The 57,671-nt window shown below is 61.5% G+C and carries 44 protein-coding genes, 2 tRNA genes and 1 other RNA gene (1 of these 47 only partly in view); 37 read left to right on the forward strand and 10 right to left on the reverse strand.

Features of this window, described 5'->3' with window-relative positions; all coding sequences use genetic code 11:
* On the reverse strand, positions 1 to 122 hold the 5' end (the start) of the coding sequence (locus ACK3CV_RS00850; protein ID WP_049197051.1) for a LysR family transcriptional regulator. 733 nt of this gene lie to the left of the window's left edge; only the first 122 of its 855 coding nucleotides appear in the window; the start codon lies at positions 120 to 122; its stop codon lies beyond the left edge, outside the window.
* Positions 123 to 248: 126 nt separating this feature from the next.
* Here ACK3CV_RS00850 and ACK3CV_RS00855 point away from each other — a divergent pair, with 126 nt between their 5' ends.
* The 3 genes from ACK3CV_RS00855 (at position 249) to ACK3CV_RS00865 (ending at position 3,059) form a co-directional block, all read left to right on the forward strand.
* Positions 249 to 1,448: a cyanate transporter gene (locus tag ACK3CV_RS00855; RefSeq protein WP_072008410.1), complete on the forward strand. Its 1,200-nt coding sequence runs from the start codon at positions 249 to 251 to the stop codon at positions 1,446 to 1,448.
* A 75-nt stretch (positions 1,449 to 1,523) separates the two neighbouring features.
* Complete coding sequence (locus tag ACK3CV_RS00860) at positions 1,524 to 2,867, forward strand: esterase-like activity of phytase family protein (RefSeq protein ID WP_164141449.1); 1,344 nt, start codon at positions 1,524 to 1,526, stop codon at positions 2,865 to 2,867.
* 97 nt (positions 2,868 to 2,964) lie between these two features.
* Positions 2,965 to 3,059 (forward strand) — tRNA-Sec (locus tag ACK3CV_RS00865).
* A gap of 146 nt (positions 3,060 to 3,205) precedes the next feature.
* On the opposite strand, the gene ACK3CV_RS00870 is transcribed toward ACK3CV_RS00865, so the two are convergent.
* Together ACK3CV_RS00870 and ACK3CV_RS00875 are read right to left on the reverse strand one after the other, a co-directional pair.
* Entirely contained in the window at positions 3,206 to 3,544 is a 339-nt protein-coding gene (locus ACK3CV_RS00870) for a colicin E1 family microcin immunity protein (protein WP_050595963.1), read from the reverse strand.
* A gap of 199 nt (positions 3,545 to 3,743) precedes the next feature.
* Complete coding sequence (locus ACK3CV_RS00875) at positions 3,744 to 4,646, reverse strand: LysR family transcriptional regulator (RefSeq protein ID WP_033636590.1); 903 nt, start codon at positions 4,644 to 4,646, stop codon at positions 3,744 to 3,746.
* Between the two features lie 140 nt (positions 4,647 to 4,786).
* Here ACK3CV_RS00875 and ACK3CV_RS00880 point away from each other — a divergent pair, with 140 nt between their 5' ends.
* The 6 genes from ACK3CV_RS00880 (at position 4,787) to ACK3CV_RS00905 (ending at position 10,652) form a co-directional block, all read left to right on the forward strand.
* Positions 4,787 to 6,322 carry an MFS transporter gene (locus tag ACK3CV_RS00880; protein ID WP_164039712.1) on the forward strand — a complete coding sequence of 512 codons (1,536 nt, stop codon included), beginning with the start codon at positions 4,787 to 4,789 and terminating at the stop codon, positions 6,320 to 6,322.
* A 41-nt stretch (positions 6,323 to 6,363) separates the two neighbouring features.
* Complete coding sequence (locus ACK3CV_RS00885; RefSeq protein WP_033636592.1) at positions 6,364 to 7,407, forward strand: HlyD family secretion protein; 1,044 nt, start codon at positions 6,364 to 6,366, stop codon at positions 7,405 to 7,407.
* Complete coding sequence (locus ACK3CV_RS00890) at positions 7,404 to 8,849, forward strand: efflux transporter outer membrane subunit (protein WP_164039715.1); 1,446 nt, start codon at positions 7,404 to 7,406, stop codon at positions 8,847 to 8,849. Before ACK3CV_RS00885 ends, ACK3CV_RS00890 begins: the two co-directional genes overlap by 4 nt.
* Positions 8,830 to 9,603, forward strand: coding sequence for a siderophore-interacting protein (locus tag ACK3CV_RS00895; RefSeq protein ID WP_033636595.1), 774 nt, complete (start codon positions 8,830 to 8,832; stop codon positions 9,601 to 9,603). The genes ACK3CV_RS00890 and ACK3CV_RS00895 overlap by 20 nt, the downstream gene beginning before the upstream one ends.
* A gap of 21 nt (positions 9,604 to 9,624) precedes the next feature.
* Complete coding sequence (locus tag ACK3CV_RS00900) at positions 9,625 to 10,068, forward strand: universal stress protein (protein ID WP_033636596.1); 444 nt, start codon at positions 9,625 to 9,627, stop codon at positions 10,066 to 10,068.
* Positions 10,069 to 10,139: 71 nt separating this feature from the next.
* On the forward strand, positions 10,140 to 10,652 hold the full coding sequence (locus ACK3CV_RS00905) for an Mpo1 family 2-hydroxy fatty acid dioxygenase (protein WP_164039717.1): 513 nt from the start codon (positions 10,140 to 10,142) through the stop codon (positions 10,650 to 10,652).
* 64 nt (positions 10,653 to 10,716) lie between these two features.
* On the opposite strand, the gene ACK3CV_RS00910 is transcribed toward ACK3CV_RS00905, so the two are convergent.
* On the reverse strand, positions 10,717 to 10,887 hold the full coding sequence (locus ACK3CV_RS00910; protein ID WP_162846235.1) for a hypothetical protein: 171 nt from the start codon (positions 10,885 to 10,887) through the stop codon (positions 10,717 to 10,719).
* Between the two features lie 731 nt (positions 10,888 to 11,618).
* Here ACK3CV_RS00910 and ACK3CV_RS00915 point away from each other — a divergent pair.
* Positions 11,619 to 12,785: an MFS transporter gene (locus ACK3CV_RS00915; RefSeq protein ID WP_164039720.1), complete on the forward strand. Its 1,167-nt coding sequence runs from the start codon at positions 11,619 to 11,621 to the stop codon at positions 12,783 to 12,785.
* 32 nt (positions 12,786 to 12,817) lie between these two features.
* On the opposite strand, the gene ACK3CV_RS00920 is transcribed toward ACK3CV_RS00915, so the two are convergent.
* Positions 12,818 to 13,567, reverse strand: a complete 750-nt coding sequence (locus tag ACK3CV_RS00920; RefSeq protein ID WP_033636599.1) for an NAD-dependent epimerase/dehydratase family protein — start codon at positions 13,565 to 13,567, stop codon at positions 12,818 to 12,820.
* 665 nt (positions 13,568 to 14,232) lie between these two features.
* On the opposite strand from ACK3CV_RS00920, the gene bglF reads away from it, so the two are divergent.
* The 3 genes from bglF (at position 14,233) to ACK3CV_RS00935 (ending at position 19,035) form a co-directional block, all read left to right on the forward strand.
* Positions 14,233 to 16,095: a PTS beta-glucoside transporter subunit IIABC gene (gene bglF / locus ACK3CV_RS00925; RefSeq protein WP_164039723.1), complete on the forward strand. Its 1,863-nt coding sequence runs from the start codon at positions 14,233 to 14,235 to the stop codon at positions 16,093 to 16,095.
* Positions 16,096 to 16,109: 14 nt separating this feature from the next.
* Positions 16,110 to 17,513: a glycoside hydrolase family 1 protein gene (locus tag ACK3CV_RS00930; RefSeq protein WP_164039726.1), complete on the forward strand. Its 1,404-nt coding sequence runs from the start codon at positions 16,110 to 16,112 to the stop codon at positions 17,511 to 17,513.
* 151 nt (positions 17,514 to 17,664) lie between these two features.
* Positions 17,665 to 19,035 carry a carbohydrate porin gene (locus ACK3CV_RS00935; protein ID WP_424540213.1) on the forward strand — a complete coding sequence of 457 codons (1,371 nt, stop codon included), beginning with the start codon at positions 17,665 to 17,667 and terminating at the stop codon, positions 19,033 to 19,035.
* On the opposite strand, the gene ACK3CV_RS00940 is transcribed toward ACK3CV_RS00935, so the two are convergent.
* Positions 19,036 to 19,635: an HD domain-containing protein gene (locus ACK3CV_RS00940; protein ID WP_033636604.1), complete on the reverse strand. Its 600-nt coding sequence runs from the start codon at positions 19,633 to 19,635 to the stop codon at positions 19,036 to 19,038.
* Between the two features lie 97 nt (positions 19,636 to 19,732).
* Here ACK3CV_RS00940 and ACK3CV_RS00945 point away from each other — a divergent pair, with 97 nt between their 5' ends.
* From ACK3CV_RS00945 to dppF, 14 genes are all read left to right on the forward strand, one after another.
* Entirely contained in the window at positions 19,733 to 20,197 is a 465-nt protein-coding gene (locus ACK3CV_RS00945; RefSeq protein ID WP_041037249.1) for a MarR family winged helix-turn-helix transcriptional regulator, read from the forward strand.
* A 160-nt stretch (positions 20,198 to 20,357) separates the two neighbouring features.
* Entirely contained in the window at positions 20,358 to 20,783 is a 426-nt protein-coding gene (locus tag ACK3CV_RS00950) for an organic hydroperoxide resistance protein (RefSeq protein ID WP_004934114.1), read from the forward strand.
* A gap of 225 nt (positions 20,784 to 21,008) precedes the next feature.
* Positions 21,009 to 22,703: a kdo(2)-lipid A phosphoethanolamine 7''-transferase gene (eptB, locus tag ACK3CV_RS00955; RefSeq protein WP_033650007.1), complete on the forward strand. Its 1,695-nt coding sequence runs from the start codon at positions 21,009 to 21,011 to the stop codon at positions 22,701 to 22,703.
* A 127-nt stretch (positions 22,704 to 22,830) separates the two neighbouring features.
* Positions 22,831 to 23,421: a response regulator transcription factor UhpA gene (gene uhpA / locus ACK3CV_RS00960; protein WP_033636607.1), complete on the forward strand. Its 591-nt coding sequence runs from the start codon at positions 22,831 to 22,833 to the stop codon at positions 23,419 to 23,421.
* On the forward strand, positions 23,418 to 24,962 hold the full coding sequence (gene uhpB, locus ACK3CV_RS00965) for a signal transduction histidine-protein kinase/phosphatase UhpB (RefSeq protein ID WP_164039728.1): 1,545 nt from the start codon (positions 23,418 to 23,420) through the stop codon (positions 24,960 to 24,962). The genes uhpA and uhpB overlap by 4 nt, the downstream gene beginning before the upstream one ends.
* Before the next feature lie 95 nt (positions 24,963 to 25,057).
* Positions 25,058 to 26,389, forward strand: coding sequence for an MFS transporter (locus tag ACK3CV_RS00970; RefSeq protein ID WP_060444961.1), 1,332 nt, complete (start codon positions 25,058 to 25,060; stop codon positions 26,387 to 26,389).
* A 120-nt stretch (positions 26,390 to 26,509) separates the two neighbouring features.
* Positions 26,510 to 26,586, forward strand: a tRNA-Pro gene (locus ACK3CV_RS00975).
* Between the two features lie 37 nt (positions 26,587 to 26,623).
* A non-coding RNA gene (locus tag ACK3CV_RS00980) (RtT sRNA) lies at positions 26,624 to 26,752 on the forward strand.
* 425 nt (positions 26,753 to 27,177) lie between these two features.
* Entirely contained in the window at positions 27,178 to 28,869 is a 1,692-nt protein-coding gene (gene chiA / locus ACK3CV_RS00985) for a chitinase ChiA (RefSeq protein ID WP_164039731.1), read from the forward strand.
* Between the two features lie 596 nt (positions 28,870 to 29,465).
* Positions 29,466 to 31,073, forward strand: a complete 1,608-nt coding sequence (gene dppA, locus ACK3CV_RS00990; protein ID WP_019452584.1) for a dipeptide ABC transporter periplasmic-binding protein DppA — start codon at positions 29,466 to 29,468, stop codon at positions 31,071 to 31,073.
* Between the two features lie 170 nt (positions 31,074 to 31,243).
* Positions 31,244 to 32,263, forward strand: a complete 1,020-nt coding sequence (gene dppB / locus ACK3CV_RS00995; RefSeq protein WP_033636611.1) for a dipeptide ABC transporter permease DppB — start codon at positions 31,244 to 31,246, stop codon at positions 32,261 to 32,263.
* A gap of 11 nt (positions 32,264 to 32,274) precedes the next feature.
* On the forward strand, positions 32,275 to 33,177 hold the full coding sequence (gene dppC, locus ACK3CV_RS01000) for a dipeptide ABC transporter permease DppC (protein WP_033636612.1): 903 nt from the start codon (positions 32,275 to 32,277) through the stop codon (positions 33,175 to 33,177).
* Between the two features lie 15 nt (positions 33,178 to 33,192).
* Complete coding sequence (gene dppD / locus ACK3CV_RS01005) at positions 33,193 to 34,173, forward strand: dipeptide ABC transporter ATP-binding protein (RefSeq protein WP_004934132.1); 981 nt, start codon at positions 33,193 to 33,195, stop codon at positions 34,171 to 34,173.
* Positions 34,170 to 35,159, forward strand: a complete 990-nt coding sequence (dppF, locus tag ACK3CV_RS01010; RefSeq protein ID WP_033636613.1) for a dipeptide ABC transporter ATP-binding subunit DppF — start codon at positions 34,170 to 34,172, stop codon at positions 35,157 to 35,159. The genes dppD and dppF overlap by 4 nt, the downstream gene beginning before the upstream one ends.
* A gap of 299 nt (positions 35,160 to 35,458) precedes the next feature.
* On the opposite strand, the gene bcsG is transcribed toward dppF, so the two are convergent.
* From bcsG to bcsE, 3 genes are read right to left on the reverse strand one after another with little or no spacing between them, the layout of a single operon-like run.
* A complete protein-coding gene (gene bcsG, locus ACK3CV_RS01015) occupies positions 35,459 to 37,114 on the reverse strand; it encodes a cellulose biosynthesis protein BcsG (protein ID WP_164039734.1) in 1,656 nt (551 codons plus the stop codon).
* Positions 37,111 to 37,314 (reverse strand): cellulose biosynthesis protein BcsF, encoded by a 204-nt coding sequence (bcsF, locus tag ACK3CV_RS01020; protein WP_004934139.1) that lies wholly within the window; start codon positions 37,312 to 37,314, stop codon positions 37,111 to 37,113. Before bcsF ends, bcsG begins: the two co-directional genes overlap by 4 nt.
* Positions 37,301 to 38,869, reverse strand: coding sequence for a cellulose biosynthesis protein BcsE (bcsE, locus tag ACK3CV_RS01025; RefSeq protein ID WP_164039736.1), 1,569 nt, complete (start codon positions 38,867 to 38,869; stop codon positions 37,301 to 37,303). Before bcsE ends, bcsF begins: the two co-directional genes overlap by 14 nt.
* Positions 38,870 to 39,058: 189 nt before the next feature.
* On the opposite strand from bcsE, the gene bcsR reads away from it, so the two are divergent.
* The 9 genes from bcsR to ACK3CV_RS01070 all read left to right on the forward strand — a co-directional run bounded on the left by bcsR (position 39,059) and on the right by ACK3CV_RS01070 (position 55,096).
* Entirely contained in the window at positions 39,059 to 39,250 is a 192-nt protein-coding gene (gene bcsR / locus ACK3CV_RS01030) for a cellulose biosynthesis protein BcsR (RefSeq protein ID WP_033649881.1), read from the forward strand.
* A gap of 3 nt (positions 39,251 to 39,253) precedes the next feature.
* Complete coding sequence (gene bcsQ / locus ACK3CV_RS01035) at positions 39,254 to 39,994, forward strand: cellulose biosynthesis protein BcsQ (RefSeq protein ID WP_033653997.1); 741 nt, start codon at positions 39,254 to 39,256, stop codon at positions 39,992 to 39,994.
* A complete protein-coding gene (gene bcsA, locus ACK3CV_RS01040; RefSeq protein ID WP_164039739.1) occupies positions 39,991 to 42,594 on the forward strand; it encodes a UDP-forming cellulose synthase catalytic subunit in 2,604 nt (867 codons plus the stop codon). The genes bcsQ and bcsA overlap by 4 nt, the downstream gene beginning before the upstream one ends.
* A 62-nt stretch (positions 42,595 to 42,656) precedes the next feature.
* Positions 42,657 to 44,963 (forward strand): cellulose biosynthesis cyclic di-GMP-binding regulatory protein BcsB, encoded by a 2,307-nt coding sequence (gene bcsB / locus ACK3CV_RS01045; protein WP_164141451.1) that lies wholly within the window; start codon positions 42,657 to 42,659, stop codon positions 44,961 to 44,963.
* A 5-nt stretch (positions 44,964 to 44,968) separates the two neighbouring features.
* Positions 44,969 to 46,081 carry a cellulose synthase complex periplasmic endoglucanase BcsZ gene (gene bcsZ, locus ACK3CV_RS01050; RefSeq protein WP_060427093.1) on the forward strand — a complete coding sequence of 371 codons (1,113 nt, stop codon included), beginning with the start codon at positions 44,969 to 44,971 and terminating at the stop codon, positions 46,079 to 46,081.
* Positions 46,063 to 49,536 carry a cellulose synthase complex outer membrane protein BcsC gene (bcsC, locus tag ACK3CV_RS01055; RefSeq protein ID WP_164141452.1) on the forward strand — a complete coding sequence of 1,158 codons (3,474 nt, stop codon included), beginning with the start codon at positions 46,063 to 46,065 and terminating at the stop codon, positions 49,534 to 49,536. Before bcsZ ends, bcsC begins: the two co-directional genes overlap by 19 nt.
* A gap of 229 nt (positions 49,537 to 49,765) precedes the next feature.
* Entirely contained in the window at positions 49,766 to 51,772 is a 2,007-nt protein-coding gene (gene hmsP, locus ACK3CV_RS01060; protein ID WP_033636621.1) for a biofilm formation regulator HmsP, read from the forward strand.
* Positions 51,773 to 52,046: 274 nt separating this feature from the next.
* A complete protein-coding gene (locus tag ACK3CV_RS01065; protein ID WP_033636623.1) occupies positions 52,047 to 53,333 on the forward strand; it encodes a dicarboxylate/amino acid:cation symporter in 1,287 nt (428 codons plus the stop codon).
* 260 nt (positions 53,334 to 53,593) lie between these two features.
* Positions 53,594 to 55,096 (forward strand): M16 family metallopeptidase, encoded by a 1,503-nt coding sequence (locus tag ACK3CV_RS01070; protein ID WP_033636624.1) that lies wholly within the window; start codon positions 53,594 to 53,596, stop codon positions 55,094 to 55,096.
* A 24-nt stretch (positions 55,097 to 55,120) separates the two neighbouring features.
* Here the strand turns inward: ACK3CV_RS01070 and ppiC are convergent, their stop codons facing one another.
* Positions 55,121 to 55,402, reverse strand: coding sequence for a peptidylprolyl isomerase PpiC (gene ppiC, locus ACK3CV_RS01075; protein WP_004934175.1), 282 nt, complete (start codon positions 55,400 to 55,402; stop codon positions 55,121 to 55,123).
* Between the two features lie 109 nt (positions 55,403 to 55,511).
* Here ppiC and rep point away from each other — a divergent pair, with 109 nt between their 5' ends.
* Positions 55,512 to 57,536: a DNA helicase Rep gene (gene rep / locus ACK3CV_RS01080; RefSeq protein ID WP_033654001.1), complete on the forward strand. Its 2,025-nt coding sequence runs from the start codon at positions 55,512 to 55,514 to the stop codon at positions 57,534 to 57,536.
* The last annotated feature ends 135 nt before the right edge of the window (positions 57,537 to 57,671 follow it).

The raw sequence follows: 57,671 nt of genomic DNA on the forward strand, positions 1-57,671 counted from the left end.
TGCTGGCTAACGGTGGACTGCGACAAAAACACCCGCTCTGCGGCGCGGGTGAAGCTGTTGCTGTCGCATACGGCGACGAAGCTGAGCAGCAGCTGCGGATTGAACATCGGGTAGCGATTCATTTTCCCACTGTTGGCTATTTTATTATTTAATTTCCCAATACTAGCGGCGTTGCCTACAGTAACGCAACGCTGCGGCGATCGCGCTGTGACGCTGCACTCTTCATTTCGCAGTACCAGGAATATACCTTGTTAAATCATTCTGTTAATTCACCTTCTTCGCGCCGCTGGTTCAACCCTCTGCTGCTGGCGCTGGTGTTGATCGGCCTGAACATGCGGCCGCTGTTGACCTCGATCGGCCCGTTGCTGCCGACGCTGCGCCAGGCCACCGGGCTGAGCTTTGGCGGCGCGGCGCTGCTGACCACGCTGCCGGTGCTGATGATGGGCCTGATGGCGTTGGCGGGTGGCGCCATCAACCGGCTGTTCAGCGAACGCAGCGCCGTGGCGTTGAGCCTGTTGGCGATCGGGTTGGGCGCACTTTGGCGCGAGCTGGCCCCCGGCAGCGTGCAGCTGCTGATGAGCGCGGTGCTGGGCGGGCTCGGCATCGGGGTGATCCAGGCGGTTATGCCCGGCATCATCAAGCATCATTTCCTCAACAGCATGGCGCTGGTGGCCGGGCTGTGGTCGGCGGCGCTGATGGGCGGCGGCGGGCTGGGTGCGGCGATCACTCCGTGGCTGATGAGCATAGGGCACGACTGGCACAGCGCGCTGGCCTGGTGGGCATTGCCGGCGCTGGTGGCGCTGCTGGCCTGGTGGCCGGTCAGCCGCGGGCTGTCGCGCCTGGGCGCAGCGGGAGAAAACCGCGGGCCAAGCCTGCTGCGCAACCGGCGCGCCTGGCTGCTCGGCGCCTATTTCGGCCTGATCAACGGCGGCTATACCAGCCTGATCGCCTGGCTGCCGCCGTATTACATGCAGCTCGGTTGGCAGCCGCAGGCCAGCGGTTCGCTGCTGGCGCTGATGACCTTCGGCCAGGTGGTGGGTGCGCTGCTGCTGCCGGCGCTGGCGCGCAATCATGACCGGCGGCCGCTGCTGTTGCTGGCGCTGATGATGCAGCTGATCGGCTTTATCGGCCTGATTTACCTGCCGCAGACGCTGCCGTGGCTGTGGGTGTTGGTTTCTGGGCTGGGGCTGGGCGGCGCGTTCCCGCTGTGCCTGGTGCTGGCGCTCGATCACCTGCACCAGCCGGCGGCGGCCGGGCGGCTGGTGGCCTTTATGCAGGGCGTCGGTTTCCTGCTGGCGGGCGTGACACCCTACCTCTCCGGCCTGCTGCGCGACTACAGCGGCGGCTTCGTGCTGGACTGGCAGATCCACGCGCTGCTGGTGGTGGTGCTGATCGCCATCACCTGGCGCTTCCACCCGCACAGCTACCGGCGGGCGTTCGCCGAATAATATTTCTGTCATTGCCGCTCCCTATAGTGACGTTGCTTTTACTTCTGGGCGATAACAACGAAAAGGGACCATGACATGCACAACACCAAAACCCGGCTGGCGCTGCTGGTCGGCTGCATGGCGCTGAGCGCCAACCTGTGGGCCGACGCGCAGCCGGTGCAAGCGACGCTGGCCGGGCATGCGCTGCTGCCGGTGAAATCCACCGTTTCCACGCCGAAGGACGCGCCGAGCGATCTGCAGCTGAGCGGTAAGTACACCAGCGGCAAACGCGTCACCGAGCTGGGCAGCGTGGCGGGCAAATCCGCCGATCGCCTGACCGGCCTCGGCCTGCCGATCGAAGGCCAGCCGCTGCAGGGCCACTCCGGCATCAAACACATGCCCGACGGCACCTACTGGGTGCTGACCGACAACGGCTTCGGCAGCAAGGCCAACTCGCCGGACGCCATGCTGTATCTCAACCACTACAAGATCGATTTCAAAGACGGCACGGTCGCGCCGCTGAAGACGGTTTTCCTGCACGATCCGGATAAAAAGGTGCCGTTCCACATCATCAACGAGAGCACCGAGCAGCGTTATCTGACCGGCAGCGATTTCGATCCGGAAAGCTTCCAGTTTGCCGACGATGCCTTGTGGATCGGCGAAGAGTTCGGGCCTTACCTGATCAAGGCCGACCTGAACGGCAAAGTGCTGGCGGTGTTCGACACCCAGGTGGACGGCAAGGTGGTGAAATCGCCGGACAACCCGACGCTGACCCTGCCGGGCGCGCCGGACGGCAAGCAGAACTTCCAGGTGGCGCGTTCCAAAGGCTTTGAAGGCATGGCCGCCTCGCCGGACGGCAGCAAGCTGTACCCGTTGCTGGAAGGGGCGCTGTGGGACGGCGAGCAGTTCGAGAACGTCGGCGGCAAACGCTACCTGCGGGTGCTGGAGTTCGACGTGAAACAGCAGGCCTGGACCGGCCGCAGCTGGCAGTACGTGCTGGAAGACAACCAGAATGCCATCGGCGACTTCAATATGATCGACGCCACTCACGGGCTGGTGATCGAGCGCGACAACGGCGAAGGCACGCCGGATAAAGCCTGCGCCGCCGGCGCGCCGACCGACAACTGCTTCAGCCAGGTGGCCAAGTTCAAGCGAGTGTATAAAATCGCTTTCTCGGACGCCAACGTCGGCAAACCGGTCGACAAACTGGCCTATATCGACCTGATGAACATCCAGGATCCGAACAAGCTGGCGCGCAAGCCGCTGAACGACGGCGTGCTGACCTTCCCGTTCTTCACCATCGAGAACGTGGACGTGGTGGACGCTAACCACATCATCGTCGGCAACGACAACAACTTCCCGTTCTCCTCCAGCCGCCAACCCAATATGGCGGATGACAACGAGTTCATCCTGCTGGACGTGAAGGATTTCCTGAAGTAGCGCTCCCTGGCCGCCGAATCGCCGGCGGCCGCCATTTCCCGCTTAGCGCAGCGAACAAACTGCGCTATAATCAGCGCCTTGCTTCTCCCTTCTCCAAGGAAGATCCTCGTCCCCGGTGGGGCGGCCGGACTTCAAATCCGGTTGGGGCCGCCAGCGGTCCTGGGCAGGTTCGACTCCTGTGATCTTCCGCCAATCAATATCTCCCAATCTCCCCTGTGATTGTCGGCTACGGTAGGGGTAATTTACTCCTCTCATTTTGTGATAGTGCGGCTTGTGTGGGTAGAAGAAACGTTCATGAAGAAGGACTACGAGGCGGTAAGCCTTGACGTAAAAACCGCTTACGCGGCCTTTTTATTTCTGAGGAACAGGGCAAGCAGATACAGGGCGCCCAGCGGCAGGGCCATGACAAAACAGAAGGCATAATACAGGATCAGCACCCCACCTTTGCCGATGGTATCGGCGAACAGTCCGCGGTGCCAAAATTCTTCACTCGTGAACCGCAGGGCGGCCGTTTCAATGCCTTTTTTAGCACAGGGATACAGTAAAAAGCTCAGGATGGAGAGGATCAACGAAAGTGCGATATTCACCATGTCCTGGAAAGAATAGATGTAATAAAGCGCGGTAAAAAAATAGGCCGCTCCCCACACCTGACTTTTCCAATAATACGCTTTGGTCATTTGTGCCTCCCTGGGCATGAGTTCCTTTCTGTTTCGTGCTTGGCGAAATGGAATACCGATGCCATTGCCCGCGTCGCGCGGTTTACCCAAGACGTCTGAGTATGCGCAGGGCTTCGGCAAAATGCCATGTTACCGGCTTATCTGGCAGGCGTATTTGGGTTCTGCCGCGAGCGTCTTCTCTCCCCAACACCTAACCCCTTCACTCCCTTTGCAAAAAGAACTGCTTGATGGTCTGCCGCAGCCAGCGGTGCGCCGGATCGCGATCGAGGCGAGGGTGCCAGGCCTGCACGATAAACACTGACTCCAGGTCGAGCGGCAGTTCGATCTCTGCTAACGGCAGGTGGATGTTGCTCACCCCCTGCAGCACGTGGCGCGGCAGCGGCAGGATAAAGTCCGATTTCATGGTCAGCAGCATTGCTGAATGGAAGCCCGGCAGGGTCAGGGCGACGTTGCGCTGCAGGCCGAGATCGCGCAGCGCATCGTCGATCGGCCCCTGGGTGCGCCCGCGGCGGGAGACGCTGATATGCGGGTAATGGGTCAGGGTTTCGGGCGTTACCCGGCTAATGATCGGGTGCCCCGGCCGCACCAACGCCTGAAAGGTGCTGGTGAACAGGCTCTGCGTCTTGATTTCCGGGTGCCAGTCGCGTGAGGAACCGATCACCAGATCCACCTTGCCGCTGCGCAGCGCGTCATCCTCGCCGTCGCTTTCGGCGATAAACTTCAGGCCGCTCAGCGGCGCCATGTCCCGCAGCGTCTCCAGCAAGCCGCCTGCCAGCGCGCCGATAAAAATGTCGTTGGCGCGAATGGTGAAGGTTCGGGTCAGCTTGCCGGGCTCGAAGGATTCATTCGGCGCGATCAGCGCGGCGGCCTGTTCGATGATATCACCGAGCTGGCGTTTCAACTCCAGCGCGCGCGGCGTCGGCACCAGATGCTTGCCGGCCCTGACCATGATCGGATCGTCGAACTGCCGGCGGATGCGCCCCAGAATGCGGCTCATCGCCGGCGCGCTCAGATTCATCTTCTCGGCGGCGCCGCTCACGCTGCCTTCTTCCAGCAGCAGATTCAGCGCATAGATCAGGTTGAAATCAATTTTTTGCGGCATGGCCTCTCCGGTGGGGGTGCGCTCAATGGATTGCGTTTTGTGCAACTAGTTAATTACATCATTTCATTTTAAACAATCGAAATAAGCCCGGATACTGCCCACGACAACAAAGATTGAGGCTGAAACAGCAGGAGTGGGGAATGGTTGAGGTGTCTGTTACGCCGCGCCAAAAAAATCGATGGCTCGCCAGCGCCGGCGAAATCAACGGCCGAACCTGGCTGGGGTTGTTCGGCGTGTTTTTGGCGGTGATGGCCAGCGGCGTGGGGGAAAACGCCAGCAAGTTCGCGCTGGCGGATATACAGGGCGGTATGCTGCTGAGCTTCGATGCCGGCAGCTGGCTGACCACCTGTTATGTCACCGGCTTTGTGATCGGTTCCGGGTTCACGCCCTGTTTTTGGCCGACCTTTTCGCTGCGCCGGGTGGCGTTGACGATGTGCGGCATTTACCTGGCCGGAGGGCTGCTGACGCCCTGGTTGGGAGAACAGTATGGCGCGCTGCTGGCGGTGCGCAGCCTGCAGGGCTTCGCCGGCGGCGCGTTGCCGCCGATGCTGATGACGGTGGTGTTGCGTTTTATGCCGCCGCTGATCAAGGTGCTGGGGCTGGGCGCCTATGGCTGGGTCTCCGCCTGGAGCGCCACGCTGGGCGCCACCGCCGCCGCCTTTGCCTTTCACTGGGGCTGGAGCGGATATTTCTACTGGAACCTGCCGCTGATGGCGATCGCCGCCGTGTGTATCGGCTACGGTCTGCCGCAGGATCCGCTGCGGCTGGAGCGCCTGCGGCAGTTCAACTGGCGCGGTCTGCTGCTCGGCGGCATGGCACTCGGCATGCTGACGATGGGCATCTCACAGGGGGAGCGCCTCGACTGGCTGAACTCACCGCTGATCTACGTTTTATTGTTGGGCGGCATCGGGCTATTGGCATTATTTCTGATGAATGAATGGTATCACCCGCTGCCCTTTTTCAATTTGCAGTTATTAAGCAAAAGGAATTTGTCCTTCTCCCTAATTACGCTGGGTGGCGTGCTGTTAATTATGGTGTCGCTGGTTAATATCACGTCGGGATATTTAGCCGCGATTCAGGGTTATCGTCAGGAACAAACCTCCGATTTGATGCTGTGGGTGGCGTTGCCGCAATTAATTACGCTGCCGATTGTCGCCATTATTTGCAATACGCCGCGGGTGGATTGCCGCTGGGTGCTGGCGATCAGCCTGCTGTTGATGGCCACCGCCTGCGTGCTGGCCGCCCAGCTGACGCCGGAATGGAACGGCGACACGTTTCGCGTTATCGCGTTGTTGCAGGCGGTCGCTCAACCGATGGCGATCATCCCCCTGTTGATGCAGGCGACCGGCGGGCTGTTGCCGACCGACGGGCCGTTTGCGGCGGCCTGGTTCAACGCGGTGAAGGGTTTCGCCGCCACCGCGGCCGGCGGCGCCATCGCGCTGCTCAGCCGGCAGCGCGGGGACTATCACGCCGGCACGATCGCCGACGGCTTTGGCTCGGCCTACAGCCGCGCATTGGGGTCGGCGGAGCAGTTGGCGCAGCTTGCCGCGCGGCAGGGACACGTGCTGGCCAGCGCCGATCTTTATCTGTTGGTTGCCGGCCTGGCGTTATTACTGACCGCGCTGATTTTATTTATGCCGACCCGTATTTATCCGCCGCGTTCGGTCGCCGCCTGACATTTTATCATCAGAAATAAATATTAAGTGGAGTCAATTTTATGGCTAACAAGAAAGTCGCCGTCGCCGTATTGGCGGTTACCGTCATTACGCTGGGGTTATTAATCAATAAATTCTTTATTAAAGAAACACAGCAGAATACCAACGACGCCTATATTCGCGCCGATATCTCGCGTATTTCTCCGCAGATTGCCGGTGAAATTGCGCAGGTGTTGGTCAGGGACAACCAGTGGGTCAAACAGGGTGAATTGCTGGCGGTGATCGACCCGCGTGAATTCAACGTCGCGCTGGCGCAGGCGACGGCGCAGGAGCAATCCGCCCGCGCCCGGCAGGACGACGCTAGGGCTAACCTCACCCGCCAGAGTGCGCTGATCGCCGCCGCGCTGGCGGAGCGGCAGGCGGCGCAGGCGGAGCTGGCGTTTGCGCGCCAGGAGCAGAATCGCTACCAGAGAATGGCCAGCAGCGGCGCGGGCTCCCAGCAGGCGGCGCAGCAGGCGACAACGCGGGTGCACACGCTTTCCGCCAATGTGGCGCAGGCGGAGGCGACGCTCAAAGCGGCGCGAAACATGGAGCAGGTGCTGCAAGCCAAGCTGGCGGACAGCGATGCCGAGCTGATGCTGGCGCAGGCCAAGAAAGCGATGGCCGAGCTGAACCTGTCTTACACCCGTATCACCGCGCCGATCGGCGGCGTGGTCGGCAAGAAAAGCCTGCGGGTCGGGGAGTTCGTCAAACCGGGCGATGCGCTGCTGGCCATCGTGCCGCAGGACAAGCTGTACATCATCGCCAACTACCAGGAAACCCAGCTGGAAAACATTGCGCACGGGCAGTCGGTGGACATCCATATCGATACCTTTCCCGGCCAAACGCTGAAAGGGCAGGTGGACAGCATTGCGCCGGCTTCCGGCGTCAGCTTCGCGGCCGTGGCGCCGGAGAACGCCACCGGCAACTTCACCAAGATCGTTCAGCGCATCCCGGTGAAGATCGTGTTTGATAGCAACAAGGAGCACGCCGCCTTGCTGAGCGCCCTGCGCGTCGGCATGTCCGCGGACGTCAGCATCAATACGCTGGACGGAGGCCTGCAATGAACAGAGCCGTGATCCCGCTGCTGTTGATTGCGCTGAGCGGCTGCCGGGCGGTAGGGCCGGACTACGCTCGGCCGCAGAACGCGCTGCCCAATAACTGGGGCGAGCAGGCCGGCGGCGGGGCGCTGCCGGTGGCCTGGTGGTCGATATTCAACGACGCGCCGCTGTCGCAACTGGTGCAGCGCGCGGCGGCCGGCAACCTGGATCTGCAGCTCGCCACGGCGCGCATGCAGCAAAGCCGCGCCCTGCTGGGCGTGACCGAGGCGGCGCTGATGCCGGATCTGAGCCTGGACGGCGCCTATCAGCGCCAGCGCGCCACCTCGGTGGGCAGCATGGATCCGTCCGGCAACGGCGGAGAGGCGGATTATAACCTCTGGCGCGGCGGATTCAGCGCCAGCTGGGAGCTGGACATGTGGGGCAAGCTGCGTCGCGCGTCGGAAAGCGCGCGCGCCGGCTTCGCCGCTTCGCAGGAGAATCGGCGCGCGCTGCTGACGTCGGTGACGGCGGAGGTGGCGAGCGATTATCTGCGCCTGCGCGCCACGCAGCAGCAGCTGGCGGTGGCGCAGGAAAACCGCGCCACGGCGTTGCGCACGCTGCAGCTGACGCAAAGCCGTTATCAAAGCGGCGCGGGCAACGAACTGGATATCGATCAGGCGCAGGTGCAGTTGGCGCAGGTGGATGCCCTGCTGCCGACGCTGGTCGATCGGCAGGAACGCTTGATCAACGCCATCAGCCTGCTGTTGGGCGAGCGGCCGGGCGCGCTGAAAGCGATGTTGTCGCCGACGGGGCCGCTGCCGACGCTGGCGCGCGCGGTGCCGATGGGCGTGCCGTCGGATCTGGCGCTGCGCAGGCCGGATATTCGCGAAGCGGCGGCGCGTTTGCATCAGGCGACCGCCGAGATCGGCGTCGCCACCGCCGACTACTATCCGCGCATCACGCTGACCGGCAACGCGGGCTATCAGGCGCTGGCGCTGGCGGATATGGGCAGTTGGTCCACGCATACCTTCGCCATCGGCCCCACCCTGTATCTGCCGCTGTTCGACGGGGGGAAAATCACCCAACGGGTGCGCCTGAGCGAATACCGGCAGCAGGAAATGGCCATCGCCTACCAGCAAACGGTGCTGCGCGCCTGGCACGAGATCGACGACGCGCTTTCCGGCTATCGCGCCCAGCAGCGCCGCCAGACGCACCTGGCCGAGGCGCTGGCCGCCAACCGGCACGCGTTTGCGCTGGCGCGCGACAGCTATCTGAACGGCGCCAGCGATTTTATCCATGTTCTGAGCACGCAGCGTGCGCTGCTGGATCTGCAGTCCGCGCAAATTGTTTCTCAGGAGGAGACGGCGATCGCCGTGGTGAATATCTATCGAGCGCTGGGCGGTGGCTGGGAACACACCTATCCGCCGGCGGCGCCACAGGAGAAGGATGATGCACAACACGCTGAATAAAATTGTCGATGAGATGCTGGAAAGGGACACCCGCCGCAAACGGGAGGCCCGGGTGAGCGCCGTGCGGCAAGTCACCGCCCGGATCCGCCGCATCACGTTGAGCGGCGACGATGTGGATAAGTTTATCGCCGATCCGCGCGCGCAGGAGCCGGCCAGCTGGGTCAAGGTGTTCTTCCCGTGGCGCGACACGCTGGCCGGACGGGCTTACACCCTGAGCGGCATCGACAAACTCGCCCGCACCTTCGATATCGACATGGTGCTGCACGGCGAAGGCCCGGCGTCGAACTGGGCGCGTGACGCGATGCCGGGCGACAAGCTGGGGTTTGCCGGCCCTTGCTCCGGCGGCTTTCGTCTGTTGCCGCAAACCCGCTGGCTGCTGTTGCTGGGCGATGAGACCGCGCTGCCCGCCATGCGCACCATCCTCGCCTCGCTGTCTGCCCCGTTGCCGGTGCTGTGGTTCGCCGAAGTGGGCGATGCGCAGGAAATTCAGGACGTCGATTGCTCCTTTTTGCAGGTGAACAGCTGGCAAATCCGCACCCGACATTTCGACAGCGTGATGAACAGCCCGCTGGTGCAGGCCGTCAGCCATTGCGAGCTGCCGCCCGGCGAAGGGCAGGTGTGGCTGGCCTGCGAACACCAGGTCGCCGCCTATCTGAAGGCGCGCTTTATCAACGAAATGGGCATCTCCCGCGCTGCGCTGTTTGCCAAGGGTTATTGGAAAAAGGGCGAAGCCAACTTCAAGGGTGCGATTTAACTCAGGTGAACGAGGGTTGTTATGATTGAGAGAGTGTTATTGGCGGTGGACTGTTTTGAACACAGCGGCAATGCCCTGGATTTTATGGCGCGCCTGCAAGGCAGCATCGGCGGCGTGATCGTACTGACGGTGGTAGACAATGCCTTCACGCTCAGCCGCAGCGGCCTGCGTTTCGACAGCGACGAGCGCGAGGAATATCCCGCCGCCCAGCGCGAAGAGGCGCTGGCGGAAAAGCAGGTCGGACAGGTGACGCGGGCGCTGAAACAGATGGGCTTCAACGCCCAGGGGCTGCTGGCCGCCGGGGCGCCCATCGAGGTGATCCCGGAACAGATGGCATTGTTCAACTGCGATTTGCTGATCATCTCGCACCGCCACCTGTCTTCGTTGGGGCGCTGGCTGAACGCCTCCGTCACGCGCGGCCTGCTGGATGAGATTGGCCAACCGGTATTGGTGATCCCGCGCTAAGCTATGGGTAAGGGCAGCCGCATGCGGCTGCGCGCGTTCGGCGACGAAGGCCGAACATACCGGAGGTCAACATGCGAAGCCTGGAAGATCAACTTGCCGCTTATGCCGCCTACCACCGCGATGCGCGCAATATCGCCACGCATTTTATCGGCATCCCGCTGATCGTCGTCAGCCTGCTGGCGCTGCTCTCCCGGCCGGCGTGGGGTGCGGGATGGCTGCCGTTTTCGCCGGCCTGCGCGGTGGCTATCGTCGCGGCCCTCTATTACCTGCGGCTGAGCCTGCGCCTTGGCGTCATGATGCTGGCGTTGCTGCTGCTGTGCCTCGGGTTCGGCGCCTGGGTGGCGTCGCTGTCGACGGCGGCGTGGCTGAGCATCGGCATCGGCGGTTTCGTCATCGGCTGGCTGTTTCAGTTTGTCGGGCATTTCTGGGAGGGGCGAAAACCGGCGTTTATGGACGACGTGACGGGTCTTATCATCGGCCCGCTGTTCGTGCTGGCGGAAGCCTGCTTCCTGGCCGGCGGGCTGCGCGAACTGCAGCGGAACATCGAGCTGCGCTCGGGCAAAGTGCGCAATGCAAAGCGCTAAACGAGGCGATTCCGATAGTCAGATGAAGAGCCTCTTTCAAAGAAAGAGGCTGAATGGGTTCAGATTAGGCGTGTTGGATCAATTTCCAGGTGACGCCTTTGCCGCCATAGGGAGGCATGATATTGCCTTTGGCGATTGGCGCTGTGGTTGAGGGTTTGCCAACCACTTCCCAGACACCGCTTTCCGGGCATTTCTGTCCTGTTGAGGCGGTAGTACCAATAGGTGACTTAGACATACGATCTTTCCTTAATCAAAGCGGCGCCACCATAGCGCCGGGCATAAAGATATTTACATGTTCGCTTATATATTCAACCCATAGGGGAGAATATGGAAGATAGGCATATTTTCTCTTTCTTATTTGGATTCTTTGACTTTTTTATTTACGTTTTTAATTTTTAAATATCAACTTATTTATCATTTTAATCTATGAGTTGTAATTATTTTTGAATTTAATTGTTTTGGAAGCTATCTGTAAAATGTTTTCAATTTCATTATGTTAGTTTCTTTTTGTGTATTCTGATATCAATGGTGTTTATTTGGCTTATATAATTCATTTCAGAATTATATAAGAATTTATTTTGTTGGTTACATTCATTGCGTGTATATCAGTGAGTTGGTAGGGCAAGGGTTTTCCATGCTATCGCCGATAACGCATAATCAGTAAGGAATATCGTTGGTTTTTCATTGGATTTATCCGGGCATGGTATGCGGAGGTTAAATACCCCAAGTGCAGAGTGATTCCCCTCGGCGCTTATCCTTCAGACGCATTAACGCCATTCTCCGCACGCATCGCCGCAATCGCGGTAAAGCAACCTCGATGCCCAATGCCGATCTCACCTCCTCACTTTTAACAAATTTGCAAAAGTCTTTTAGCCTCCCGCCTGCTTATCTTTGGTGTGATCAATGTCATACTTTCGGCATCTTAACTGTTCCCGCGCTTCGGCAGCGGAAAACCGGAGTTGTTGCATGAAAGTGAATTATCCCTTGTTAGCGCTGGCGGTAGGGGCGTTCGGCATCGGCACTACCGAATTCTCCCCCATGGGCTTGCTGCCGACCATCGCCAAAGGGGTGGACGTCTCCATTCCGATGGCCGGCATGTTGATCAGCGCCTACGCCGTCGGCGTGATGGTCGGCGCGCCGCTGATGACGCTGCTGCTGTCGCACCGGGCGCGCAGAAGTGCGCTGATTTTCCTGATGGCGATCTTTACCCTGGGCAACGTGCTGTCGGCCATCGCGCCGGATTACACCACCCTGATGTTGTCGCGCATCATCACCAGCCTGAACCACGGCGCCTTCTTTGGCCTCGGTTCGGTGGTGGCCGCCAGCGTGGTGCCGAAAGAGAAACAGGCCAGCGCCGTGGCGACCATGTTTATGGGGCTGACCATCGCCAATATCGGCGGGGTGCCCGCCGCGACCTGGCTGGGTGAAACCATCGGCTGGCGCATGTCGTTCCTGGCGACGGCCGGGCTGGGCGTGATCGCCATGCTGGGGCTGTGGTTCTCGTTGCCGAAAGGCAGCGCCGGCGCGCGCCCTGACGTGAAACGCGAGCTGTCGGTGCTGGTGCGGCCGCAGGTGCTGACCGCGCTGCTGACGACCGTGCTGGGGGCGGGCGCGATGTTCACGCTCTATACCTATATCTCGCCGGTGTTGCAGCACATCACCGATGCGACGCCGCTGTTCGTGACGGTCATGCTGGTGTTGATCGGCGTCGGTTTCTCCATCGGCAACTACCTGGGCGGCAAATTCGCCGACCGCTCCGAGAGCGCAACGCTGAAGGGTTTCTTGCTGCTGCTGGTGGTCATTATGCTGGTGATCCCGTTCCTGGCGCGCAGTGACATCGGCGCCGCGGTCAGCATGGTGATTTGGGGTGCGGCGACCTTTGCCGTGGTGCCGCCGCTGCAGATGCGCGTGATGCGCGTGGCCAGCGAAGCGCCGGGGCTGTCGTCTTCGGTCAACATCGGCGCCTTTAACCTGGGCAATGCGCTGGGTGCCGCCGCCGGTGGCGCGGTAGTCTCCGCCGGGCTGGGATACAGCTTCGTGCCGGTGATGGGGGCGATTATCGCCGGGTTGGCGCTGCTGTTGGTGTTGTTCACCAGCCGCGCCGCTGCAAAAGTCGTTTACGCCAACGGCTAAATACGCAGATGCGGCGGGCCTGCTCGCCGCATCTACTCAAAGCCGAGCAGGCTGAACGCATCGTCCTGCGGGGCGTAACCCAGCAGGCGACGGGTCTCTTCCAGCGATAAACGCGTGTAGCGGTTATTGGAAACCCCGTGCACCACCGCATATTGCACCCCTTCGACGCGAATGCAGCGCTCCAGCAGATCGGCGGCGTCGCGATGGCTGAGGAACGCGCTCATGTCGCGAGCGCTGAGCCGATCGCCCGGGCTGAGGGTGGTGAAGTTGGCGATGCGCACCGACAGGGCGGAAAGCCCTTCCTGATGGGCGAAGTAGGCGGCGATGCCTTCGCCGAAGGCTTTGCTGGCGCCGTACAGGTTCTTCGGCTTCGGCGCGTCGTCCGGGCGGATTTGGTAATCGAGCGGGTAGCCTTCCACCGCCTGCGCGCTGCTGGCGAACACCACCCGGCGGCAGCCGGCGTCTTTCGCCGCGCGGAAGATATTGAAGGTGCCGAGAATGTTGTTGTCCATCAACGAGCCGCAGAAGTCGGCATCGGGGGAGGGATCGGCCGCCAGATGCAACACGGTGTCGATATTGGCGCAGGCCGCGCGGCAGGCGTCGAGATCGGCGATGTCGAAGCTGATGACTTCGTCGCCCGGCTGCCGATCGCTCAGCAGGCTGATGTCTCGTTCCGCCAACCGTAGCGGGTAGCGATCGCCCATCGCCAGACGAAACGCCGTGGCTACCCGGCCGCCGGCGCCGGTGATCAGAATCCGTCCCAACTCAGTCCGCAACGTCATGGTCGCTGTCATCCCTACAATCGATTACGCGTTGACCAGTAATAATCGCCCGCGTGACTTTTGTCCAGTCGTTTTAATTAGTCTCTCTGATGTTTCTGTCGCCATCGTCAATTGCGCACGGTGATTTTTGCGCGGGTGAATATCGTGGGATGTTAACGATGCGCAATCAGGTTTGGCGATCTATTTACCTTATGGATTGCGGGTTGTGACGAAAAAACGAGGACTGGCAGTGGATGAGCGAGCGCTTTGCTTTCGCTTGATAGTGAATTATTAGGTTAGTTAATCTTATGTTTTTGGGCGAAGCGGAGCGGTACTCCGCCACCCCTTTCCATTCTATCGCCTGCGCGATATATCACCGTGGCGCTGAAGCCGATAGAGGGCGGCAGGCCTTATTTGCCACCCCGGGACGGTTTTGCCCACCCGATCACAGTTCGGCAATTTGCCGGCGCAAAGCCTTGCGCCGGCAAAATCCGCGGTGTTAACGTCATAACTCAACCGATTTAGGGTTGTTACTGCTACGGCAGGCAAAACCTAAACCTCGCGTTTCTGTTCCCCGATGGGGCAGAGGCCGCGAGGTTTAGGTTTTTTTTTGCGCCGAATTCCACCTCAGCGCCAGGCCAGCGGGGGGAGGGGAGCGGCAGAACGCGAAGTCTAAGGATAACCGTATGAAATATGACACATTAGCCAGTGAGATTTTGGCCGGCGTCGGTGGCCGCGACAATGTGAAAAGCCTGGTGCACTGCGCCACCCGCCTGCGTTTCAAGCTGCGCGATGACACTCGCGCCAACGCGGCAGCGCTGAAGAAAAATCCTGGCGTCATCATGGTGGTAGAGAGCGGCGGCCAGTTCCAGGTGGTGGTGGGCAACCACGTGGCGGAGGTGTTCGACGCGGTTAACCGCGTCGGCGGATTGGCCGACGGCGCGCCGTGCGACGACGCGGGCGGCAAAAAAGACAACCTGCTCAGCCGCTTTATCGATCTGGTGTCCGGCATTTTCACCCCGCTGCTCGGGGTGATGGCCGCTTCGGGGATCCTGAAAGGCTTCCTGGCGCTGAGCCTGGCCTGCGGCTGGCTGCTGGAGAGCGGCGGCACCTTCAAAATGCTGTTCGCCGCCAGTGACTCGCTGTTCTACTTCTTCCCGATCATGCTCGGCTACACCGCCGGGAAAAAATTCGGCGGCAACCCCTTCGTCACCATGGCGATCGGCGGCGCGTTGACGCATCCGCTGATGATGGCGGCGTTCGAAGCGGCGCAGCAGCCGAGGGCGGTGCGCGAGTATTTCTTCGGCATTCCGCTGACCTTCATCAACTACAGCTCGTCGGTGATCCCGATCATCTTCGCGGCCTGGGTATCTTGCCGCCTGGAGCCGCTGTTTAACCGGGTGATCCACAGCGCGCTGCGCAATTTCATCACGCCGCTGCTGTGCCTGGCGATCACCGTGCCGTTGACCTTCCTGCTGATCGGCCCGGCGGCGACCTGGCTCAGCCACCTGCTGGCCAACGGCTATCAGAGCATTTACGCCTTTAACCCGATCATCGCCGGCGCCTTTATGGGGGCGATGTGGCAGGTGTGCGTGATCTTCGGCCTGCATTGGGGATTGGTGCCGTTGATGATCAATAACCTGAGCGTGCTGGGGCGCGACACCATGGTGCCGCTGCTGTTGCCGGCGGTGATGGGGCAGGTCGGCGCCACGCTGGGCGTGATGCTGCGCACCCGCGACACCAAGCTGCGGGCGCTGTCCGCTTCGGCCATCGGCGCCGGGATCTTTGGCATCACCGAACCGGCGGTGTACGGGGTCACGCTGCCGAACAAACGCCCATTCATCTTCGGCTGCATCGGCGGCGCGCTGGGCGGTGCGGTGATCGGCTACTTCCAGACCTCGGTCTACTCGTTCGGCCTGGTGAGCGTCTTCACCTTCGCGCAGATCATCCCCGGCGGCGGCATCGACGCCACGGTATGGGGCGCGATCGGCGGCACCCTGCTGTCGTTCGTGTTCGCCGCGCTGGCCAGCTACCTGTTCGGCGTCGCGCCGGCGGAAGAGACGGCGCAGCCTGAAGCTGCCGCGCCGCTTAACCGCAAACAGGCCATCCTCAGCCCGATCGCCGGCGACATCGTGCCGCTGGATCAGGTGAACGACGCGACCTTCGCCAGCGGCCTGCTTGGGAAAGGGGTGGCGATCGCGCCGCAGCAGGGGCGCGTGGTGGCGCCGGTGAGCGGCAGCGTGGCGTCGCTGTTCAAAACCAAACACGCCATCGGCATCGAATCGGACGACGGCGCGGAGATCCTTATCCACGTCGGCATCGATACCGTGAAGCTGGGCGGGGCGCATTTCACCGCCCACGTGCGGGAAGGCGAGCGGGTCGCCCCGGGCGATCTGCTGATCGAGTTCGACCAGGCGGCGATCCATGCCGCCGGCTATGACACCACCACGCCGATCATCATCAGCAACAGCGATGACTACGTGGACGTGTTGACCAGCGGCCTGTCTCCGGTGCAGGAACAGGCGCCGCTGCTGACTTTATTACGTTAATTGAGGAGCAAGCGATGAACGGCAAGTTTCCGCAACATTTTCTGTGGGGCGGCGCGGTAGCGGCGAACCAGGTAGAAGGCGCGTATCAGGCCGACGGCAAGGGGCTGTCGACCTCCGATCTGCAGCCGCAGGGCATCTTCGGCGCCATCACGCCGCGCACGGCGGGCGACAGCGGCATCAAGGACGTGGCGATCGATTTCTATCATCGTTACCCGGAGGATATCGCGCTGTTCGCCGAAATGGGCTTCAAGTGCCTGCGCACCTCGATCGCCTGGACGCGTATTTTCCCGCAGGGCGACGAAGAGACGCCGAACGAAGCCGGGCTGGCGTTCTACGATCGGCTGTTCGACGAGATGGCGAAGTATGGCATTCAGCCGCTGATCACGCTGTCACACTATGAGATGCCTTACGGCCTGGTGAAGCACTACGGCGGCTGGGGCGATCGGCGCACCATCGATTTCTTCGAACGCTATGCGCGCACCGTGTTCGAACGCTACAAGCACAAGGTCAAACACTGGCTGACCTTCAACGAAATCAACATGTCGCTGCACGCGCCCTTCACCGGCGTCGGCCTGCCGCAGGAGAGCGACAAGAGCGCCATCTATCAGGCGATCCACCATCAGCTGGTGGCCAGCGCCAAAGCGGTGAAAGCCTGCCACGAGATCGTGCCGGAGGGCAAAATCGGCAACATGCTGCTGGGCGGCATTCTGTATCCGCTGAGCTGCAAGCCGGAAGATCTGCTGGAAACCCAGCGGCAAAACCGCGACTGGCTGTTCTTCGGCGACGTGCAGGCGCGCGGTTATTACCCGGCCTATATGCAGCGTTTTTTCCGTGAAAATGGCATTCAGGTGGCGATCACCGAGGAAGATCGGCAAACGCTGCGCGAAACCATCGATTTCATCTCGTTCAGCTACTACATGAGCGGCTGCGTCACCGCCGATCCGGAGCAGTACGAGACGGCGCGCGGCAACATTCTCGATATGGTGCCGAACCCGCACTTGGCCAGCTCGGAGTGGGGATGGCAAATCGACCCGATCGGGCTGCGCTACCTGCTCAACGTGCTGTACGACCGCTATCAGAAACCGCTGTTCATCGTCGAGAACGGTCTGGGTGCCAAAGACTGCGTCGAGGCCGACGGCAGCATCCACGACGACTACCGCATCAACTACCTCAATGACCATCTGGTGCAGGTGGCGGAAGCGATCGACGACGGCGTCGAGGTGATGGGCTACACCAGCTGGGGGCCGATCGATCTGGTCAGCGCCTCGAAGGCCGAAATGTCGAAGCGCTACGGCTTCATTCACGTCGACAGGGACGATGCCGGCAACGGCAGCCTCGCGCGCCGCCGCAAGAAGAGTTTCTTCTGGTATCGCGATGTGATCCACAGCAACGGCGCCAGCCTGAAAGACCGACGCTAACCTCTAAGCCCGGCGGCAAGCGCCGGGCATTAACCTAACGTTATTCGCTGCTGTTCATGATGGGAAATTCTCTCCCAGGGAATGCTGTTGCCCGCAGTCAGCCGTTATGCGGAGAAATATAATAATGATGAAAAGCTTATTACCTCGTTCCATGACCCTGGCGGCGCTGGTGCTGCTCTGTAGCCAGGCGCAGGCGGAAACGCTGCAAACCGGCAAGGACGTTGAAGCCCCCACCGCCAAATGGGAAGGGGTGGCGCTCGGTTTTGAGCCGCCGCAGCCTGGGCTGTTGGGGGATATGCTGGGGATCAGGCCGATCCTGGAGGATCATGGCTTCCACTATAACCTCGGCTACCTCAGCCAGCTGTCGTATAACGCCGGCGGCGGTTACAACCACGATAAACAGGCGTCGTATATCGACCAATTTTCGCTGACCTTCAGCCAGGATTTGCAGGCGCTGACCGGCATTCCGGACGCGGCGATCGAAGGCAATATCGTCAACCGCAACCATGACAACAACCTGACCCGCGATCGGCTGCAGGATCCGCGCGTCGGCCTGACCGATCTGTCGCAGGAGAGCTTTGGCGGGCAGTCGATTACCCGCCTGGGCTGGTTGACCTTCAGCCGGTCCTTCCTCGATCGCCGGCTGCAGTGGCGCATCGGCATGATGAACAAGGTGCAGGATTTCGATCAGATCATCCCCTGCGATTTTCAGACGCTGACGCTGTGCGGCGGCAAGTCTGCCAACTCGTTGACCTGGTACAACTGGAACGTGCATTACTGGGGCACCACGCTGCAATACAAGCTGACCGACGGCCTGACGCTCAAGGGCGGCGTGATGGAGCAGAACCCGAGCGCCCCCAGCCGCAGCCACGCCTGGAGCTGGTCCACCAAGGGCAGCAAAGGCTTCCTGTTGCCGATGGAGCTGGAGCTGAAAACCCACGCCGTCAACCAGCTGCCGGGAGTGTATAACCTGGGCGTGCTGTTCACCAACGCGCGCCAAAGCGATCTTTATGAAGGGGTGTCCGGTGGGCCGGGCGCCAGCGATCCGCAGGGCTATCGCAGCCACGATCGCACCTGGTTCCTGTATACCGGTTTCAACCAGCAGGTGACGCGCCATGCGGATGACGTCAACCGCGGTCTGAGCGTGTTTTACAGCCTGGGGCTGGGGGATCGGCGCAGCAACTACCTGCACTGGTCTACCTCGACCGGCATTCGCTATCGCGGGCTGTTCGATGCGCGGCCGGACGACTGGCTGGGGCTGGGCGTCTCGGTGGTGAAGCTGAGCGACCGCTATAAAGATAATCAGCGTTATCTCAACCAAATCAACGGCGTCAGCGATTATCACGATCCGAGCTACCGGCCGGTGCCGGGCCACTCGGTGACGGCGGAGCTCTATTATCGCGTGAACGTCACGCCGTGGTTGCAGCTGCAGCCGGGCCTGCAGTACTGGCATCACCCGGCGGGCGTCAGCGAGACGCAGGACGCCTGGGTGACGGCGTTGAAAACGGTGGTGACCTTCTGATCAGGCCGCGTCGCTCTCGCGGTAGCGCCGGCGGGCGTGTTCGAACCAGCTGGCGGGCACGTTGTGCGGCGGCTGCTGCAAGCGGAGCAGCCCTTGCTCAACGATATGGCTGGCCTGGCGCCACAGCGTCGGATCGCCTTCGGTCAGCACCTCCAGCAGGCGCTGTTTCTCGATCAGGTAGGTCTGGGCGAAGTGGCTGTCATAGTCCAGCAGCGAGCGGGTGTTGTCGATCAGATCCGCCAGCTTGATGGTTTTGGCCTGCGGCGATGCGCCGGCGCTGTGGCGCCGATCGCGGTTTTTGCGCTCGAAGCGGTTGCCGTCCTCGGCGCGGCTGACGTTGGTCAGCATCCGCACCAGCTCCGCCACCTTCGGCCCGAAGTGGCTTTCGATATCGCCGAGGGTGGTGGGCGTATCTTCCACCGTGTCATGCAGCCAGGCGGCCGCCAGCATCTCTTCGGTGTGCGGCACGCTGCGCACCAGTTCCATCACCGCCTGTGGGTGGACGATGTACGGATCGTCGGTGTATTTGCGGCGCTGATCGATGGCCGCATGCGCCTTGGTGGCGTAGCGGCGCGCGCGTTCTACAAGCGTGTTCGTCATTTCCTTTCCCTCCGAGCATCCTCTGCATAAAAAAAAGGTAGCATACCTCACAAGAAATAGCTTGCGATTACATCGTGCGCTATCTATATTCAGACACATGAAAAGCACCGATACCGAACAACCCCACGCGAAGCATCTGCTGCAGCTCGATCAGCAGCTCTGTTTCGCGCTGTACTCCGCCAACCTGGCGCTGCACAAAGTTTATCGCAAGCTGTTGAGTCAGCTCGAACTCACCTACCCGCAATACCTGGTGATGATGGTGCTGTGGGAGCGCGATCGGGTGACGGTATCGGATATCGGCGAGCGGCTATTCCTCGATTCCGCCACGCTGACGCCGCTGCTGAAGCGGTTGGAAACCGCCGGTTTGCTGGTGCGTTATCGCGCCACCGCCGACGAGCGGCAGGTGATCATTGCACTCACCGAAGCCGGCCGCGCGCTGCGCGAGCGGGCGCAATCGGTGCCCGAGGCGGTGATGTGCGCCACCGACTGCAGCCTGGACGAGATCGTCTCGCTCAAACAGCAGCTGGAAAAGCTGCGCGGCAGCCTGATCGATCAGATTTGACCCGCCGCCGCCGGACGCAAGAACGGCAGGGGTGGTCTACACTGGTTAATAAGCGTCAAAAATAAGTAGTGCGCGATTTAATCGCAAAAGATAAATATGTGACCGGCTTTACCTCGTGGAAGCCGTAGTCATCTCGCCAACCAGCAAGAAGGAATGAACGATGTCTATTGAGAAAGTGGTTTACCGCGCTCACGCCACCGCAACCGGCGGCCGCGACGGCCGTGCGACCTCCTCCGACGGCGTGTTGGACGTGAAACTGGGCGTGCCGAAAGAGATGGGCGGCGCCGGCGGCGAAGTCACCAACCCCGAGCAGCTGTTCGCCGCCGGCTACTCGGCCTGCTTCCTCGGCGCGTTGAAGTTTGTCGCGGCGAAAGAAAAGGTTAAAATCCCGGCCGAAGCGAAGATCGACGGCACCGTCGGCATCGGTGAAATCCCGAACGGCTTCGGCATCGAAGTGCAGCTGGATATCTCGCTGCCGGGCATCGAGCGCAGCGTGGCGGAGGATTTGGTGAAAAAGGCGCACGTGGTGTGCCCATACTCCAACGCCACCCGCGGAAATATCGATGTGACTCTGAACGTTAAGTAAGATTTTATCCTTATCGCGAAAAAAATGGAGGGTTTGACCCTCCATTTTCTTATCTGCCCCGCTTGAAAGCCGTTTGCAAAAAGCGTAAAAATTGCCCGTTTTGTGAGAATTCTCTTGATTATTACCCGCAAAATAACGCTTATTGCCGGTTGGCTGAACCAGAAGCCCTAATAAGTGTCTGACTGATCCAGAACCGCTACACCGTCCCCGGAGCCACCGCGTTACATGAACAAAGTTAAATCGCTATCACAGCAGAATTTATCGTTATTGTTAGCGATCTATATCGGCATATTTCTCAACCTGTCCGTTTTTTATCGTCGTTTTGATTCGCTGGCGCACGGCATTCAGGGGATTAAGGTGATTTCGGCGGTGACGGAAGTCATCGCTATCGTCCTGTTCACGTTCTTCATCATGCGGCTGGTATCGCTCGGCGGCCGGCTGTTTTATCGCATCGTCGCTTCGCTGCTGGTGTTGATTTCGGTTGCCGCCAGCTACTACATGACGTTTTTCAACGTGGTGATCGGCTACGGCATCGTGGTGTCGGTGATGACCACCGACATCGATCTGTCGAAAGAGGTGGTCGGCCTGCACTTCGTGCTGTGGATGGTGGCGCTCAGCGCCTTGCCGCTGCTGCTGATCTGGAAAAACAGCCTGCGTTACACCCTGATAGAACAGCTGAAAACCCCCGGTCATCGCATCAAGCCGCTGCTGGTCTTGCTGGCGGTGGTGGCGCTGGTCTGGCTGCCGCTGCGCATGCTGGACGACGAGCAGAGCGTGCAAGAGAAGCTCTCCAACGTCGATCTGCCGAGCTACGGCGGCGTGGTGGCGCATTCGTATCTGCCGTCCAACTGGCTGTCGGCGCTGGGGCTGTTTGCCTATACCCGCTATGACGAAAGCCAGGATCAGAGCACGATGTTCGATCCGGGCAAACACTTCACCTACGTACCGCCGGCGGATATCGACGACACCTACGTGGTGTTCATCATCGGCGAGACCACGCGCTGGGACCACATGGGCATGCTGGGCTATGAGCGTGATACCACGCCGCGGCTGTCTAAAGAGAAGAATCTGGTGGCGTTTCGCGGCGAGTCGTGCGACACCTCCACCAAGCTGTCGCTGCGCTGTATGTTCGTGCGCGAAGGCGGCACCGAAGACAACCCGCAGCGCACGCTGAAAGAGCAGAACGTGTTCGCGGTGCTGAAGGATCTGGGCTTCTCTTCCGAGCTGTTCGCCATGCAGAGCGAGGTGTGGTTCTACAACAACACCGAGGTGAACAACTATTCGTTCCGCGAGATGATCGCGTCCGAGAAGCGCAACGACGGCAAGGCGGTCGACGATATGCTGTTGGTGGACGAAATGAAGGAGTCGCTGGCGCGCTATCCGAAGGGCAAACACCTGGTGATCCTGCATACCAAAGGCTCGCACTACCTGTACTCGCAGCGTTATCCGCGCAGCTATGCGCGCTATCAGCCGGAGTGCATGGGGGTGGACGATTCCTGCACCAAGGCGCAGCTGATCAACGCCTTCGACAATACGGTGCTGTATACCGACAGCTTTATCGCCAATGTGATAGACCAGGTGCGCGACAAGAAGGCCATCGTGTTCTATGCCGCCGATCACGGCGAATCGATCGGTGAAAACACGCACCTGCACGGTACGCCGCGCGAAATGGCGCCGCCGGAGCAGTTCCGCGTGCCGATGATCGTATGGGCGTCGGACAAATTCCTTGAGAACCCGCAGCACCTCAGCGCCTTTGAGCAGCTGCAGGCACAGCAGCGCATCGGCAAAACGCATCGCCACGTCGAGCTGTTTGACACCATCCTCGGCTGCCTCGGCTACACGTCTCCCGATGGCGGCATCGTGGATAAAAACAACTGGTGCCATCTGCCGCAGGATAAAACGGCGCCCGCTAGCCTGTAGTAACCCCTCCCGCCGGGTGCCTGCCTTGCGCACCCGGCAATTTCACCCAATACATTCTCTTCATCAATTATTCCGGTGTGTGCATACGGTATACTTGCGCACTTCCCCCTGCTAACCGGAGATTTCCATGACCCTGCGCGTGGCGTTTATCGACGATCATGACATTGTGCGTTCGGGCTTCGTGCAGCTGCTGTCGCTGGAAGCCGATATTCAGGTGGTGGGCGAATTCAGCGGTGCGGCGCAGGCGCGCGCCGGCCTGCCGGGGCTGGAGGTGGACGTTTGCATCTGCGACATTTCGATGCCGGACGGCAGCGGGCTGGATCTGTTGGCGGACATTCCCTCCGGCATCCGCGTGGTGATGCTGTCGATGCACGATAACCCAGCGCTGGTGGAAATGGCGCTGGATCGCGGCGCCGGCGGCTTTCTCTCCAAGCGCTGCAAGCCGGAAGATTTGATCACCGCGGTGCGCACCGTCGCCGGCGGCGGCGTTTACCTGATGCCGGAAATCGCGCAGCAGCTGGCGCGGGTGAGGGTAGATCCGTTGACCCGCCGCGAGCGCGAGATCGCGCTGTTGCTGGCGCAGGGCCAGGAGGTGCGCGAGATTGCCGCCGCCTTGGGGCTGTCGCCGAAGACGGTGCATGTGCATCGCGCCAATTTGTTCGCCAAGCTGGGCATCAACAACAACGTCGAGCTGGCCAGACGGATGCTGAACCTGTGACGCAGCGCCTGATCACCCAGCTGGCGCTGTTTTTCATCTACGCCGCCAGCGCGTTTTGCCTGTGGGGCATCGGCACCGCGCTGATCGACCCGCCCTGGCAGGCGCTGCTGCTGTTCCCGTTCGGCCTGCGCATGGGCATTTTGCTGCAGAGCCCGTACCGTTTCTGGCCGGGGATCCTGCTGGCCGATCTGCTGCTGATGGCGCTGCTGGCGGATCAGTTCGGCTACGGCCCGGCGCTGTGGGCGTCGGTGGCGGTGCTGGTGTTGACGGTGCTGCTCAGCCTGCTGGCCTCGCCGTGGCTGTTGCGCCATCAGCAGAGCGACAGCGAATGGCGCTGGCCACTGTTGCAGGGCGCGGTGGTGGGCGCCGCCGCCTTGCTGCAGGCGCTGGTGTGGCAGCTGGTGAGCGGTGAAGGCGCCCGCGCGCTGCTGCTTGGCCTGACCGGCGGTTTTACCATCGCACCGACCTGCCTGCTGTTGTGGCACTATCTGGCGCGCCAAATCTGGGTGCCGCTGGAGCCGGGGCTGATCCACAAGCCGGTGGAGCTGCGTCTGGGCCATCTGGCCAGCTATCTGCTGCTGTTTGCGTTCAGCATCTGGCTGCAGCAGCAGGTGAACGCCGCCGAGCTGCGGCGCTTTGCGCCTTTCTGCCTGGCCATTCCTATCGTGTTCATGTCTTACCGCTACGGCTGGCAGGGCGCGCTGTTGGCGACGCTGCTCAACGGCGTGGCGCTGATGGTCAACGAGCCGCCGCAGCCGGAGTCGCACCGCGATCTGCTGCTGTCGCTGCTGGCCCAAAGCCTGACCGGGCTGCTGTTGGGCGTCGGCATTCAGCGCCAGCGCGAGCTGAATCAGCAGCTGAGGCTGCGGCTGGCGGAGAACCGCCAGTTGGCGCGAGCGCTGGTGACGGCGGAGGAGCAAACCCGGCGTGAGGTGGCGCGCGAGCTGCACGATGAGGTGGGGCAGACCATCACCGTGATTCGCACCCAGGCCAGCATCGTCAAACGCCTGGCGCCGGAGCCGGCGGTGATCGGCTGCGCCGACACCATCGATGCGTTGGCGCTGCGGGTCTACGATGGGGTGCATGATGTGTTGACCCAGCTGTGGCCGGCGGCGCTGAACAACCTGCCGCTGTCGGCGGCGGTGGCGGCGATGCTGCGGGAGTCGCTGCCGCAGGACGCGTCGCTGGTGAGCAGCCTGCAGTGGCAGGTGCCGGACGAGCTGCTGGATGAAACGCTGAAAATCACGCTGTACCGGGTGTGCCAGGAAGGGGTGACCAATGTGTGCCGCCACGCCGGCGCCAGCCGCCTGGAGCTGGATGCGCGCCTGCAGCCGCGCAAAGGCGCCGCGCCGCAGATCGCCCTGACCATCCGCGACAACGGTGTGGGCTTCGATGAGAAAAACCATCAGCCGGGCTATGGCCTGCGCGGCATGCAGGAGCGCATCAGCGCCCTCGGCGGCAGCCTGCGGTTCACCGCCGAGCGGGGCGCCTGTTTGAGTGTGATCTTGCCCACAGTTTCGCCGGCGCAAACGCAAAACTAGGAAAAACTCCTAACCGCGTCGGGAATCCGGCGTAAGCCTCCCGCGCGCGCGAGGAGCATCATAGCGGCACTTTATTCAATCCTCTGAGGTTCCACATGTGGTCTTTCCTTAAAAGCCGCCCGGACGCGCCGCAGGTCACCGATCAACGGCAGATCGACGCCAGCTACAAATACTGGCGCATCCAGCTGATGTGCACCATGTACATCGGCTACGCCGCGTTTTACTTCACGCGCAAAAGTTTCAACTTCATCATGCCGGCGATGCTGAGCGATCTGGGCCTGACGATGTCCGACGTCGGCATCCTCGGCACGCTGTTCTACATTACCTACGGCTGCTCGAAATTCATCTCCGGCATGATCAGCGATCGCTCCAACCCGCGTTACTTTATGGGGCTGGGCCTGATCATGACCGGGGTGCTGAATATCTTCTTCGGCCTCAGTTCGTCGCTGCTGATGCTGGGCACGCTGTGGATCCTCAACGCCTTCTTCCAGGGCTGGGGCTGGCCGCCGTGTTCCAAAATCCTCACCAGCTGGTATTCGCGTTCCGAGCGCGGCAGCTGGTGGGCGATCTGGAACACCTCGCACAACGTCGGCGGCGCGCTGATCCCGCTGCTGGTGGGCTTTATCTCGCTGCACTTCAGCTGGCGTTACGGCATGATCATCCCCGGTATCATCGGCGTGGTGCTTGGCCTGCTGATGTGCTGGCGCCTGCGCGACAAGCCATCCACCCTGGGGCTGCCGAGCGTCGGCAAATGGCGCAACGACGCCATGGAGCTGGTGCAGGAATCGGAAGGCCAGGGGCTGAGCAACCGCGAGATCATCAAACGCTACGTGCTGACCAACAAGTACATCTGGCTGCTGGCGGTCTCTTACGTGCTGGTGTACATCGTGCGCACCGCGATCAACGATTGGGGCAACCTCTACCTGACGCAGGAAAAGGGCTATTCGCTGATGACCGCCAACTCGGCCATCTCGCTGTTTGAAGTGGGCGGCTTTATCGGTTCGCTGGTGGCCGGTTGGGGTTCCGACAAGTTGTTCCGCGGCAACCGCGGCCCGATGAACCTGATCTTCGCCATCGGTATCTTCCTGTCGGTGGCGGCGCTGTGGCTGATGCCGGGCGTGACCTACCTGCTGCAGGCCTGCTGCTTCTTCGCCATCGGTTTCTTCATCTTCGGCCCGCAGATGCTGATCGGCATGGCGGCGGCGGAGTGCTCGCACAAGGATGCGGCGGGCGCGGCGACCGGTTTCGTCGGCCTGTTCGCCTACCTGGGCGCGGCGCTGTCCGGCTACCCGATTGCGCGGGTGATGGAGATCTGGCACTGGAACGGCTTCTTCGTGGTGATTTCCATCGCCGCCTGCCTGTCGGCGCTGTTCCTGCTGCCGTTCCTGCGCGCGCAGACGCCGGCGCTGAAACCGGCCAAAGCCTGAGTGAAACACGCTGCGCAGCCCCCGGCGCAGCGCATTATGGCGCTTTTATCACCACTTGAAATGCAGGGGCAAAAAAGTGATTGACGCCTATAACCGCCAGCAGTAAGATGCGCCCCGCATCGGCGAGTAGCGCAGCTTGGTAGCGCAACTGGTTTGGGACCAGTGGGTCGGAGGTTCGAATCCTCTCTCGCCGACCACCATTCGAAAAACCTGCTTTTTTAAAGCAGGTTTTTTTTCGCCCGTCGTTTATGAGGATGAGCACCTCCGCAGGAGGTTCGAGCCTCGCGAAGCGAGACAACGTTGCTTTGGCAACGGCCCGCAGGGCGCGCATCAACGATGCGCGTAATCCTCTCTCGCCGACCACCATTCGAAAAACCTGCTTTTTAAAGCAGGTTTTTTTTCGCCTGCGGTTTATGAGGATGAGTACCTCCGCCGATATGGCCGGCTTCGCTTTATGGCGTGCCTCAAGCTACCGTCCTCGTGAAATATATTTATCCTTTACGCTTAATTAATTCACACTCCTTATTCCCTTTAGGTTCTTATTTCCATATTTAAATAAATTCATGCTTGCCGAATAAAACCCGGTTGATAGCGCTCTTGTTTTCACGTTTTTTTTACCTATAGTCTGAATGGACAACGCGGGATGTGTTATTCCCGCCGCGTGGAAAATACCGTGATTATTTATTAACGTTAATCTTCGTGGATTATTGCGGAATCATTTAGCTCCGGCAATGCGTGGCGTCGATTAACTCTTTTATGTTTATCCTCTCGGAATAAAGGAATCAGTTATGCGCAAATTTAATAAACCGCTGTTGGCGCTGGTGATCGGCAGCACGCTGTGTTCCGCGGCGCAGGCCACCGCGCCGGGCAAGCCGACCATCGCCTGGGGCAACACCAAGTTCGCCATCGTCGAAGTCGATCAGGCGGCCACCGCTTATAATAATCTGGTGAAGGTAAAAAATGCCGCCGACGTTTCGGTCTCCTGGAATTTATGGAATGGCGACACCGGTACGACGGCAAAAGTTTTATTGAATGGCAAAGAGGCGTGGAGCGGCCCTTCAACCGGCGCTTCCGGCACGGCGAATTTTAAAGTGAATAAAGGCGGCCGTTATCAAATGCAGGTGGCGTTGTGCAATGCCGACGGCTGCACCGCCAGCGACGCCACCGAAATTGTGGTGGCCGACACCGACGGCAGCCATTTGGCGCCGTTGAAAGAGCCGCTGCTGGAAAAGAATAAACCCTATAAACAGAATTCCGGCAAAGTGGTCGGCTCTTATTTCGTCGAGTGGGGCGTTTACGGGCGCAATTTCACCGTCGACAAGATCCCGGCGCAGAACCTGACCCATCTGCTGTACGGCTTTATCCCGATCTGCGGCGGCAACGGCATCAACGACAGTCTGAAAGAGATCGAAGGCAGCTTCCAGGCGTTGCAGCGCTCCTGCCAGGGCCGCGAGGACTTCAAAGTCTCGATCCACGATCCGTTCGCCGCGCTGCAAAAAGCGCAGAAGGGCGTGACCGCCTGGGATGACCCCTACAAGGGCAACTTCGGCCAGCTGATGGCGCTGAAGCAGGCGCATCCTGACCTGAAAATCCTGCCGTCGATCGGCGGCTGGACGCTGTCCGACCCGTTCTTCTTTATGGGCGACAAGGTGAAGCGCGATCGCTTCGTCGGCTCGGTGAAAGAGTTTCTGCAGACCTGGAAGTTCTTCGATGGCGTGGATATCGACTGGGAGTTCCCGGGCGGCAACGGCGCCAACCCGAACCTGGGCAGCCCGCAAGACGGGGAGACCTATGTGCTGTTGATGAAGGAGTTGCGGGCGATGCTGGATCAGCTGTCGGCGGAAACCGGCCGCAAGTATGAGCTGACCTCCGCCATCAGCGCCGGCAAGGACAAGATCGACAAGGTGGCTTACAACGTCGCGCAGAACTCGATGGATCACATCTTCCTGATGAGCTACGACTTCTACGGCGCCTTCGATCTGAAAAACCTGGGGCATCAGACCGCGCTGAATGCGCCGGCCTGGAAACCGGACACCGCCTACACCACGGTAAACGGCGTCAATGCGCTGCTGACGCAGGGCGTCAAGCCAGGCAAGATCGTGGTCGGCACCGCCATGTATGGCCGCGGCTGGACCGGGGTGAACGGCTACCAGAACAACATTCCGTTCACCGGCACCGCCACCGGGCCGGTTAAAGGCACCTGGGAGAACGGCATCGTGGACTACCGCCAAATCGCCAGCCAGTTCATGAGCGGCGATTGGCAGTACACCTACGACGCCACGGCGGAAGCGCCTTACGTGTTCAAACCTTCCACCGGCGATCTGATCACCTTCGACGATGCCCGCTCGGTGCAGGCCAAGGGCAAGTACGTGTTGGATAAGCAGTTGGGCGGCCTGTTCTCCTGGGAGATCGACGCGGACAACGGCGATATTCTCAACAGCATGAACGCCAGCCTGGGCAACAGCGCCGGCGTTCAATAATCGGTTGCAGTGCGTTGCCGGGGGATATCCTTTCGCCCCCGGCTTTTTCGCCGCCGAAAGTTTTTTTACGCCGCACAGATTGTGGGCCTGCCCGGCGCAAAACGCGCTCATCGGACTCACCCTTTTGGGTAATCCTTCAGCATTTCCTCCTGTCTTTAACGGCGATCACAAAAATAACCGTTCAGATATTCATCATTCAGCAACAAAGTTTTGGCGTTTTTTAACGGAGTTAAAAACCAGTAAGTTTGTGAGGGTCAGACCAATGCGCTGAAAATGTCCGCTTAGCATAAATTTTCATGCTGGAAGTGTTAACGAAAGGTTTTTTTTATGTTTGTTTGCTGTTTCTCACAGTCTGCGTAAATCCCCACTGGTTATATTGACGACACCCCAAACAGTTGGCAACTTGATAGCCTCAGGGGTAAGAGCGAGAGTTGTTTGAGTGAATTCCACGCGCTCAGACGTCCCCGCCGCGATGCGTTCCATCCGGCATTCTCTCCTCGTACACCTTCTGCCTTCGGGCGCCGATCGCACAGGCCACGCAATAAAAAATACAGGTCTGGCGGCAATGACACACATCACACAATGGAGCACTAACGATGACACGTTCCTTGGGTAAATCGGGGGTTCTGAAATTCGGCATTGGGCTGATCGCGCTGACCGTGGCGGCCAGCGTACAGGCCAAGACGTTGGTTTACTGTTCTGAAGGTTCCCCGGAAGGGTTCAACCCGCAGCTGTTTACCTCCGGCACCACCTACGACGCCAGCTCGGTACCGATCTACAACCGCCTGGTCGAATTCAAAATCGGCACCACCGAACTGCAGCCGGGCCTGGCTGAGAAGTGGGACGTCAGCGAAGACGGCAAAACCTACACCTTCCACCTGCGCAAAGGCGTGAAGTGGCAGAGCAGCAAAGACTTCAAACCGACGCGCGATTTCAACGCCGACGACGTGGTGTTCTCCTTTGAACGCCAGTTGGATGCGAACAACGCCTATCACAAAGTGTCCGGCGGCAGCTACGAATACTTTGAAGGCATGGACATGCCTAAGCTGATCGCCAAGATTGAAAAAGTGGACGACAACACCGTGCGCTTCGTGCTGAACCGCCCGGAAGCGCCGTTCCTGGCTGACCTGGGCATGGACTTCGCGTCCATCCTGTCCGCCGAATACGCCGACGTGATGATGAAAGCCGGCACGCCGGAGAAGGTCGACCTGAACCCGATCGGCACCGGCCCGTTCCAGCTGCTGCAATACCAGAAAGACTCCAAGATCCTGTACAAGGCATTCGACGGTTTCTGGGGCACCAAGCCGAAGATCGATCGCCTGGTGTTCTCCATCACGCCTGACGCCTCCGTGCGCTACGCCAAACTGCAGAAAAACGAATGTCAGGTGATGCCGTACCCGAACCCGGCCGATATCGCCCGCATGAAGCAAGACAAGTCCATCAACCTGATGGAGCAGCCGGGCCTGAACGTGGGCTACCTGTCGTTCAACGTCGAGAAAAAGCCGCTGGATAACCTGAAGGTGCGTCAGGCGTTGACCATGGCGGTCAACAAGCAGGCGATCATCGACGCGGTTTATCAGGGCGCGGGCCAGGCGGCCAAGAACCTGATCCCGCCGACTATGTGGGGCTATAACGACGCGGTGCAGGATTACGCTTACGATCCGGCCAAGGCGAAAGAGCTGCTGAAAGAAGCGGGCATGGCCGACGGTTTCAGCATCGACCTGTGGGCGATGCCGGTACAGCGTCCTTACAACCCGAACGCGCGCCGCATGGCGGAAATGATCCAGGCCGACTGGGCCAAGATCGGCGTGAAAGCCAAAATCGTGACCTATGAGTGGGGTGAATACCTCAAGCGCGCCAAAGCGGGCGAACACCAGACGGTGATGATGGGCTGGACCGGCGACAACGGGGATCCGGACAACTTCTTCGCCACGCTGTTCAGCTGCGCGGCGGCGAAAGACGGCTCCAACTACTCCCGCTGGTGCTACAAGCCGTTTGAAGATCTGATTCAACCGGCGCGCGCCGAATCCAACCACGACAAGCGCATCGAACTGTACAAGCAGGCGCAGGTGGTGATGCACGATCAGGCTCCGGCGCTGATTGTCGCACACTCCACCGTGTACGAGCCTGTGCGTAAGGAAGTGAAAGGCTACGTCGTGGATCCACTCGGTAAGCATCACTTCGAGAATGTCTCTGTAGACTGATTTCGACCGCTTTACCGGAGACGCACGAATGGACTTGCAGGGGCGCAACAGGTTTGCGCCCCTGCTGACCAGTCTCCGGCGTATGGCCGTCGAATCGTTCAAAGGCATGTGAGCGTTAATAAGCCTGGCGGACGATGAGCTGCCGGGCATTGATACAGAGAGTTCGGGATATGTTGCAGTTCATACTCCGACGTTTGGGGTTAGTTATCCCAACGTTTATCGGCATTACATTGCTGACTTTTGCATTCGTCCATATGATCCCCGGCGACCCGGTGACCATCATGGCCGGGGAACGCGGTATCTCCGCCGAGCGCCACGCGCAGCTGATGGCGGAAATGGGGCTGGACAAGCCGCTCTATCAACAATATTTCTCCTACGTGTCCAACGTGCTGCAAGGCGATCTGGGCACCTCCCTCAAAAGCCGCATCTCCGTCTGGAGCGAGTTCGTTCCGCGCTTTCAGGCCACGCTGGAACTGGGCATTTGCGCGATGATCTTCGCGGTGCTGGTAGGCATCCCGGTCGGGGTGCTGGCGGCGGTCAAACGCGGCTCGGTCTTTGACCATACCGCGGTGGGCATCTCGCTGACCGGCTATTCGATGCCGATTTTCTGGTGGGGCATGATGCTGATCATGCTGGTGTCGGTGCAGCTTAACCTGACGCCGGTGTCGGGGCGCATCAGCGACACGGTCTTCCTCGACGACAGCCAGCCGCTGACCGGCTTCATGCTGATAGACACCCTGATCTGGGGCGAGCCGGGCGACTTCGTCGACGCGGTGATGCACATGATCCTGCCGGCCATCGTGCTGGGCACCATCCCGCTGGCGGTGATCGTGCGCATGACCCGTTCCTCGATGCTGGAGGTGTTGGGCGAAGACTACATCCGCACCGCGCGCGCCAAGGGCGTGAGCCGCATGCGGGTGATCGTCGTTCACGCGCTGCGCAACGCGCTGCTGCCGGTGGTGACGGTGATCGGGCTGCAGGTTGGCACCATGCTGGCCGGCGCCATTCTGACCGAAACCATCTTCTCCTGGCCGGGGCTGGGCCGCTGGCTGATCGACGCGCTGCAGCGCCGCGACTACCCGGTGGTGCAGGGCGGGGTGTTGCTGGTCGCCTGTATGATCATTCTGGTTAACCTGCTGGTAGACGTGCTCTACGGCGTGGTCAACCCGCGTATTCGCCACAAGAAATAAGGGGCGCTCTCATGTCTCAAATCACTGAGTCTGCAGTTAAAGGTGCGCCGAAGCCGATGACCCCGTTTCAGGAGTTCTGGCACTATTTCAAGCGCAATAAAGGGGCCGTGGTCGGCCTGGTGTATATCGTTCTGATGCTGGTGATCGCGCTCGGCGCCGGCGTGCTGGCGCCGCATGCGCCGGCGGACCAGTTCCGCGACGCGCTGCTCAAGCCGCCGGTGTGGCAAGAGGGCGGCAGCTGGCAATATATCCTCGGCACCGACGACGTGGGCCGCGACGTGCTGTCGCGCCTGATGTACGGTGCGCGCCTGTCGCTGCTGGTCGGCTGCCTGGTGGTGGTGCTGTCGCTGATCATGGGCGTGATATTCGGCCTGCTGGCCGGTTACTTCGGCGGCGTGGTGGACGCGATTATCATGCGCGTCGTCGACATCATGCTGGCCCTGCCGAGCCTGCTGCTGGCGCTGGTGCTGGTGGCGGTATTCGGGCCGTCGATCGTCAACGCCTCGCTGGCGCTGACCTTCGTCGCCCTGCCGCACTATGTGCGTCTGACGCGCGCAGCGGTGCTGGTGGAGGTGAACCGCGACTACGTCACCGCTTCGCGGGTGGCGGGCGCCGGCGCGCTGCGCCAGATGTTCGTCAATATTCTGCCTAACTGCCTGGCGCCTTTGATCGTGCAGGCTTCTCTCGGTTTCTCGAACGCCATTCTGGACATGGCCGCTCTCGGCTTTCTGGGCATGGGCGCGCAGCCGCCGACGCCGGAGTGGGGCACCATGCTCTCCGACGTGCTGCAGTTCGCGCAAAGCGCCTGGTGGGTGGTGACCTTCCCCGGCCTGGCGATCCTGCTGACGGTGCTGGCATTCAACCTGATGGGGGACGGTTTGCGTGACGCTCTCGACCCCAAACTCAAGCAGTAACAGAGGACGAGAGAGATGGCGTTATTGAATGTAGACAAGCTTTCGGTGCACTTCGGTGACGAAGGCACCCCGTTCCGCGCGGTAGACCGCATCAGTTACAGCGTGGAGCAAGGTCAGGTGGTCGGCATCGTCGGCGAGTCCGGCTCCGGCAAATCCGTCAGTTCGCTGGCGATCATGGGCCTGATCGATTTCCCCGGCAAGGTGATGGCCGACAAGCTGGAGTTCAACGGCCAGGATCTGCGCAAGATCTCCGAAAAAGAGCGCCGCCAGCTGGTGGGCTCCGAAGTGGCGATGATCTTCCAGGATCCGATGACCAGCCTGAACCCGTGCTATACCGTCGGTTATCAGATCATGGAGGCGCTGAAGGTGCACCAGGGCGGCAACCGCCGCACTCGCCGCCAGCGCGCTATCGACCTGCTGACCCAGGTGGGCATTCCCGATCCGGCCTCGCGGCTGGACGTGTACCCGCACCAGCTTTCCGGCGGCATGAGCCAGCGCGTGATGATCGCCATGGCCATCGCCTGTCGGCCGAAGCTGCTGATCGCCGATGAGCCGACGACCGCGCTCGACGTGACCATCCAGGCGCAGATCATCGAACTGCTGCTGGATCTGCAGCAGCGCGAAAACATGGCGCTACTGCTGATCACTCACGATCTGGCGCTGGTGGCGGAAGCCGCGCACCACATCATCGTGATGTACGCCGGCCAGGTGGTGGAATCCGGCAAGGCGGCGGAGATTTTCCGCGCCCCGCGCCACCCCTATACCCAGGCGCTGCTGCGCGCGCTGCCGGAGTTCGCCGCCGACAAGGCGCGGCTAGCTTCGCTGCCGGGCGTGGTGCCGGGCAAATACGATCGCCCGACCGGCTGCCTGCTCAACCCGCGTTGTCCCTACGCCAACGAGCGCTGCCGCAACGAGGAGCCGGAACTGCGCAGCATTCCCGGCCGTCAGGTTAAATGTCACACACCGCTGGATGATGCGGGGAGGCCGACCGTATGAGCCAGAATCAACCTTTACTGCAGGCAATTGACCTGAAGAAGCATTACCCGGTGAAAAAGGGCCTGTTCGCGCCGGAGCGGCTGGTCAAGGCGCTGGACGGCGTCTCCTTCACCCTGGAGCGCGGCAAAACGCTGGCGGTGGTCGGTGAGTCGGGCTGCGGCAAATCGACGCTCGGCCGCCTGCTGACGATGATCGAAGTGCCGACCGGCGGCGAGCTGTACTATCAGGGGCAAGATCTGCTGAAGCCGGACGCCTCGGCCGAGAAGCTGCGCCGCCAGAAGATCCAAATCGTGTTCCAGAATCCTTACGGATCGCTCAACCCGCGCAAGAAGGTCGGGCAGATCCTCGAGGAGCCGCTGTTGATCAACACGTCGCTCAGCGCCGCCGAACGGCGGGAAAAAGCGCTGGAGATGATGGCGAAGGTCGGCTTGAAAACTGAGCATTACGACCGCTACCCGCACATGTTTTCCGGCGGCCAGCGTCAGCGTATCGCCATCGCCCGCGGGCTGATGCTGAACCCGGACGTGGTGATCGCCGATGAGCCGGTGTCGGCGCTGGACGTGTCGGTGCGCGCTCAGGTGCTGAACCTGATGATGGATCTGCAGCAGGATCTGGGGCTGTCCTATGTGTTCATCTCGCACGATCTGTCGGTGGTGGAGCACATCGCCGACGAGGTGATGGTGATGTACCTCGGCCGCTGCGTGGAAAAGGGCAGCAAAGAGGCGATCTTCAACAATCCGCGCCATCCGTACACTCAGGCGCTGCTGTCGGCGACGCCGCGATTGAATCCGGATATGCGCCGCGAGCGCATCAAGCTGACCGGCGAGCTGCCCAGCCCGATGAACCCGCCACCGGGCTGTGCGTTCAATGCCCGCTGCCGCCGCGCCTTCGGCACCTGCGTGCAGCTGCAGCCGCAGCTCAAACAGTACGGCGAGCAGATGGTGGCCTGCTTTGCGGTCGATCAGGACGAACATCCGGGGGCGTAAAGCGTCGGATTTTCCTGTCTAAATCAAACGCCGGCATAGCGCCGGCGTTTTTTATTATTCAATCAAAGGGTTGGTCAGTAGACGATCGCGACAACCCGTCTTTTAAATTATGCTCTTAACGTCATTCTGACAAATCGTTATATTTTTAAGAATCTTCGCACGATAATAATAATCGAATAAGAGAATTCAACGGGTTGCTGTTAATAAGTTTATTTCGGCCGATAGCGTTCGCCATTTTTATTATAAAAACCCAATAAAAAAGCACGCCGGCGGCGTGCTTTGGGTGAATGAGGCCGCGCTTATTGCGGATAAGGCACCCAGTCGCCGCCGTTCAGGCGAATGTAGGGCTTGCCCTGATACAGCATCACGACGGCGTTGTCGTTTTCGGAGATGACCGGGGTCTGCGGCAGCCCCTGGGTCAGCGCCTGCCAGTCGACGCTGGGTTCGCTGAAGACCTTGCCGTCCACCAGACGCGACACCAGTTCAGACAGCGCCAGATAGCTGCTCGGCGTTTTGATCTGCAGCGGGCTGCCCTGATGCGGCGCCTTCATGCCCACCAGTTTGATGCCGACCGGCGTATGGGTGATATTCGGGCTGGGAATGTCGCGCAGGCCGGACATCTGCATCTTGTCGCCCACCAACGCCGCGCCGTGTTCCGGCACGATCACTACCACCACTTTGCGGCCGGATTTCTCCAACTGATCGAGGAAGGTGTTCAGTTGATCGAACAGCTTCTGTGCGCGCGGCGGGTAGTCGGCGCTCTTGTTGGAGCCGACGAAGCGGTTGCCGTCGTGCAGCGGGATGACGTTGAAGAAGGTGGCGGTGCGGCCGTCACCGCCTTTTTGCTGCTGATCCAGCCAACGGGTCAGCAATTCGAGATCGTTATAAATCGGCTCGCCGTCGAACGACGTCAGCTCGTTGCCGATGCCGGCCTGCGACATCAGCGGCGCCTGCATGTCGCCCTGTTCACGCAGCTCTTTCAGGAAGTTGCCGAACACCCCGGAGTGATCGAGCATCAGCTGTTCCTTGAAGCCGAGCTTCGCCAGGTTGTCGAACAGGTAACATTGCTGGTTCACCGGCTGATACAGATCGCGATGCGAAAGCTGGCCGCAGCTGGCGCGCAGCAAACGGATGGCCGCCGGGCCGCTGTAGGCGGTGGCCGAGTTGAAGTTGTCGAACATGATGTCCATCTTCGACCACAGCGGGTGATTTTGCAGGTTGACCGCGTCCATATCGGCCCAGGCCAGCGAACAGATGTTGATCACCAGCAGATCGAACGGCTGGGCATCGGCGGGCAAGCTGGCCGGGAACGCGGTGGTGCGGCCTTTTTCTCGCTCGTAGAACTGGTTCAGGTAGGCCGTCAGGTTGGCGCTGGTCGGCGGCAGGCTGTCTGCCGCCGCAGCATCCCCCGCCGCCGGCGCAGACGTGGCCGGCGTATTGGCGCCGCCGGCCGCGGCCGTGGAGGTCGCGGGCAGCAGGGAGACTGCCGGTCCGGCGATGTTGACGATATTGAGCCACACCAGCGCCGCCACGGTGAACACCGTGACGCGCACCCACTGCGCGACGAACAGGTAGGCGATAAACAGCACGAAGGCCGCGCCGATCATTTGCCAGTTGATAAAGCGGCCGATCAGCTCCAGCAGGTACTGGGCGCTGAAGCCGGCCAGCTGCGAACCCTGGCTGAGAATGCTGTTGATGCCCGGCAGCCAGGTGTCGTGGTAGAACAACGCGATGCCGATCGGGATGGCGAGGTAATGGCGCCAGCGATGCAGGCGCTGCGACGGGATCGGCATCAGCAGAAACGCCATGAACACCAGGTTCGGCAGCGCGTGGAAGTTCAGGTAGCCGAACCACAGCAGGGCGAATTTGGCCAGAAAGTAGAGGTTCCAGCCGCCCAGTCCGCGCCAGTAGCGCCATAGAGCGTTATCGGATTGCGTCTTCGAGTTTGGATTCATGGCTGCTTCTTACGTTTAATCTGAGATGAGGAGCCTGTGCGCACCCACAAACCGGCGGATTTCAAATAGCGCGGCGATAACAACAGGTTTTGCCAGTATTGACGCAAATGCGGAAAACGCCGGTGAAAGGCGTAGCCCAGCGGGATGAAGATCAGCGCGCACAGCAGGATCAGTTGCACGATGTCGTTAAGGTTCAGCATGCGGTTCCTCCTGCGGGCCAAGCGTCAGCGTGAAGGCGACCGGCTGCCGCCGTTCTGCGGGCGCCTCGGCCGCCGTCTCGCGGGGGCGCGGCGCGGCGCCGGCGGTGCCGGTGGCCGAAATCTGCCAGCGCCCCTGGGCCATACGTTTGATTTCCGAAATGATATCGACGTCCTGATGCCACACCACCCGGTTGCTGAAGGCTTCATCCACCGGCAGGCGGAAGATGAACCTCAGCGCGGTATCCAGATCGTTGATGCGGCAGGTGGAGAGAAACAGCACCAGCCGCCCCTGCACCACGGTCATCACGTCGCCGAAGCGCCGCAGGTGGCACAGGGTCATCGCCTGTTCGGCGCGCAGGCCGGTGGCCGGCCGCAGCGCCACCATCACGCCTTTGCCGTCCTCGGGCAGCAGCGTGTTGCCCATCAGCGAAAGCACCGCCTGGCTGAACGGTTCCGGCCGCATATAGCCTTTGAGCTGCAGCGGGCGCAAGCCGGCCAGCAGCGCATCGATGTCGGCGGGCACATGGCGCGAGAAGCGCTGCCCCTGGATGCCCTCGAGCATGGTCAGAAAACGCGACAGCGGCGCGACGTGCGGCACGATCAGGTTGGCGCCGCAGGCCAGCAGCAGCCGCTCGTCGCTGTAGCGCAGGCTGGCGCTCATCTCGCGCACCACGATTTTCAGGCCGTTGCCGCGGCTGCGGCGCAGGGTGTGGATCTGGTGCGCCAGGTGATCGATTTGGTCGCTTTGGTACAGCGCGAAAATCAACGTCGCCGAGAGTCTCAGCATGCCGTGCTGCGCCAGTTCGTCGTTGCTCTCCAGCAGCTGCCAGTTGGCGGACAGCGGCGGCGCGCCTTCCAGGATGCTGCGCTCGGCCAGATACAGGCCTTCATCGCTGCGCAAGGCGGTGGGGGAGGGTTGGCTGTTTTCATCCTCACCCTGCCAGCCGCCTTCCGCGGCGTACAGCGTCAGCAGCTGATTGGCGTTGATGCCGTTTTCGGTGCTCCACCAGTTCACCAGATATTGCGCGCTGTCCTGTTGCCATTGCAGGCTGGACAGGCCGTTCAGGATGCGATGCTGCGCGCTGAGCTGCCCTTTGAGCTTATTGATGCCGCCGCCGTGGCTGAGAATCAACAGCGTGCAGCCCTGCCGCCGCAGCCAGGCGGCGAGGGCGCGCGTCCACTCGCGCAGCTCTTCGGTGGTGAAGGTTTGCCACAGGCTGGCGTGGGCCAGCAGGATAAGTAAGCGATTTTGCGGCCGCAGGGCGCGCATCAGATCGTCGCTCAGCTGCGTCAGCGCGGCTTTTTTCTCCGGTAATTGATACAGCGGCAGCTTCTGCAAAGCAGGCGAAGCCAGCTCGGCCAACAGGCGATCGGGTTTGTCGCCGCTGCAGATCAGGGCGACTTTGCGGGTGGCCGGCTGGGCGGCAATGACCTGGCGACACAGCAGCGCGGCGTCGCTTTGCCTGTCGATATTGATCCAATAAAGCCCGGGGGCCTGCATCACCGACAGCTCTTCCCAAATCTGCCGAATGCCTAGAGAAAAAGAGTGCGCCATAGGATGTGTTCTACTTTCGTTGAAAGCCGACTAAAGGCGTTTATATTTAAAGATAGCCATTTTTACTCTGGCAATAACAAATCTCCGACGCTCTGCAACAATATTTGTTGAGAATCATCTTATTGCCTCTCTCTTTTTGTATCGTTGCTATAGTTAATTAACATAGCCTATTTTCGCCAAGGCGGAAGAATGAATAACGCACCCACCCATTTTCGTGCAGCGGCGCCTGGGGAGAGCCAGGATGACCTGCAGGCGCTCAGCCAGGCTTTTTCATTGCCGAAATTAAGCTATGTCGATATTTCCCGGCAGGAGCGGTTAACGCAAATGATGACGCGCTGGCCACTGTTGGCCGAATTGGCGCAGACCACGGGGAGCCATTGATCTATGCCGGTGATCGCGCTGCAAGGGTTGCGGGGTGGAATGGGGACGACGTCGGTCACGGCGGCGCTCGCCTGGGCGTTGCAGCAGCTGGGTGAGTCGGTGTTGGCGATCGATTTCACGCCGGATAATCTGCTGCGCCTGCATTTCAACACGCCGTTCGAGCTGGCGCGCGGCTGGGCTCGCGCGGAGCGGGATGGCGGCGGCTGGCAGGAAGGCGCGCTGCGTTATTGTGAAAACCTCGACTTTCTGCCCTTTGGCCGCCTGAATGCGGCGGAACGGCTGGAAGTGCAGCGTCAGTGTCGGGAGCAGCCGGAACGCTGGCGCGACAACCTGCGCCAACTGATCGCCGGCGATCCGCAGCGCTGGATCCTGCTGGATGTCCCGGTCGGGGACGGCGTGCTGGCGCAGCAGGCGCTGCAGCTTGCCGACTGCGTGTTCATGCTGTTGAACCCCGACGCCAACTGCCAGGTGCGGCTCCATCAGCAGACACTGCCGAACGACTGCCGTTTCCTGGTCAATCACTACTCCTCCGCCAGCCAGCTGCAGCAGGATCTGCATCAGCTGTGGCTGCAAACGCTGAGCGGCCTGTTGCCGGTGGTGATCCACCGCGACGAAGCGTTGGCGGAAGCACTGGCGGTCAAACAGCCGTTGGGCGAGTACCGCCCCGAGAGCCTGGCGGCGGATGAAGTGCTGACGCTGGCCAACTGGTGCCTGATCAACCTCAAACGGGGCGTTGCGCCATGAGCCGGGTATTGAGCCTGCTGCTGGTGCCGCCGGTGCGTCAGGTGGTGCAGACGCGCTACCGCGGCTATCGCCGCAATGGCGCATCGGCGCTGACCGCCTTTTTCGCCACGCTGCTGGTGGCGTTGGGCTGGCTGCTGCTGCGCTTCGAGTCGCCGGCCTGGCAGCGCGTGCGTACCGGCCGCGCTTACTGGTTCCCGCATCTGTCCCCCGAACGCCCGCGCCCGGCGGATGCGCTGCGTTATCTGCTGCAGGGGCTGTGGCTGCTGCTGTTTCGCAGCGGCCGCGCGCCGGTGCAGCGCGACTATTTCGCCGGTTGGCGCCGCCTGCAGCAGCGCTATGCCGACTGGCTGCAGGGCCTGCCGCAGCGGCTGAAGAACGCCGGCGTGGAACAGCGCTCGGTGGAGCGCCTCGGTCGCATGAACCGCGGCATGCGGCGCGCGCTGTTTATTCTGGTCAGCGTGCTGGCGGCGATCCTCGCCATGCTGTGCATCTCGCAACCGTTCGATCTGCCGGCGCAGTTCGTGTTCGTCCTGCTGCTGTGGGGGATCGCGATGGTGGTGCGCCGGGTGCCGGGGCGTTTGCCCGCGCTGATGCTGATCGTGCTGTCGCTGACCGTCTCCTGTCGCTACCTGTGGTGGCGCTATACCGCCACGCTGAACTGGGACGACCCGCTAAGCCTGGTGTGCGGCCTGTTGCTGCTGGTGGCGGAAACCTACGCCTGGGTGGTGCTGGTGCTGGGCTATTTCCAGACCATCTGGCCGCTTAATCGCCAGCCGGTGCCGCTGCCCGCCGATAGCGCCAGCTGGCCGACCATCGATCTGATGGTGCCGACTTACAACGAAGATCTCGGGGTGGTGAAGCCCACCATCTACGCGGCGCTGGGCATCGACTGGCCGAAAGAGAAGGTGAATATCTATATCCTCGACGACGGCAACCGCCCCGAATTCCGGGCGTTCGCCGCCGAAGTGGGGGTGAAATACATCGCCAGGCCGACCCACGAACACGCCAAGGCCGGCAACATCAACAACGCGCTGAAGCAGGCCACCGGCGAGTTCGTGGCGATTTTCGACTGCGACCACGTGCCGACGCGCTCCTTCCTGCAGCTGACCATGGGTTGGTTCTTCAAAGACAAAAAGCTGGCGATGCTGCAGACCCCGCACCACTTCTTCTCGCCGGATCCGTTCGAGCGCAACCTCGGCCGCTTCCGTCAGACGCCCAACGAAGGCACCTTGTTCTACGGGCTGGTGCAGGACGGCAACGACATGTGGGATGCGACCTTCTTCTGCGGCTCTTGCGCCATTCTGCGCCGCAGCGCGCTGGACGAAATCGGCGGCATCGCGGTGGAAACCGTCACCGAAGACGCCCACACCTCGCTGCGCTTGCACCGGCGCGGGCACACCTCGGCCTATATCCGCATTCCGCAGGCCGCCGGGCTGGCGACCGAGAGCCTGTCGGCGCACATCGGCCAGCGCATTCGCTGGGCGCGTGGCATGGTGCAGATCTTCCGGCTGGATAACCCGCTGCTGGGCAAGGGGCTGAAACTGGCGCAGCGCCTGTGCTACGCCAACGCCATGCTGCACTTCCTGTCGGGCATTCCGCGGCTGATCTTCCTCACCGCGCCGCTGGCGTTTTTGCTGCTGCATGCTTACATCATCTTCGCGCCGGCGCTGGCGATCGCGCTTTACGTGCTGCCGCACATGATCCACGCCAGCCTGACCAACTCGCGTATCCAGGGGAAATACCGCCATTCGTTCTGGAGCGAAATCTATGAAACGGTGCTGGCCTGGTATATCGCGCGGCCGACGACGGTGGCGCTGTTCAATCCGCACAAGGGCAAATTCAACGTCACCGCCAAGGGCGGGCTGGTGGAGGAGGAGCACGTCGACTGGGTGATCACCCGGCCTTACATGTTCCTGGTGATCCTGAACCTGGCCGGGCTGGCGTTCGGCGTCTGGCGCTTGGCCTATGGCCCGACGGACGAGGTGATGACGGTGATCATCAGCCTGGTGTGGGTGCTGTACAACATGACGATTCTCGGCGGCGCAGTGGCGGTGGCGGTGGAGGCCAAGCAGGTGCGTCAGGCGCACCGCGTGGAAATCGCCATGCCGGCGGCGATCGCGCGCGCCGACGGCCATCTGTATCCCTGCACGCTGCGCGATTACTCCGACGGCGGCGTGGGCATTGAGATGCGGGTGGAAAACGCGTTGAAAGACGGTGACAGGCTCTCGCTGCTGCTCAAGCGCGGCCAGCAGGAGTACAGCTTCCCCTGCGTGGTGACGCGCGCCTTCGGCAACAAGGTGGGGGTGCGCCTGGTCGACCTCTCCACCCGCGAACACATCGATTTCATTCAGTGCACCTTCGCCCGCGCCGATACCTGGGCGCTGTGGCAGGACGGGTTCCCCGAAGACCGGCCGATCGAAAGCCTGCGCGACGTGCTGGCGCTGGGCTTCCGGGGGTATGTGCGCATGGCGGACTACGCGCCGCCGCTGGTGCGCGGTCTGCTGGTCGGGGTCACCTCGCTGACCGCCTGGGTCGTGTCGTTTATTCCGCGCGGCGTCGGCAGGGGGCCGACCTTGGGTCAAAAAGAAACAGTGGGTTAGCTGCGAGTTCAACCGCCCGCTCACTCGCCCGGTGAACAGGCTCCAACATTGATGATGATACGATGACGAGAAAAATAACCTGGTTAACTGCTCTGGCCTTAGGCATCAGCACCCTGTCGCAGGCCGAAACCGCCACCGCGCCGACCGTGGCGGCCCAGCCGCCGATCGCCGCGGCGGCCGATACGGCGATCGCGCCACCGCCGGCCGACGCGCCGCAGGATCCGAATGCGCCGGTGCGCGACGTGTCGCTGTCGTTTGCGCAGATAGCGCCGCCGCCGGGCACCTTTGTTCTGCGCGGCACCCGGCCGGACGGGCAGATCGAATTCGGCGTGCGCAGCGACGAGGTGGTCTCGCAGGCGATGCTCGATATGGAGTTTACGCCGTCGCCGGCGCTGATCCCGGTGGAGTCGCACGTCAAGGTCTACCTGAACGACGAGCTGATGGGCGTGACCACGATCGCCAAGGAGCAACTGGGCAAGCCCAATCGCATCCAGATGGCGATCGATCCGCGCTATATCACCGATTTTAACCGCGTTCGGTTGGTGTTCGTCGGCCATTATCAAAATATCTGCGAAAACCCGGCCAGCACCTCGCTGTGGCTCGACGTCAGCAAGTCCAGCGCGCTGAAGCTGCGTTTCCAGACGCTGCCGGTGAAAAACGAGCTGTCGCACTTCCCTGAGCCGTTCTTCGACAGCCGCGATAATCGGCCGCTGACGCTGCCGATGGTGTTCGCCGGCCAGCCGGATCTCGCTCAGCAGCGTGCGGCGGGCATTCTGGCGTCCTGGTTCGGCAGCAAGGCGCAGTGGCGCGGGCAATCCTTCCCGACGCTGTACAATGCGCTGCCGACGCAGCACGCGGTGGTGTTCGCCACCAACTCGCAGCGCCCGGATTTCCTGCGCGATTATCCGGCGGTCAACGGCCCGACGGTGGAGATGATCAGCCACCCGGACAATCCGTACGTCAAACTGCTGTTGATTCAGGGGCGTGACGACAACGATTTGATCACCGCGGTGAAGGGCATCGCGCAGGGCAACATCCTGTTCCGCGGCCAGAACGTAACGGTGGACAAGGTGGAACAGCTGGCGCCGCGCCAGCCGTACGACGCGCCGAACTGGGTGCGCACCGATCGGCCGATGACCTTCGCCGAGCTGCAGCAGTACGCCGAGCAGCTGCAAACCAGCGGCATCGAGCCCGGCCCGATTTCGCTGACCATGAACCTGCCGCCGGACCTGTTCCTGATCCGCAGCACCGGCATCGACATGCACCTGAAATACCGTTACACCGCGCCGCGCATTCAGGACGGTTCGCGGCTGAGCGTCAGCCTGAACAACCAGTTCGTGCAGGCTTACTCGCTGGTGCCGGAGCACGAGCAGGGCGCGCAGCTGCTGCGCCTGCCGTTGACGCAGGGGCTGCTCGATTCCGACAAGAACGTCAATATCCCGGCGCTGCGGCTGGGGGCCACCAACCAGCTGCGCTTTGACTTCGATTACACCACGCTGCTGGCCAGCGGCGCGGAAGGGCGCTGTGAAACCTACTCCTTCACGCAAAACCACGCGGTGATCGACGGCGCGTCCACCATCGATTTCTCCGGCTACCGCCACTTTATGGCGATGCCGGATCTGCGCGCCTTCGCCAACGCCGGCTTCCCGTTCAGCCGCTTGGCGGATCTGTCGCAAACGCTGGTGTTGGTGAATCAGAAACCGCAGCCGGCGCAGGTCAGCGCGCTGCTGAACGCGCTGGGCGTGATCGGCGCGCAAACCGGCTACCCGGCGCTGGCCTTCACGCTGAGCGATGACTGGTCGCAGGCCAAGGATCGCGACGACGATATCCTGATGGTCGGCACCATTCCGCCGGAGCTGCGCGACGACAAGAAAATCAGCCTGCTGGTGGACGCGACCCAAAGCTGGGTGAAACAGCCGACGCGGCAGCCGCCGCTGCCCAGCGCGGAAGCGCTGGCGGAGGACACCCGGCCGGACAGCAAGACTGCCGTCAGCTCCGAGGGCGCAATGTCGGCGATCATTGGCGTGCAGTCGCCGTTCAACGACCAGCGCAGCATCGTGGCGCTGTTGGCGGACAGCCCGCGCGGCTATGAGCTGCTGAACAATGCCCTGCTGGACAGCGGCAAGCGCGCCGCGGTATTCGGCTCGGTGGCGGTGATCCGCGAATCGGGGGTCAACAGCCTGCGCGTCGGCGATATTTACTATGTCGGCCACCTGCCGTGGTGGGAGCGGCTGTGGTATTCCCTCTCCACCCATCCGGTGCTGCTGGCGGTGATCGCGGTGGTGCTGGTGGTGATCCTGGGGCTGATGCTGTGGCGTGGCCTGAAGGCCTTCAGCCGGCGTCGTCTGGCGCCTGAAGATCGGGATTGACGGTGGTGAACGCCATGCTGCAACGCCTGTCGCTCGGCATGCTGCTGCTGTGCGCCTTCAGCGCCGCGGCGGCCTGCGAGTGGCCGGGCTGGCAACAGTACAAGCAGTTCTACATCAGCCCGCAGGGGCGGGTGATCGATCCGAGCAGCCCGAACAAAATCACCACCTCCGAGGGGCAGAGCTACGGCCTGTTCTTCGCCCTGGTGGCCAACGACCGGCCGACCTTCGATCTGCTGCTGGCCTGGACGGAGAACAATCTGGCGGCGGGCGATCTCAGCGCCCGTTTGCCCGCCTGGCTGTGGGGCGAGAGCGACGACAAACAGTGGAAGGTGCTGGACGCCAACTCGGCGTCGGACGCCGATCTGTGGATCGCCTATAACCTGCTCGAAGCCGGCCGCCTGTGGAAAAGCCGGCGCTATCAAACCCTGGGGACGCTGCTGCTGCAACGCATCGGCCGCGAGGAGGTGGCCGACATTCCCGGCCTGGGCCTGATGCTGCTGCCGGGCAAAGTCGGGTTCGTGACGGACGATCGCTGGCGGCTGAATCCCAGCTACCTGCCGCCGCAGCTGTTGGCGCGTTTTGCGGCGCTGAACGGCCCGTGGCGCGCGATGCGCCAGGTCAATCAACGGCTGTGGCTGGACACCGCGCCGCACGGCTTCTCGCCGGACTGGGTGGTGTGGCAGGTCGGCGCCGGCTGGCAGCCGGATCCCGTCAAGCCGAACGTCGGCAGCTACGACGCCATTCGGGTTTATCTGTGGGCCGGCATGCTGGCGGACGACGATGAATACAAGGCGGCGCTGCTCGAACGTTTTCAGCCGATGGCGCAGCTCACCGCCAAACAGGGCGTGCCGCCGGAGAAAACCGATACCGCCAGCGGCAAAACCACCGGCGGCGGCCCGGTCGGCTTTTCCGCCTCGATGTTGCCGATGTTGGCGACGCAGGCTGAGGCGCTGGCGACACAGCGGCAACGCATCAGCGAACATCCGCCGGGGGACGACGCCTATTTCAGCGCCTCGCTGACGCTGTTCGGCCAGGGGTGGGATCAACAACGTTATCGCTTTAATCGTCAGGGTGAATTGCAACCCTCGTGGGACGGCCAATGCACAACTTCAAAATAAACTGGCTGAATTTGATTCCGCTGAGCCTGGCGATGCTGCCGCAGGCGCGCGCTGCGGAAGCCGTGGCCCCGGAGCAGTGGCTGCTGGAACAGGTGCGCATTGGCGAGGCCGGCAACAAGGACGATCTGGTGCGCCAGTCGCTGTACCGGCTAGAGTTGATGGATCCGAACAACCCGGACGTGATCGCCGCGCGCATGCGTTTGGCGCTGCGACAGGGCAATATGGCGCTGGCGCAGCAGCAGTTGGATAAGCTGAAAACCCTCGCGCCGCAGTCCAGCGCCTATCGCCAGGCGCAAATGAACATGCTGCTGACGCAACCGGAAACCCGGCAGAAGCTGCAGCAGGCGCGCCTGATGGCGACCGCCGGCCGGTTGCCGGAGGCCAAGGCGCAGTACGATGCGCTGTTCCACGGCGAGCCGCCGACGCTCGATCTGGCGGTGGAATATTGGCGGCTGGTGGCGCGTTTGCCGGGGCAGGAGGCGAAAGCGTTGAAGCAGCTGCAGGCGCTGGATCAGCAATATTCCGGCAACGTGGCGCTGCGCATGTCGCTGGCGCGCATGCTGTTCAGTCAGAACCAGGACGCGCAGGCCTATGAGCTGCTGCAGAAGATCGCCGCCGATCCGGCCGGGCGCGGCGATGCCGCCGATCTGTGGTTGGACAAGGTCAAAGCGATGCCGGTTAGCGCGCAAAGCGTGGCGGCGCTCAACCGTTTCCTCGGCGTGTTCGATACCGGCGATCAGGCGACCAGCGCCCGCGAAGAGCTGGCCAGACAGCAGAAACTGTTGGCCGATCCGGCGTATCAGGCGCGGGTGCGCGGCCTGGCGCAGGTGGATAAAGGCGGCAGCCGGGCGGCCATTCCGGCGTTGCAAAAGGCGCTGGCGGCGACGCCGAACGACGCCGAGGTGCTGGGCGCGCTCGGCCAGGCCTATTCGCGCGCCGGCAACCGCCCGCAGGCGTTGAAGCTGTTCCGCCAGGCGCTTGCCGCCGACACGAACGGCTACGACAGTGGCAAGTGGCAAAGCCTGATCAAGAGCACCAGTTACTGGCTGGCGATAGACGAAGGCGACAAGGCGCTGAAGGCCGGCAATCTTGCGCTGGCCAGGCAGAAATACCAGCAGGCGCGCCAGCTCGACGACCGCGACGGCGATGCGTTTATCGGCTTGGGCGATGTGGCGGTGGCGAGCAAGGATGACGCTGCGGCGGAAGGGTTTTATCAGCAGGCGCTGCGGCGCGATCCCGGTAACGGCAGCGCGCTGCGCGGCCTGGTGAATCTCTATCAACGCCAGTCGCCGGAAAAAGCGCTGGCCTACCTCAACGGCCTGCCGCGCAGCCAACAGGCCAAGCTGCGCAGCACCCTCGACGGGCTGCGGCTCGATATGTTGAAGCAACAGGCGCAGACGCTGGCGGCGCAGCAGCAGTGGCAACAGGCGGCGGAAATCTATCGCCGCGCCCAGCCGATGGATCCCGACGACGTTTGGCTGACCTATCGCTATGCGCAGGCGCTGCGTCAGGCCGGGCAGCCGCAACAGGCGGACGCCTTATTCCGGCAGCTGGCGCAGCGTCAGCGCGCCAATCCGCAGTTGGCCTATGCCTATGCGCTCTACCTTTCCGGCAGCGATCGCGACGACCAGGCGCTGGCGCAGCTCAATACGCTGCCTGCGGCGCAGTGGAACGACAACATGCGCGAACTGGCGCAGCGGCTAAAAATGCAGGCGGTGATTGCACATGCCGAAGGGCTGCGGGCGGCCGGCGACGAACCGGCGGCGGAAGCCTATCTGCGCCGGCAGCCGGCGGACACCCGCATCGATTTGCTGCTGGCCGACTGGGCGCTGGCGCGCGGGGAGTATGCGGCGGCGCTGGGCGACTATCAGCGGGTGAAACGGCGCGAACCGAACAACCCGGATGCGCAGCTGGGCGAGATCGAAGCCTATGTGGCGCAGGGGGATCTGGACGCGGCGCGCCAGCGGCTGCAAACCGAACCGCAGCCGCAAGACGCTTCGCTCAACAGCCAACGGCGGGTCGCCAACGCCTGGGGCGCGGTCGGCGATCCGCAGCAGGCCGAAGCTATCTTCGGCCGGCTGAAAACGGCGGCGGCCGCAGAGCCCGTGGGGCAGACCAAAGCGCTGATCTACCGCGACGCCGCCCGTCTGGAACGGGCGCAGCGGCAGCCGGAGCGGGCGCAGCAGGATTACCGGCAGGCGATGGTGGCCGGCGGCATCACGCCGACGTTGCCGCAGGACAATGACACCTACACCTCTCTGACGCACAATAACCCGGGCGACGACTGGTTGAAACGCGGCATCCGTTCCGAGGCCGCGGATCTGTACCGGCAGCAAGACGTGAACGTCACGCTCGACCACGATTACTGGCGCTCGAGCGGCACCGGCGGTATTTCCGACTTCAATGCGCATGACACCATGCTGCAGGTGGACATGCCGCTGTATGACGGGCGCGCCTTTTTGCGCACCGACACCGTGCAGTTGGACGCCGGCCGCTTCTCGACCGACGGCAGCGGCCACTATTACGAGACCTTCGGCACTTGCAACACGCAAGGGTGCCGCGGCGATGAACATCAGAAATCCACCGGCACCAGCGTGGCGGCCGGCTGGAAAAACGATCGTTGGGCCGCCGATATCGGTACGACGCCGATGGGCTTCGAGGTGGTCGACTGGACCGGCGGGCTGGCCTACAGCGGCGACTGGAACCACATCGGCTGGACGCTGGCAGCCTCGCGGCGGCCTATCTCCAGCTCGCTGCTGGCGTTCGGCGGCGCCAAGGATCCGAACACCGGCATCACCTGGGGCGGCGTGCGCGCTACCGGCGTCAGCCTGAGCGCCAGCTACGATCGCGGCGAGGCGAACGGCGTGTGGGCCGATCTCAGCGCGCACCAGATTACCGGCAAGAACGTGGCGGATAACCAGCGGCAGCGGTTGATGGCCGGCTACTACTACAAGCTGATCAACGAAGACAATCGCCGCCTGAGCGTCGGGCTCAATACCATGCTGTGGCACTACCAGAAGGATTTGAGCGGCTATTCGCTGGGGCAGGGCGGCTATTACAGCCCGCAGCAATATCTGTCGCTGTCGCTGCCGGTCAACTATCGCCAGCGCACCGAGAACTGGTCGTGGGAGCTGGGCGGTTCGGTTTCGCTGTCCCATTCGAAAACCGACAGCCAGCGCCGCTATCCGCTGCAGGGGCTGATCCCGGATTCGCTGCCCGATAAGTTCGCCGTCGAGGACGGCAGCTCCTCAAGCGGCGTCGGTTATACCCTGCGGGCTATCGTCGAACGCCGTCTCAGTTCGCACTGGACGCTCGGCGCCGGTATCGACATTCAACAGGCGAAGGACTATACGCCGAGCCACGCGTTGATTTATCTGCGCTATTCCCTGGCCGGCTGGCAGGGGGATCTCGATTTGCCGCCGCAGCCGCTGACGCCTTACGCCGACTTCAAGTAGCCGGGAGGGGAAAGATTCGGAGTGTCGGACACCGGGGAGTTTTGTTACCCTGTGTCCGGGTCGCGTTTGTTCGCTTTAGGAAAAGACTGAAACCCGCGATTTTCTTGGTTTTGCCTGCGGCATAGCCAGATAAAAACAGCCGATGATCGAGTATAATCAGCCCGGTTCGAGGGGGCGGGTGAGAGTCAGCCCCCTTTTTTGTTTCAGCCCGATTTCACGGAGAGCAGGTTTGCGGGTCAGGCGTTCGTTAACGATTAAGCAGATGGCGACGGTGTCCGGCGTGGCGCTGGTCACGATCTGCATCTTTATCGTGATCCAGTTATTCCACTTTGTGCAGCAGCGCAGGGATGACTACGCCCAGCAACTGGAGAATATCGCTCAATCCGTGCGCCAGCCGCTGGCGGAAGCGGTGCTGCGCATGGACGTGCCGGAAGCCAAAAAGGTGCTGAACACGCTGTTGCCGGTCGGCATTCTCAGCCGGGCGGATATCGTCTTGCCGAACGAATTTCAGGCGCTGCACGCCAATTTCCCGCCGGAGCGGCCGGTGCCGACGCTGATCGCCCGGCTGTTTGAGCTGCCGATCCAAATTTCCGTGCCGCTCTATTCGCTGGAGCGGGTGCCGGCCAACCAGCAGCCGCTGGCCTATCTGGTGCTGCAGGCCGATTCGTTCCGCATGTACCAGTTTATCCGCAGCATTTTGTCGACCATGCTGTCGACCTACCTGCTGTTGGCGCTGATCCTGTCGGTGGCCATCACCTGGTGCATGAACCGGTTGATGGTGCATCCGCTGCGCGCGATGGCCAAAGAGCTGGAAAACATCTCGCAGGACGAAGCGCCCTACCACCAGCTGATGCTGCCGACGCTGCACCAGGACGACGAGCTCGGCCTGCTGGTGCGCAACTACAACCGCAATCAACAGACGCTGGCCAAGGCGCATGCCGACATGAGCCGCCTGAGCACCCGCCATCCGGTGACCGAACTGCCGAATCCGGCATTGCTGAACGCGTTGCTGGAACAGCATATCGCCTCCAGCCTGCGCCCCGAGCGTTTTAACCTGCTGGTGATCGGCATCGAGACGCTGCATGAAGCCTCGGGCGTGATGAGCCCGGCGATGCGTGAAGCGCTGCTGTTGGCGCTGGCGAAGAAGCTGCGCGGCTGCATCGACGAAAACGGCGTGCTGGCGCAGCTGAGCAATACCGAATTCGCCATCCTGGCCAAGGGGACCGAGCGGCCGTTCCACGCCATGCAGCTGGCGCGACGCATCATGGCGGAGATCAACGCGCCCTTGACCCTGGAAGGTCTGGCGCTGCGGCCCAACGCCAGCATCGGCATCGCGCACTACCTCAATCAGGGGGAAAGTGCGGAACAGCTGCTGCGCAGCGCCACCTCGGCGATGATGTCCGCCCACCGTGAAGGAAAAAATCAGATCCTGTTTTTCGAGCCCAGCCTGACGGAACGCACGCAGAAGCGGCTGACGCAGGAGAGCGAGATTTTGCACGGCATCGAGCAGCGGCATTTTACGCTGTTCCTGCAGCCGCAGATCGACATGCAGTCCAACGAGGTGATCGGCGCCGAAGCGCTGCTGCGTTGGCAGCAGTATGACGGCAGCTATACCCTGCCGGCCGACGTTATCCCGCTCGCGGAAGAGCTGGGCGTGATCGTGCCTCTCGGCAACTGGGTGCTGGAAGAGTCCTGCCGCATCTTGGCGGACTGGCAGCAACGCGGCATTGCGCTGCCGCTGGCGGTCAACGTTTCCGGTATACAGATGCAGCATGAGGCGTTCGTCCCGCATCTGAAAAACCTGCTGGCGCAGTATCGGATAGACCCGCGCAAGCTGCTGCTGGAGATCACCGAGACGGTGCGCATCGACGATCTCGACCGCGCGCTGGCGCTGCTGCGCGAGCTGCACGATCTGGGATTGTCGATCGCGCTGGACGACTTCGGCATGGGCTACTCCAGTCTGGAATACCTGAACCGCTTGAAATCCCTGCCGATCGATTTGATTAAAATCGACCGCAGCTTCATTCAGGGGCTGCCGGCCGACGATGCGATGGTGCGCATCGTCAGTGCGATCTCCGAAGTGCTGGCGTTGCCGGTGATGGCCGAAGGCGTGGAAAACGCCGAGCAGCGCGACTGCCTGCTGCAACACGGCATTCGCAGCGGGCAAGGATTCCTGTTCGCCCGGCCGCTGCCGCGCGCAGCGTTCGAAGCCGAGTTCTGCCGCGCGGCGCCGTGAGCGGCGCGTTTACCTTTCCGGTACTTTTCCCCGTCCGAAAATCGCCATTCTTCTTCTACCTCTTTTGCGTTAGTGCAAACAAAGCATTACGCAATTTTCAGCTTTGCACCCCGACTGACGCGTTTCAGCTCTTAAATTCACATCAACTCCCAGGGGCGGGTGCAACAAATTATTTCCATGTTGTTAAGTGGGTGTTATTTTCCGCGCAAGCAATGAACAGGCTGGATTTTTAGACTGCTGCCTGGTGCGTGTCTTCCCCCCATAGGATGTTCATATGAAAACAACGATCTTTAAGAGCCTCTATTTTCAGGTGCTGACGGCGATCACGCTGGGTATCCTGCTTGGCCACTTCTACCCTGACCTCGGCGCCGAGATGAAACCTCTGGGCGATGGCTTCGTCAAACTGATCAAGATGATCATCGCCCCGGTGATCTTCTGCACCGTGGTGACCGGCATCGCCGGCATGGAAAGCATGAAGGCGGTGGGCCGCACCGGCGCCATCGCGCTGCTGTATTTTGAAATCGTCAGCACCATCGCGCTGATTATCGGCCTGGTGATCGTCAACCTGGTGCAACCGGGCGCCGGCATGAACGTCGATCCCGGCACGCTGGACGCCAAGGCGGTGGCAGTCTACGCCGAGCAGGCGCAGCAGCAGGGCATCATCCCGTTCCTGCTGGACATCATCCCCGGCAGCGTGATCGGCGCATTCGCCAGCGGCAACATTCTGCAGGTGCTGCTGTTCGCGGTGCTGTTCGGCTTCGCCCTGCATCGCTTGGGTGAAAAGGGGCAGCTGATCTTCAACGTGATCGACAGCTTCTCGCGGGTGATTTTCGGCATCATCAACATGATCATGCGCCTGGCGCCGCTGGGGGCCTTCGGCGCCATGGCGTTTACCATCGGTAAATACGGCGTTGGCACCCTGGTGCAACTCGGCCAGCTGATCGTGTGCTTCTATATCACCTGTATCCTGTTCGTGGTGGTGGTGCTGGGCAGCATCGCCCGCGCCAACGGCTTCAGCATTTTCAAATTCGTCAACTACATCAAAGAAGAGCTGCTGATCGTGCTGGGAACCTCGTCGTCCGAGTCCGCGCTGCCGCGCATGCTGGATAAAATGGAGAGGCTGGGCTGCAAGAAATCGGTGGTGGGCCTGGTGATCCCGACCGGGTACTCCTTCAATCTGGACGGCACCTCTATTTACCTGACCATGGCCGCGGTGTTTATCGCGCAGGCGACCAACACCCACATGGACATCATGCATCAGATTACCCTGCTGGTGGTGTTGCTGCTCTCTTCCAAAGGGGCGGCGGGCGTGACCGGCAGCGGCTTTATCGTGTTGGCCGCCACCATCTCCGCCGTCGGCCACCTACCGTTGGCCGGCCTGGCGCTGATCCTCGGCATCGACCGCTTCATGTCGGAAGCCCGCGCGCTGACCAACCTGGTGGGCAACGGGGTGGCGACCGTGGTCGTGGCGAAGTGGTGCGGCCAACTGGATGAGAAACAGCTGAAAGCCACGCTGAACAACAAAAACGCCGGCGCGGACAAAACGCTGCCTTCCGCCTGATATTGACGGCGAATCACCGGCCGCAGCCGCGGCCGGTGAGGTTTTCCCCCTGCCTCGTAACGATTTCTTGCATTAAAAACCCCGCTATCTATTATTTTTCACTCTAATGAGTGACATCCGCAAAGGCGCGCGGTCTAACACGATGGTACACTTTCTGCTTTCCGCCCCACTGTGAAACTCAGGGCGTATTTTTATGATTCCATTGAATGGAATACACGCATTTGCATAAGAAATTGGATAGTCATTAAGTAGGGGTTCACATGCAGGGCACCAGAATTCATCTTATAGTTGGTGGGCTGCTATTGGCTGCAGCCAGTAGCAGCGTGCAGGCTGAAGCACTACAACCCGATCCTGCCTGGCAGCAGGGGGCGCTGGCCAACGGGTTTTCATGGCAAATTCTCGATACGCCGCAGCGGCCAAGCGACCGCGTGGAACTGCGGCTGATCGTCAATACCGGCTCTCTGGTGGAGTCTTCGCAACAGACCGGCTTCGCCCAGCTGTTGCCGCGGCTGGCGTTGACGCGCAGTGAAAGCTTTACCGCGCCGCAGCTGCGCGCCCTGTGGCAGCAGAGCGTGGATAACGAGCGGCCGCTGCCGCCGGCTATCATCTCGTATGATTTCACCATGTATAATCTCAGCCTGCCGAATAACCGGCCCGACCTGCTGAAAGAAGCGCTGGCCTGGCTGGCGGACACCACCGGCAAACTGGCGATCGACGAGCATACGGTGCACGCAGTGATGAACTCCACCATCAATCCGGTCGGCACTTTCCCGCCCAATACCCAAGACGTCTGGTGGCGTTACCGCCTGAAAGGCTCGACGCTGCTGGCGCACGATCCGGCGCAGCCGGCGAAACGGCCGGTCAACCTCGAACAGCTGAAGAAATTCTATCAACAGTGGTATACCCCGGATGCCATGACGCTGTTCGTTGTCGGCAAGGTCGACAGCCGCAGCCTGGGCGAGCAGATCAACAAGGCGTTCTCGCCGCTGCAGGGCAAACGTGAAACCCCGGCCCCGATGCCGACTCTGACGCCGCTGCCGCAACAGCCGGTGAGCCTGATCAGCGAGCAGGTGAAACAGGATACGCTGTCGATCATGTGGGATTCGCCGTGGCATCCGATTCGCGATTCGCAGAGCCTGCTTCGTTACTGGCGTGGCGATCTCGCCCGCGAGGCGCTGTTCTGGCATCTTCAGCAGACGCTGGAAAAAAGCGACCAGAAGAGCCTGCATCTGGGCTTTGACTGCCGCGTGCAGTACCAGCGCGGGCAGTGCGCCATCCATCTGGATACGCCGAACAACAACCTGAACGGCAGCCTGGGCTTTATCGCCCGCGAGCTGGCCAACGTGCGTGACAACGGCCTGTCGAAAGAAGAATTCGATGCGCTGCTGGCGCAGAAAAACGATCAGCTGAGCAAGCTGTTCGCGACCTACGCCCGCACCGACACCGATGTGCTGATGAGCCAGCGCCTGCGTTCGCAGCAGAGCGGGGTGGTGGATATCGCGCCGGAACTGTATCAGAAGCTGCGCCAGGAGTTCCTGTCCAGCCTGACGCTGGAGACGCTGAATCAGGCGCTGAAGCTGCAGCTTTCTCAGGAGGCGACGCTGGTGCTGATGCAGCCGAAGGGCGAGCCGGAAATGAGCATGAAGCAGCTGCAGGAAACCTATGACGGCATCATGATGCCGGCGCCGGCGGTGGTGACGGAGGAAGCCAAACCGGCCGACGCCGCGGTGGCTGCACCGGCGACGGACGCCGGCGCGCAGTAATCGCAGCAGGGGGCTCAGGCCCCCTCAGTTGCGGTACAGCACCTTGATGATGTGGTAACCGAACTGGGTTTTGACCGGGCCGTAAGGTTTGAGCAGCGGAATGCTGAACACCGCTTTATCGAACGCCGGCACCATCGCGCCCTTGTTGAATTCGCCCAGCGAGCCGCCGTTGCGTTTTGACGGGCAGCTCGAGTATTTGCGCGCCAGCGTGTCGAAGCTGACGCCGCGCTTCAGCTTGGCCAGCAGCTCGTTGGCCAGCTTTTCATTGTCTACCAGAATGTGCAGGGCGCACGCCGTTTTTGCCATGGTATTGCCTTTGTCGATGCGAAAATTGCGCTGATTATACCCGCTAAATCTCATCGGCGCTTTCTGCTACAATTCCCTTCCACGTTTTACAGCCGAGCAAGCCAGCACCATGCGATTAAACCCCAGCCAACAACAAGCCGTCGAATTCGTTACCGGGCCCTGCCTGGTGTTGGCCGGTGCCGGTTCCGGCAAGACGCGCGTTATCACCAACAAGATAGCCCACCTGATCCACCACTGCGGCTACCAGGCGCGGCACATCGCCGCCGTGACCTTTACCAACAAGGCTGCGCGCGAGATGAAAGAGCGCGTGTCGCAAACCCTGGGGCGCAAAGAGGCGCGCGGGCTGATGATTTCCACTTTTCATACCCTGGGGCTGGAGATCATCAAGCGGGAATACGTGGCGTTGGGGATGAAGTCCAACTTCTCGCTGTTCGACGATCAGGATCAGCTGGCGCTGTTGAAAGAGCTGACCGAAAAGTGGCTGGAAAGCGATAAAACGCTGGTAGCGCAGCTGATTTCGACCATCTCCAACTGGAAAAACGACCTGATCGATCCCCAGCGGGCGGCGGCGCTGGCGCGCTCGGAGCGCGACAAGCTGTTCGCCCACTGCTACGGCCTGTACCACGCCCATATGCGGGCGTGCAACGTGCTGGACTTCGACGACCTGATCCTGTTGCCGACGCTGCTGCTGCAACGCAACGAAGAGGTGCGCGAACGCTGGCAGCAGCGCATCCGCTACCTGCTGGTGGATGAGTACCAGGATACCAACACCAGCCAGTACGAGCTGGTGAAGCTGCTGGTGGGCAACCGCGCGCGCTTTACCGTAGTGGGAGACGACGACCAGTCGATCTACTCCTGGCGCGGCGCGCGGCCGCAGAACCTGGTGCTGCTGAAGGAAGATTTCCCGGCGCTGCAGGTGATCAAGCTGGAGCAAAACTACCGTTCCAGCGAGCGTATCCTGAAGGCGGCCAACATTCTGATCGCCAATAACCCGCACGTGTTTGAAAAGCGGCTGTTTTCCGAGCTGGGGTATGGCGAAGAGCTGAAGGTGGTGACCGCCAACAACGAGGATCACGAAGCCGAGCGGGTGGTGGGGGAGCTGATCGCCCACCACTTCGTGAAAAAGACCAACTACGGCGACTATGCGATCCTGTACCGCGGCAACCACCAGTCGCGGGTGTTTGAAAAGATGCTGATGCAGAACCGCATTCCGTACAAGATTTCCGGCGGCACCTCATTCTTCTCGCGCCCCGAGATCAAGGATTTGCTGGCCTACCTGCGCGTGCTGACCAACCCGGAAGACGACAGCGCCTTCCTGCGCATCGTCAATACCCCCAAGCGCGAGATCGGCCCGGCGACGCTGCAGAAGCTCGGCGAGTGGGCCAACCAGCGCAACAAGAGTTTATTCCACGCCAGTTTCGATCTGGGGCTGAGCCAGCACTTGACCGGACGCGGGCTGGAATCGTTGCAGCGTTTCACCCACTGGCTGGGCGGCATCGCCCAGCAGGCGGAACGTGAGCCGGTGGCGGCGGTGCGCGATCTGATCCGCGGCGTGGATTATGAGAGCTGGCTGTTTGAAACCTCGACCAGCCCGAAGGCCGCCGAAATGCGAATGAAGAACGTCAATACGCTGTTCGGCTGGATGACGGAGATGCTGGAAGGCAGCGATCTGGACGAGCCGATGACGCTGACCCAGGTGGTGACGCGCTTCACCCTGCGCGACATGATGGAGCGCGGTGAAAGCGAAGAAGAGCTGGATCAGGTACAGCTGATGACGCTGCACGCCTCCAAGGGGCTGGAGTTCCCCTACGTGTTCCTGGTGGGCATGGAAGAGGGCCTGCTGCCGCACCAGAGCAGCATCGATGAAGACAATGTCGATGAAGAGCGGCGTCTGGCCTATGTGGGGATCACCCGCGCGCAAAAAGAGCTGATCTTCACCCTGTGCCGCGAGCGCCGTCAGTACGGCGAGCTGGTGCGGCCGGAGCCGAGCCGCTTCCTGCTGGAGCTGCCGCAGGACGATTTGGCATGGGAAACCGAGCGCAAAGTGGTGAGCCCGCAGGAGCGGATGCAGAAAGGGCAGAGCCATCTGGCCAATATCCGCGCCCAGCTGGCCAAGGCCAAAGGCGGGAATTAAAAAGACAGGGCTAGATGACTGACAAAGGAGGAAAAAGCGTGGTTTTTCCTCCTTTGTGGTTATCAGTCGAAAATCAATGAATTGATTTTCCTTATTTTTTATATGCTGTCTTCTGTAAACCTGGCAATGTCATCA

Source organism: Serratia sp. TSO36, from assembly GCF_057808395.1.

Coding starts and splice junctions, on each gene's coding strand:
- ACK3CV_RS00860 (WP_164141449.1), top strand. CDS start 1,524: ATGCACAACACCAAAACCCGGCTGGCGCTGCTGGTCGGCTGCATGGCG.
- ACK3CV_RS00870 (WP_050595963.1), bottom strand. CDS start 3,544: ATGACCAAAGCGTATTATTGGAAAAGTCAGGTGTGGGGAGCGGCCTAT.
- ACK3CV_RS00875 (WP_033636590.1), bottom strand. CDS start 4,646: ATGCCGCAAAAAATTGATTTCAACCTGATCTATGCGCTGAATCTGCTG.
- ACK3CV_RS00880 (WP_164039712.1), top strand. CDS start 4,787: ATGGTTGAGGTGTCTGTTACGCCGCGCCAAAAAAATCGATGGCTCGCC.
- ACK3CV_RS00885 (WP_033636592.1), top strand. CDS start 6,364: ATGGCTAACAAGAAAGTCGCCGTCGCCGTATTGGCGGTTACCGTCATT.
- ACK3CV_RS00890 (WP_164039715.1), top strand. CDS start 7,404: ATGAACAGAGCCGTGATCCCGCTGCTGTTGATTGCGCTGAGCGGCTGC.
- ACK3CV_RS00895 (WP_033636595.1), top strand. CDS start 8,830: ATGCACAACACGCTGAATAAAATTGTCGATGAGATGCTGGAAAGGGAC.
- ACK3CV_RS00900 (WP_033636596.1), top strand. CDS start 9,625: ATGATTGAGAGAGTGTTATTGGCGGTGGACTGTTTTGAACACAGCGGC.
- ACK3CV_RS00905 (WP_164039717.1), top strand. CDS start 10,140: ATGCGAAGCCTGGAAGATCAACTTGCCGCTTATGCCGCCTACCACCGC.
- ACK3CV_RS00910 (WP_162846235.1), bottom strand. CDS start 10,887: ATGTCTAAGTCACCTATTGGTACTACCGCCTCAACAGGACAGAAATGC.
- ACK3CV_RS00915 (WP_164039720.1), top strand. CDS start 11,619: ATGAAAGTGAATTATCCCTTGTTAGCGCTGGCGGTAGGGGCGTTCGGC.
- ACK3CV_RS00920 (WP_033636599.1), bottom strand. CDS start 13,567: ATGACGTTGCGGACTGAGTTGGGACGGATTCTGATCACCGGCGCCGGC.
- bglF (WP_164039723.1), top strand. CDS start 14,233: ATGAAATATGACACATTAGCCAGTGAGATTTTGGCCGGCGTCGGTGGC.
- ACK3CV_RS00930 (WP_164039726.1), top strand. CDS start 16,110: ATGAACGGCAAGTTTCCGCAACATTTTCTGTGGGGCGGCGCGGTAGCG.
- ACK3CV_RS00935 (WP_424540213.1), top strand. CDS start 17,665: ATGACCCTGGCGGCGCTGGTGCTGCTCTGTAGCCAGGCGCAGGCGGAA.
- ACK3CV_RS00940 (WP_033636604.1), bottom strand. CDS start 19,635: ATGACGAACACGCTTGTAGAACGCGCGCGCCGCTACGCCACCAAGGCG.
- ACK3CV_RS00945 (WP_041037249.1), top strand. CDS start 19,733: ATGAAAAGCACCGATACCGAACAACCCCACGCGAAGCATCTGCTGCAG.
- ACK3CV_RS00950 (WP_004934114.1), top strand. CDS start 20,358: ATGTCTATTGAGAAAGTGGTTTACCGCGCTCACGCCACCGCAACCGGC.
- eptB (WP_033650007.1), top strand. CDS start 21,009: ATGAACAAAGTTAAATCGCTATCACAGCAGAATTTATCGTTATTGTTA.
- uhpA (WP_033636607.1), top strand. CDS start 22,831: ATGACCCTGCGCGTGGCGTTTATCGACGATCATGACATTGTGCGTTCG.
- ACK3CV_RS00970 (WP_060444961.1), top strand. CDS start 25,058: ATGTGGTCTTTCCTTAAAAGCCGCCCGGACGCGCCGCAGGTCACCGAT.
- chiA (WP_164039731.1), top strand. CDS start 27,178: ATGCGCAAATTTAATAAACCGCTGTTGGCGCTGGTGATCGGCAGCACG.
- dppA (WP_019452584.1), top strand. CDS start 29,466: ATGACACGTTCCTTGGGTAAATCGGGGGTTCTGAAATTCGGCATTGGG.
- dppB (WP_033636611.1), top strand. CDS start 31,244: ATGTTGCAGTTCATACTCCGACGTTTGGGGTTAGTTATCCCAACGTTT.
- dppC (WP_033636612.1), top strand. CDS start 32,275: ATGTCTCAAATCACTGAGTCTGCAGTTAAAGGTGCGCCGAAGCCGATG.
- dppD (WP_004934132.1), top strand. CDS start 33,193: ATGGCGTTATTGAATGTAGACAAGCTTTCGGTGCACTTCGGTGACGAA.
- dppF (WP_033636613.1), top strand. CDS start 34,170: ATGAGCCAGAATCAACCTTTACTGCAGGCAATTGACCTGAAGAAGCAT.
- bcsG (WP_164039734.1), bottom strand. CDS start 37,114: ATGAATCCAAACTCGAAGACGCAATCCGATAACGCTCTATGGCGCTAC.
- bcsF (WP_004934139.1), bottom strand. CDS start 37,314: ATGCTGAACCTTAACGACATCGTGCAACTGATCCTGCTGTGCGCGCTG.
- bcsE (WP_164039736.1), bottom strand. CDS start 38,869: ATGGCGCACTCTTTTTCTCTAGGCATTCGGCAGATTTGGGAAGAGCTG.
- bcsR (WP_033649881.1), top strand. CDS start 39,059: ATGAATAACGCACCCACCCATTTTCGTGCAGCGGCGCCTGGGGAGAGC.
- bcsQ (WP_033653997.1), top strand. CDS start 39,254: ATGCCGGTGATCGCGCTGCAAGGGTTGCGGGGTGGAATGGGGACGACG.
- bcsA (WP_164039739.1), top strand. CDS start 39,991: ATGAGCCGGGTATTGAGCCTGCTGCTGGTGCCGCCGGTGCGTCAGGTG.
- bcsB (WP_164141451.1), top strand. CDS start 42,657: ATGACGAGAAAAATAACCTGGTTAACTGCTCTGGCCTTAGGCATCAGC.
- bcsC (WP_164141452.1), top strand. CDS start 46,063: ATGCACAACTTCAAAATAAACTGGCTGAATTTGATTCCGCTGAGCCTG.
- ACK3CV_RS01065 (WP_033636623.1), top strand. CDS start 52,047: ATGAAAACAACGATCTTTAAGAGCCTCTATTTTCAGGTGCTGACGGCG.
- ACK3CV_RS01070 (WP_033636624.1), top strand. CDS start 53,594: ATGCAGGGCACCAGAATTCATCTTATAGTTGGTGGGCTGCTATTGGCT.
- ppiC (WP_004934175.1), bottom strand. CDS start 55,402: ATGGCAAAAACGGCGTGCGCCCTGCACATTCTGGTAGACAATGAAAAG.
- rep (WP_033654001.1), top strand. CDS start 55,512: ATGCGATTAAACCCCAGCCAACAACAAGCCGTCGAATTCGTTACCGGG.